Origin of the sequence: Longimicrobium sp. (assembly GCF_036399255.1) — a bacterium.
Lineage (GTDB): Bacteria > Gemmatimonadota > Gemmatimonadetes > Longimicrobiales > Longimicrobiaceae > Longimicrobium.
Window position 1 is genome coordinate 114,426 of the sequence record NZ_DASWNM010000134.1, and the last position, 56,656, is coordinate 171,081.

Annotated in this window: 52 protein-coding genes (2 of these 52 only partly in view); 28 read left to right on the forward strand and 24 right to left on the reverse strand. The window is 69.0% G+C overall.

Annotated features, from left to right (window positions below):
* The 3 genes in view from VGC13_RS24295 to VGC13_RS24305 are tightly spaced (at most 56 nt apart) and all read right to left on the reverse strand, a layout consistent with a single transcriptional unit that may run on beyond the window.
* Positions 1 to 879, reverse strand: partial view of a M28 family metallopeptidase gene (locus VGC13_RS24295; protein WP_331127898.1) — the 5' portion only. 150 nt of this gene lie to the left of the window's left edge; the window shows 879 of its 1,029 coding nt (coding positions 1–879); its start codon is at positions 877 to 879; its stop codon lies beyond the left edge, outside the window.
* Between the two features lie 56 nt (positions 880 to 935).
* Entirely contained in the window at positions 936 to 1,760 is an 825-nt protein-coding gene (locus tag VGC13_RS24300; RefSeq protein WP_331127899.1) for a hypothetical protein, read from the reverse strand.
* A 24-nt stretch (positions 1,761 to 1,784) separates the two neighbouring features.
* Positions 1,785 to 4,901, reverse strand: coding sequence for a CHAT domain-containing protein (locus VGC13_RS24305; protein WP_331127900.1), 3,117 nt, complete (start codon positions 4,899 to 4,901; stop codon positions 1,785 to 1,787).
* Between the two features lie 341 nt (positions 4,902 to 5,242).
* Between VGC13_RS24305 and VGC13_RS24310 the strand changes: the two genes are divergently transcribed.
* Entirely contained in the window at positions 5,243 to 6,733 is a 1,491-nt protein-coding gene (locus VGC13_RS24310) for a DASS family sodium-coupled anion symporter (RefSeq protein ID WP_331127901.1), read from the forward strand.
* Here VGC13_RS24310 and VGC13_RS24315 read toward each other — a convergent pair.
* The 4 genes from VGC13_RS24315 to VGC13_RS24330 all read right to left on the reverse strand — a co-directional run bounded on the left by VGC13_RS24315 (position 6,693) and on the right by VGC13_RS24330 (position 11,650).
* Positions 6,693 to 7,358: a hypothetical protein gene (locus VGC13_RS24315; RefSeq protein ID WP_331127902.1), complete on the reverse strand. Its 666-nt coding sequence runs from the start codon at positions 7,356 to 7,358 to the stop codon at positions 6,693 to 6,695. The two genes, VGC13_RS24310 and VGC13_RS24315, sit on opposite strands and share 41 nt — an antisense overlap.
* A gap of 4 nt (positions 7,359 to 7,362) precedes the next feature.
* Positions 7,363 to 7,659, reverse strand: a complete 297-nt coding sequence (locus VGC13_RS24320; protein ID WP_331127903.1) for a hypothetical protein — start codon at positions 7,657 to 7,659, stop codon at positions 7,363 to 7,365.
* A 217-nt stretch (positions 7,660 to 7,876) separates the two neighbouring features.
* A complete protein-coding gene (locus tag VGC13_RS24325; RefSeq protein WP_331127904.1) occupies positions 7,877 to 9,808 on the reverse strand; it encodes a M1 family metallopeptidase in 1,932 nt (643 codons plus the stop codon).
* A gap of 375 nt (positions 9,809 to 10,183) precedes the next feature.
* Positions 10,184 to 11,650, reverse strand: a complete 1,467-nt coding sequence (locus VGC13_RS24330; protein WP_331127905.1) for a hypothetical protein — start codon at positions 11,648 to 11,650, stop codon at positions 10,184 to 10,186.
* A 412-nt stretch (positions 11,651 to 12,062) separates the two neighbouring features.
* Between VGC13_RS24330 and VGC13_RS24335 the strand changes: the two genes are divergently transcribed.
* A complete protein-coding gene (locus VGC13_RS24335) occupies positions 12,063 to 13,406 on the forward strand; it encodes a pitrilysin family protein (RefSeq protein WP_331127906.1) in 1,344 nt (447 codons plus the stop codon).
* Positions 13,406 to 14,842: a pitrilysin family protein gene (locus VGC13_RS24340; RefSeq protein ID WP_331127907.1), complete on the forward strand. Its 1,437-nt coding sequence runs from the start codon at positions 13,406 to 13,408 to the stop codon at positions 14,840 to 14,842. Before VGC13_RS24335 ends, VGC13_RS24340 begins: the two co-directional genes overlap by 1 nt.
* 751 nt (positions 14,843 to 15,593) lie before the next feature.
* Here VGC13_RS24340 and VGC13_RS24345 read toward each other — a convergent pair.
* Both VGC13_RS24345 and VGC13_RS24350 read right to left on the reverse strand, forming a co-directional pair.
* Positions 15,594 to 15,836 carry a hypothetical protein gene (locus VGC13_RS24345; protein WP_331127908.1) on the reverse strand — a complete coding sequence of 81 codons (243 nt, stop codon included), beginning with the start codon at positions 15,834 to 15,836 and terminating at the stop codon, positions 15,594 to 15,596.
* A 13-nt stretch (positions 15,837 to 15,849) separates the two neighbouring features.
* Entirely contained in the window at positions 15,850 to 16,305 is a 456-nt protein-coding gene (locus VGC13_RS24350; protein ID WP_331127909.1) for a hypothetical protein, read from the reverse strand.
* Positions 16,306 to 17,120: 815 nt separating this feature from the next.
* On the opposite strand from VGC13_RS24350, the gene VGC13_RS24355 reads away from it, so the two are divergent.
* Positions 17,121 to 17,366 carry a hypothetical protein gene (locus VGC13_RS24355; RefSeq protein ID WP_331127910.1) on the forward strand — a complete coding sequence of 82 codons (246 nt, stop codon included), beginning with the start codon at positions 17,121 to 17,123 and terminating at the stop codon, positions 17,364 to 17,366.
* On the opposite strand, the gene VGC13_RS24360 is transcribed toward VGC13_RS24355, so the two are convergent.
* Positions 17,367 to 18,203 (reverse strand): hypothetical protein, encoded by an 837-nt coding sequence (locus tag VGC13_RS24360; RefSeq protein WP_331127911.1) that lies wholly within the window; start codon positions 18,201 to 18,203, stop codon positions 17,367 to 17,369.
* Between the two features lie 156 nt (positions 18,204 to 18,359).
* On the opposite strand from VGC13_RS24360, the gene VGC13_RS24365 reads away from it, so the two are divergent.
* From VGC13_RS24365 to VGC13_RS24385, 5 genes are all read left to right on the forward strand, one after another.
* Positions 18,360 to 18,521, forward strand: a complete 162-nt coding sequence (locus VGC13_RS24365) for a hypothetical protein (protein ID WP_331127912.1) — start codon at positions 18,360 to 18,362, stop codon at positions 18,519 to 18,521.
* A 581-nt stretch (positions 18,522 to 19,102) separates the two neighbouring features.
* Positions 19,103 to 19,585, forward strand: coding sequence for a GNAT family N-acetyltransferase (locus tag VGC13_RS24370; protein WP_331127913.1), 483 nt, complete (start codon positions 19,103 to 19,105; stop codon positions 19,583 to 19,585).
* Positions 19,586 to 20,021: 436 nt separating this feature from the next.
* Positions 20,022 to 20,522, forward strand: coding sequence for a hypothetical protein (locus VGC13_RS24375; protein WP_331127914.1), 501 nt, complete (start codon positions 20,022 to 20,024; stop codon positions 20,520 to 20,522).
* On the forward strand, positions 20,519 to 21,949 hold the full coding sequence (locus VGC13_RS24380) for a relaxase/mobilization nuclease domain-containing protein (RefSeq protein ID WP_331127915.1): 1,431 nt from the start codon (positions 20,519 to 20,521) through the stop codon (positions 21,947 to 21,949). Before VGC13_RS24375 ends, VGC13_RS24380 begins: the two co-directional genes overlap by 4 nt.
* 43 nt (positions 21,950 to 21,992) lie before the next feature.
* Positions 21,993 to 23,069 (forward strand): hypothetical protein, encoded by a 1,077-nt coding sequence (locus VGC13_RS24385; RefSeq protein WP_331127916.1) that lies wholly within the window; start codon positions 21,993 to 21,995, stop codon positions 23,067 to 23,069.
* Positions 23,070 to 23,179: 110 nt separating this feature from the next.
* Here the strand turns inward: VGC13_RS24385 and VGC13_RS24390 are convergent, their stop codons facing one another.
* A complete protein-coding gene (locus VGC13_RS24390; protein WP_331127917.1) occupies positions 23,180 to 23,536 on the reverse strand; it encodes a hypothetical protein in 357 nt (118 codons plus the stop codon).
* 42 nt (positions 23,537 to 23,578) lie between these two features.
* Entirely contained in the window at positions 23,579 to 24,244 is a 666-nt protein-coding gene (locus VGC13_RS24395; RefSeq protein WP_331127918.1) for an SEC-C metal-binding domain-containing protein, read from the reverse strand.
* A gap of 786 nt (positions 24,245 to 25,030) precedes the next feature.
* Between VGC13_RS24395 and VGC13_RS24400 the strand changes: the two genes are divergently transcribed.
* The 7 genes from VGC13_RS24400 to ychF all read left to right on the forward strand — a co-directional run bounded on the left by VGC13_RS24400 (position 25,031) and on the right by ychF (position 33,510).
* A complete protein-coding gene (locus tag VGC13_RS24400) occupies positions 25,031 to 25,447 on the forward strand; it encodes a hypothetical protein (protein WP_331127919.1) in 417 nt (138 codons plus the stop codon).
* 100 nt (positions 25,448 to 25,547) lie between these two features.
* Positions 25,548 to 26,855 (forward strand): tyrosine-type recombinase/integrase, encoded by a 1,308-nt coding sequence (locus tag VGC13_RS24405; RefSeq protein ID WP_331127920.1) that lies wholly within the window; start codon positions 25,548 to 25,550, stop codon positions 26,853 to 26,855.
* Positions 26,856 to 27,456: 601 nt separating this feature from the next.
* Positions 27,457 to 28,407, forward strand: a complete 951-nt coding sequence (locus VGC13_RS24410; protein WP_331127921.1) for a ribose-phosphate pyrophosphokinase — start codon at positions 27,457 to 27,459, stop codon at positions 28,405 to 28,407.
* An 81-nt stretch (positions 28,408 to 28,488) separates the two neighbouring features.
* A complete protein-coding gene (locus VGC13_RS24415) occupies positions 28,489 to 29,130 on the forward strand; it encodes a 50S ribosomal protein L25 (RefSeq protein WP_331127922.1) in 642 nt (213 codons plus the stop codon).
* Between the two features lie 56 nt (positions 29,131 to 29,186).
* Positions 29,187 to 29,759, forward strand: a complete 573-nt coding sequence (pth, locus tag VGC13_RS24420; RefSeq protein WP_331127923.1) for an aminoacyl-tRNA hydrolase — start codon at positions 29,187 to 29,189, stop codon at positions 29,757 to 29,759.
* Positions 29,760 to 29,962: 203 nt separating this feature from the next.
* Positions 29,963 to 32,122, forward strand: coding sequence for a sodium-translocating pyrophosphatase (locus VGC13_RS24425; protein ID WP_331127924.1), 2,160 nt, complete (start codon positions 29,963 to 29,965; stop codon positions 32,120 to 32,122).
* A 287-nt stretch (positions 32,123 to 32,409) separates the two neighbouring features.
* Positions 32,410 to 33,510: a redox-regulated ATPase YchF gene (gene ychF / locus VGC13_RS24430; RefSeq protein WP_331127925.1), complete on the forward strand. Its 1,101-nt coding sequence runs from the start codon at positions 32,410 to 32,412 to the stop codon at positions 33,508 to 33,510.
* A gap of 241 nt (positions 33,511 to 33,751) precedes the next feature.
* Here the strand turns inward: ychF and VGC13_RS24435 are convergent, their stop codons facing one another.
* From VGC13_RS24435 to VGC13_RS24445, 3 genes are read right to left on the reverse strand one after another with little or no spacing between them, the layout of a single operon-like run.
* Complete coding sequence (locus VGC13_RS24435; RefSeq protein ID WP_331127926.1) at positions 33,752 to 34,168, reverse strand: response regulator; 417 nt, start codon at positions 34,166 to 34,168, stop codon at positions 33,752 to 33,754.
* Positions 34,161 to 37,505: a PAS domain S-box protein gene (locus tag VGC13_RS24440; protein ID WP_331127927.1), complete on the reverse strand. Its 3,345-nt coding sequence runs from the start codon at positions 37,503 to 37,505 to the stop codon at positions 34,161 to 34,163. Before VGC13_RS24440 ends, VGC13_RS24435 begins: the two co-directional genes overlap by 8 nt.
* Positions 37,506 to 37,519: 14 nt before the next feature.
* Complete coding sequence (locus VGC13_RS24445; protein WP_331127928.1) at positions 37,520 to 38,020, reverse strand: response regulator; 501 nt, start codon at positions 38,018 to 38,020, stop codon at positions 37,520 to 37,522.
* A gap of 673 nt (positions 38,021 to 38,693) precedes the next feature.
* Here VGC13_RS24445 and VGC13_RS24450 point away from each other — a divergent pair.
* Positions 38,694 to 39,875, forward strand: a complete 1,182-nt coding sequence (locus VGC13_RS24450) for a S8 family peptidase (protein WP_331127929.1) — start codon at positions 38,694 to 38,696, stop codon at positions 39,873 to 39,875.
* Positions 39,876 to 39,995: 120 nt separating this feature from the next.
* Here the strand turns inward: VGC13_RS24450 and VGC13_RS24455 are convergent, their stop codons facing one another.
* Positions 39,996 to 41,897, reverse strand: a complete 1,902-nt coding sequence (locus VGC13_RS24455; protein ID WP_331127930.1) for a hypothetical protein — start codon at positions 41,895 to 41,897, stop codon at positions 39,996 to 39,998.
* A 571-nt stretch (positions 41,898 to 42,468) separates the two neighbouring features.
* Here VGC13_RS24455 and VGC13_RS24460 point away from each other — a divergent pair.
* Positions 42,469 to 42,678, forward strand: coding sequence for a hypothetical protein (locus VGC13_RS24460; protein WP_331127931.1), 210 nt, complete (start codon positions 42,469 to 42,471; stop codon positions 42,676 to 42,678).
* Positions 42,679 to 42,824: 146 nt separating this feature from the next.
* A complete protein-coding gene (locus tag VGC13_RS24465; RefSeq protein ID WP_331127932.1) occupies positions 42,825 to 44,225 on the forward strand; it encodes a M20/M25/M40 family metallo-hydrolase in 1,401 nt (466 codons plus the stop codon).
* Positions 44,226 to 44,319: 94 nt separating this feature from the next.
* On the opposite strand, the gene VGC13_RS24470 is transcribed toward VGC13_RS24465, so the two are convergent.
* Entirely contained in the window at positions 44,320 to 44,796 is a 477-nt protein-coding gene (locus VGC13_RS24470; protein ID WP_331127933.1) for a hypothetical protein, read from the reverse strand.
* Positions 44,793 to 45,437, reverse strand: coding sequence for a nucleotidyltransferase domain-containing protein (locus VGC13_RS24475; RefSeq protein WP_331127934.1), 645 nt, complete (start codon positions 45,435 to 45,437; stop codon positions 44,793 to 44,795). The genes VGC13_RS24470 and VGC13_RS24475 overlap by 4 nt, the downstream gene beginning before the upstream one ends.
* A gap of 120 nt (positions 45,438 to 45,557) precedes the next feature.
* On the opposite strand from VGC13_RS24475, the gene tesB reads away from it, so the two are divergent.
* The 9 genes from tesB (at position 45,558) to VGC13_RS24520 (ending at position 52,580) form a co-directional block, all read left to right on the forward strand.
* A complete protein-coding gene (gene tesB, locus VGC13_RS24480) occupies positions 45,558 to 46,439 on the forward strand; it encodes an acyl-CoA thioesterase II (RefSeq protein WP_331127935.1) in 882 nt (293 codons plus the stop codon).
* Between the two features lie 215 nt (positions 46,440 to 46,654).
* Complete coding sequence (gene rpsF / locus VGC13_RS24485) at positions 46,655 to 47,014, forward strand: 30S ribosomal protein S6 (RefSeq protein ID WP_331127936.1); 360 nt, start codon at positions 46,655 to 46,657, stop codon at positions 47,012 to 47,014.
* A gap of 2 nt (positions 47,015 to 47,016) precedes the next feature.
* Positions 47,017 to 47,238 carry a 30S ribosomal protein S18 gene (rpsR, locus tag VGC13_RS24490; protein WP_331127937.1) on the forward strand — a complete coding sequence of 74 codons (222 nt, stop codon included), beginning with the start codon at positions 47,017 to 47,019 and terminating at the stop codon, positions 47,236 to 47,238.
* A gap of 22 nt (positions 47,239 to 47,260) precedes the next feature.
* Positions 47,261 to 47,707: a 50S ribosomal protein L9 gene (rplI, locus tag VGC13_RS24495; RefSeq protein WP_331127938.1), complete on the forward strand. Its 447-nt coding sequence runs from the start codon at positions 47,261 to 47,263 to the stop codon at positions 47,705 to 47,707.
* A gap of 184 nt (positions 47,708 to 47,891) precedes the next feature.
* Entirely contained in the window at positions 47,892 to 48,284 is a 393-nt protein-coding gene (gene rsfS / locus VGC13_RS24500) for a ribosome silencing factor (RefSeq protein WP_331127939.1), read from the forward strand.
* A gap of 235 nt (positions 48,285 to 48,519) precedes the next feature.
* Positions 48,520 to 50,385: a gamma-glutamyltransferase family protein gene (locus VGC13_RS24505; protein WP_331127940.1), complete on the forward strand. Its 1,866-nt coding sequence runs from the start codon at positions 48,520 to 48,522 to the stop codon at positions 50,383 to 50,385.
* 155 nt (positions 50,386 to 50,540) lie between these two features.
* Positions 50,541 to 51,173: a hypothetical protein gene (locus VGC13_RS24510; RefSeq protein WP_331127941.1), complete on the forward strand. Its 633-nt coding sequence runs from the start codon at positions 50,541 to 50,543 to the stop codon at positions 51,171 to 51,173.
* 11 nt (positions 51,174 to 51,184) lie between these two features.
* Positions 51,185 to 51,682 (forward strand): MOSC domain-containing protein, encoded by a 498-nt coding sequence (locus tag VGC13_RS24515; RefSeq protein ID WP_331127942.1) that lies wholly within the window; start codon positions 51,185 to 51,187, stop codon positions 51,680 to 51,682.
* Between the two features lie 469 nt (positions 51,683 to 52,151).
* On the forward strand, positions 52,152 to 52,580 hold the full coding sequence (locus VGC13_RS24520) for a hypothetical protein (RefSeq protein WP_331127943.1): 429 nt from the start codon (positions 52,152 to 52,154) through the stop codon (positions 52,578 to 52,580).
* Between the two features lie 371 nt (positions 52,581 to 52,951).
* Here the strand turns inward: VGC13_RS24520 and VGC13_RS24525 are convergent, their stop codons facing one another.
* The 6 genes from VGC13_RS24525 to VGC13_RS24550 form a co-directional block, all read right to left on the reverse strand.
* Positions 52,952 to 54,103: a hypothetical protein gene (locus tag VGC13_RS24525; RefSeq protein WP_331127944.1), complete on the reverse strand. Its 1,152-nt coding sequence runs from the start codon at positions 54,101 to 54,103 to the stop codon at positions 52,952 to 52,954.
* Between the two features lie 108 nt (positions 54,104 to 54,211).
* The gene (hisF, locus tag VGC13_RS24530) at positions 54,212 to 54,982 is read right to left on the reverse strand and encodes an imidazole glycerol phosphate synthase subunit HisF (protein ID WP_331127945.1); all 771 of its coding nucleotides are present in this window, start codon (positions 54,980 to 54,982) and stop codon (positions 54,212 to 54,214) included.
* Positions 54,979 to 55,854 (reverse strand): diaminopimelate epimerase, encoded by an 876-nt coding sequence (gene dapF, locus VGC13_RS24535; protein WP_331127946.1) that lies wholly within the window; start codon positions 55,852 to 55,854, stop codon positions 54,979 to 54,981. The genes hisF and dapF overlap by 4 nt, the downstream gene beginning before the upstream one ends.
* 48 nt (positions 55,855 to 55,902) lie before the next feature.
* On the reverse strand, positions 55,903 to 56,127 hold the full coding sequence (locus tag VGC13_RS24540; RefSeq protein WP_331127947.1) for a hypothetical protein: 225 nt from the start codon (positions 56,125 to 56,127) through the stop codon (positions 55,903 to 55,905).
* A 53-nt stretch (positions 56,128 to 56,180) separates the two neighbouring features.
* A complete protein-coding gene (locus tag VGC13_RS24545) occupies positions 56,181 to 56,612 on the reverse strand; it encodes a PIN domain-containing protein (RefSeq protein ID WP_331127948.1) in 432 nt (143 codons plus the stop codon).
* Positions 56,596 to 56,656, reverse strand: the final stretch of a protein-coding gene (locus VGC13_RS24550) for a hypothetical protein (protein ID WP_331127949.1). 266 nt of this gene lie beyond the right edge of the window; the window shows 61 of its 327 coding nt (coding positions 267–327); the start codon falls outside the window, past its right edge; it ends in the stop codon at positions 56,596 to 56,598. The genes VGC13_RS24545 and VGC13_RS24550 overlap by 17 nt, the downstream gene beginning before the upstream one ends.

The window sequence follows — 56,656 nt, forward strand, 5'->3', positions numbered from 1 at the left end:
ATTGGGTTCGGCCAAGCCGATCGTCCCCGGGCCGGTGAAGAAATTTTCCGTGACCAGGCACGCCGGGATACCCGCTTCGTGAAAGCTCGTGTGGTCGCCGAATCCCTGAGCGACGTCACGTTTGTCGTCTTCACCGGGGTAGACCTGCACCTTCAATCCAGGCGCCAGCGCCGGCTGCAGGTCCTTGATCACCGACGCGAGAACGAGCGAGTGCCCCTGTACCTCCGACTCCATCGAGGAATTCGTGTAACCCGCATGAACTTCTAAGATGTTCTGAGAGCTTTTGTATCCGATCATGTCCATGTTGTACACGGCGATGACTTGTCCGTCGCCCAGTGACTCCACGTAGTTCCTGCTACCGCACTGCCGCGCCTCCTCCGCATTGAACAGGACGAACCGGATCTCGCGATGCAGCATGGGACCGTCATTCATCTGGCGGAGTTTTTCAACCGCATGCGCCGCCAGCAGCACTGCGGTAATCCCGCTTGCGTCATCGTCAGCGCCAGGAGCCTCATCCAGCAAAGGCTGGTAGCCCGGATCTCCTTCGGCGGTGGAATCAAGGTGGGCGCAAATAAGGATGATGCGCTTGTCACCACGGATGTTGCTGTCGAGCTTGGCCTCTACATTGTGCAGCGTCTGGTTCTCATGCGAAAAAGGAAGAGTCGCAACCTTGAGCTTCTCACTAATTCTTTCGAAGTCGTCACAGAGCATCTGAACCGCATACCGGTTGCCCGAATGACGGTAATGGCGGCTTGGAATTGCCGTATAAGCCTGCAGGTACTTCCGGAACCGGCGTGCCTTGACTTGGCGATGGAGCTTCTTTAGCGGCTTGACGTCAAGCTTTACGGTGAATTCCGCAGGAGCGTCATGTGTGTTCATCCGGACCTTCCTATTGGGACAGGGGATTGTAGAGCCGAAGGACGGGAGAGGACTGCCTACCTGCCTTCGGGATCATCTATGGTTGCCATCACGCATGAATAGCGGCGACCCACAAAGTTGAACTGCATGAACTTCTCACCATCCCGCGCTTCCTCCGTGTCACCCGCAAACTCTGGAAGACATTCTTCAGACGGCTTTCCATCGAACAGCTCGAAGTAGTGCTCGAAGTGTGGAGCCTTCTCTCCATTCTTGATCGGCCTGGGATGCGGAGGGCCGCTCGACGGCTTCTCGTCAGGGAGAGTATGGAACACGTACATCCGCAGTTGCCCACCCGAAGGGCGGAGCGTTACGTCATACGGCTGACCCGATGAAGGAGTGACTCGCACCATAAGCCCCTCGCGTCCGTCCACCTCCTCGCGAACGTCGCGGATGCGCCAGTGAAGAGCGGTTGCAAGCCGCTGCCTCTTCACGCTTCCGTGATTCTCGGGATCCCGAAAATTCCAGTACGCGCCATGGTGCTGCTCACATACTTCCCGCGGGCATGGGGCGCCCTGGTTGACCACGATCTGCGCGAAGATGGCCCCAGGGTTCTGCACCGGGCTCACGCAACCGGTGATGTCCGCGATTTCGAACCCCTGCAGGTTCGTCCGGAGCTTGCTGTCGGCGTCGAGGTCGTCGAGCGACACCACGCCACGCCCCAGTTCGTGCTCGACGAAGGGCGTACCGCCAGCGGCTTCTGGCTGGTATCGCCGGTGGGAGCCGAAAACCGCAACGTGTTTGTGGTCACCGTCGTGGGTGTGCGGCAGCAGCACCAGCAGCTCGTCAGGCCTGCGCACCAGCATGCAAAGTCCGGAGAAGGTGATGTAGAGGTCGAACGCCATTTTCCGAGTCCTTGTAGAGGAGGATTAATTGCCGGCATAGCGGAAGCCGGCCCACGCGGACGGCGAGCGGAGCGACGGATCAGGACTGCGGAGCAATTGCAGCTGGGCTTCGCGCAGTGCGGCGGGGGCATCGCGCGAGCGGCTGAAGGAGTCGTGGAACCGGACCATGAGCTCGCGCGTGGGCCTATCGTTCACCCGCCAAGTGCTCCCGATCACACCTCCCGCCCCGGCGGCGAGCAGGGCACCGCTGAATCCCGCGAGTCCGCCGGACCTTCCGTCGCGCGAGCGGAGCGTTTCACACGCGGAAAGCACGACCAGGCGCATGTGCCGCAAGTCGAGTGCGCCCAGGTCTTCAGCGGTGAGGCGGCCGGATGGCGAGCCCGCGGCAGCGGACAGGACCAGCGACGACTGCTCGGGCCGGGCATCGTCGAGGAGCGCATGGCCGGCGAAGTGAAAGAGCCAGGCTCCACTCAGCGCACGAGTCACTGCCGGCGCCGTGGCCCCCGAGCCGGCCATTACCTCCGCCGCACCCGAGTAGAAGATGGAGACGGAACGCACTTCGTGACCGTTCGCCACCAGGGGCTGCAACTCCGGGAGCCCGGGCACGGACGCCGGCCCCGCCGCGAGCAGCGCGTTGAGTGCAGCCACGCTCGCGCGGCGGGGTTGCGGGAACGCCTCCTGAAGATTGGCCGCGTAGCGCAGGACGTGGTCGTGGATCAGGTATCGCCGCCTGCGGGCATCGTACAGTGCCGCGAAGGGAACCGCCCCCAGCTCACCGTCCGCGATCAGCACCACGCGGGCATCGCGCGGTCCCAGTGCCGCGGCAAAAGGCCGGACCAGCCGATCATGGAGCGTCCCGAGCAGCGGGAGCAAAGCCTCGTCCGAGCCTCCTGCTTCCAGAAGGGTGCGTGCACGCTCCGCGTCGCGCAGCAACCCGTCCCGGTCCGCATCCGTCCTCACGAACCGCACGGAGTCCCACCGAATGGCCCACGTGAGGAGCGTGTCGCCGATCAGCGCGTACTCGAGAACGGTTTCGCCCGGCGGCGCCCGCAGTTCCGTGCGTCCGGCCGGTCCGGGTCCACGGACCGGTGCCAGTGACGCGCGTCCCCGTTCCAGTACACGGAGCGCATCGACCGGCTGGCCCCGGTTCACGTGGAGCATCACCACCCTGTCGAACACGGACCGCGCGGCATCCAGCAGCGACGCCCGGTACGGCTCGCTGGCGATCCTGTCGTGCTGCTGCCGGAGCAGGGTGGTCGCGCGCTCCAGGTCGGCGGCCGCGCCACTGGCGTCTGCCTGCCCCAGCCGGGCCTCCGCGCGCGCAACCAGCGCGTTGAGCTGGCGCATGACCGTCTGCGCGCTGTCGGGAAGCGCAATTACGGAGTCCAGCAGCCGCGCCGCCCGGCCGGGATCCCGTTTGAGCAAGGTGGCCGCCCGGGCCGCCAGGGCATCGCCCGTGAACCACATGCGGCGCTGGCCGGGTGGGAACTGCCGGATCAGGCTGTCGCCCGCCTCGTAATCCGCGACCGCGCCCGTCAGGTCCTGCACGGCCGCGCGGAACTGCGCACGGTACACCAGGGCTTCGGCGTAGTACGTGGCATTGGGGTGCCGGGACGCCACGGCCACGTCTTCATCGTAGAAGTGGCGCGCCGCGATGGGCAGGGCATCGGAAGCCAGCTCCTCTCCGGTGACGGAGAGCGCGGTGTGCAGCCAATGCGAGCCGCGGAAGGGCCGCAGCACCTTCAGCGCGCGATGCGCCGATGCGTACGCATCGGGATGCAGGCCCAGGGAGAACTCTGCGTCGGACATCAGGTACAGTGCACGCCCTTGGCTCTCCGCCTCTCCAGCCTGCTGAAACGCGGCGAGCGCGCGGTGGGCCGTCTGCTGTGCCTCCTGATAGCTCGCGTCCCGCAGGTGTGCGGTCCCCAGGACCGCGAGGGCGTTCCCGCGCAATGCGGGGGCACGGATGCTGTCCGCGTCGGCGAGGAGCTGCTGAAGGACCACCGCGCCTGCCTGGAGCGACCCGGTAACCACCAGGGTCGCGCCGTAGTAGTGCCGGGCCCACAGGTCCAGCGCCGCGGAAGGCGCACCGAGCCGGAGCAGTCTGGCGAAGTGTTCCCTGGGAGCGCCGTGCTCCTGCTCGAACTTTGCCAGGCCCTCCGCCCACATGTGGTGCCCACGGGCAAGCACGTCGAGCTTGCCCGGAGGGCAGCCGCGAATGGAACGCACCGCATCCACCAGAGTTGCGTCGCCTCCCTGTTGCTCCAGCGCGGTTCCCATAAGCTCCGCCGCCCGGAGGTACGCGGCCGCGCCTGCCGAATCACCCCGCAGGTGAGCGGCGCCCCAGCCGCCAAGCAGCCGCCACCACCCCCATTCCCGCGCCTCCCGCGGAGCTCCCGCCACGTATTGCGCGAAAGCGGTGGCCGGCGCCCCAAGAAACGGCGCCCTGAGCGGGCGAACATGCTCCCGTGCCCGCCGGCGGCGCTCACCCTCCCCCTTCCACTTTGATCCCCGTCCCCACGTCTGGAATCTCCGCCACGCGACATCCGCCTCCCCGTCGATGCCCAGCAGTTCGAGGCTGAGCGCAAGATTGAAGAGGGCAGCAGGATGCCGCGAATCATGCTGGAGCGCCTTTCCCGCCATCTCCACCGCCTGGAAAAGGTCCTGCGAGCTCTGCGTCTGCTCGGCCCGTATCAGCAGAGCCGCCGCGAGGTCCGCCAGCGGCCGCTCGGGAGCTTCGGACAGCCGGGCTGCCTTCTGCATGTTTGAGATGGACCGGTTCAGCGCGTTTCCTTCACCTCTCGCAAACAGGAGGTCGATCAGCGCCAGGGCATGAAGGGCGTCCGGATCGGCCGAACGCTGCGCAACCGCGGACGCGCGTGTGGCGATGCCGGCAATCCGCTCTCTGGTTCTACGGGAAAGGTTTGATGTAGGGCAGGAGTTACGGGGGATGATGCCGAGCGTGTCCGGAAGCGAAGAACACTTGGCGTAGACGGGGGAGATCGTCAGCATGGGCCCAACGCGGCGCATGCCGCCGATTTCCCGCTGAAGCTCGAAAAGCAGCCCGTGCGGAGGGGGAACGGCGGAATGGGTTTCGGTGGCCAGACCCAGCGCGAGCAGGAGGGCGATGCGTTTCGCCATGCGGAACGCGCGGGATCGTCCTTCCCTGTGTCGCTGTCGCGAAGAGTTCATCTTTGAAATAGCGGCGACACACGCGCGCGTGTCCGTAAGCCAGTCCCTGACTCTCATGGTGCGTCAAGACCGGTGCTGGCACAAGAGCCGTAGCAGTTCGGCCTACTTCACTTCTGCGTGAGAATGGCCGGAGGCAGGCTGTGCGCTTGCCGGACTCGGGCCTCACCGCCATTGTGTCGCACCTACCGCAGGCGTGCCCTCCGCCGTCCGCCATCCCTTCTCGACGCCATCTTCCCTTCCACGTGACGGAATCCGCAACTTCGGGCCGTGGTCTTCCCTCGTCCGGCCCGGTGCTGACGAGCGGGGAGGAGCGCTTCGAGCGCATTCGCCAGCGCGCGGGGCTCATCGTGGCGCCGCTGGTGTTCACGGCGCTGCTGCTGGCGCCGCTGGACGGGCTGAAGCCGGAGGCGCACCGTCTGGCGGCGGTGATGGCGGCGGTGGTGGTGCTGTGGATCACCGAAGCGCTGCCGATGCCGGTGACGGCGCTGCTGGGCGCGGCGGCGTGCGTGGTGCTGCGCGTGGCGCCGGCCAAGGAGGTGTTCGCCCCCTACGCGGACCCGCTGATCTTTCTGTTCATCGGCTCGTTCATCATCGCGCGGGCCATCTTTCTCCACGGGCTGGACCGGCGCGTGGCGTTCGGCGTGCTGTCCATGCGGTGGATCGACGGGCGGCCGTCGCGGGTGCTGCTGGCGTTTGGCGCGGTGACGGCCACGCTGAGCGCCTGGATGTCGAACACGGCCACCACGGCCATGATGTTCGGCATCGGCATGTCCATCCTGTCGGTGATGATGGCGGCGGGCGGCGCCGGCGGGCCGGGGATCGACCCGCGCTACGCCACGGGGCTGATGCTGATGACGTCGTTCGCGGCCTCCATCGGCGGGCTGGCGACGCCGGTGGGCACACCGCCCAACGTGATCGGCATCGGCTTCATCCGCGGGCTGCTGAAGGAGGAGGTCACCTTTTTCGAGTGGATGGCGGTGGGCGTGCCGGTGGTCGTCCTGCTGTTCATCTGCCTGTACCTGTACCTGAACGCGCTGTCGCCCGCCGGCGTCACCACGCTGGGCGAGGGCGCGGAGGTCATCCGCCGCGAGCGCGCGTCGCTGGGCGCGTGGACGCGGGGGCAGAAGTCGGTGGCGATCGCGTTCGCGGTGACGGCGGTGCTGTGGATTACCCCCGGCCTGTTCGCGCTGACGGCGGGCGAGGGGAGCCCCGTCTATCGCGAGCTTTCGGCGCGGGTGCCGGAGAGCGCGGCGGCGCTGCTGGGCGCGCTGCTGCTCTTTCTTCTCCCCGGTGACCGCGGCGCGCGGGCCATCACCTGGGACGAGGCGGCAAAGATCGACTGGGGGGTGATCCTGCTGTACGGCGGCGGCTTTGCGCTGGGCGTGCTCTCGTTCCAGACGGGGCTGGCGGAGGGGGTGGGGCGCGGGCTGACGGGGCTGCTGCCCGTGCACGGCGAGTTCGGGCTGCTGGCCGCGTCGGTCATCGTGGCGGTGCTGGTGTCGGAGACCACCTCCAACACGGCGTCGGCCAACATGGTGGTGCCGGTGGTGATCTCCATCGCCGTGGCGCAGGGGGTGGACCCGTTCGTCCCCGCGCTGGGGGCCACGATGGCGGCCAGCCTGGGCTTCATGCTCCCGGTGTCGACCCCCTGCAACGCCATCGTCTACGGCTCGGGCTACGTGCCGCTGATGCGGATGGTGCGCTACGGCATCATCCTGGACCTCATCGGCATCGTGGTCATCACCGGCGCGGTCTGGATGCTCGCGCCCTTGCTGCGGTAGCCCTGGGCGGCCGCGGACGGGCCGCGCCTTCGGCCTGGGCGGCACCACCCAGCCGCAGGATGCGCTCGGGGTTGCCGCCGTCGAGCACGTCCTCCTTGGCCGCCAGCAGAATTCCGCGCAGCATCTGCGCGTCCGTCTCGATCCCCATCCTGCGCGCCCGCTCGCGCGCCTCGGCCAGCAGCGGCTCCGGCACGCGCAGCGAGATGCGCGCGCGCCCCGGTGCCCGCGCAAGATCCGACCGCGCCAGCGTATGCACGCGCTCCGCGAACTCCGCGTCCCCCGCCAGCTCCCGCAGGTAAAAACGCAGCACGCTGGGCCTGAACGTCTGGATGGGTGCCTCGAAGGTGCGCGCCATCAGGTGGATCACGTCTTCGAGGTGCGTGGGGATCCTCGCCTCCAGCGTCTCTTCCTTCCGCTGCTGAAGCGCCTCCCCGATGCGGGGCGACGACTGCGCGGGAAGCATGACGGTGCCGTCGCATTCGTCGCACACACCCACGAGCATCCCGGGAATGTCGATCTCCCGGTCGACAAGGCGGTACGTACGCACCTTGAAGTGCGTCGTCACCAGCGTCTTGCAGTGCCGGCAGATCGCCTCGGACTGGTCGCCTTCCTTGACGAGGTACATTGGACTACCTGTGTACGCTGATGAACACGGCTCGCGCGGAGAGAAAGTACGCCTTTACGTACCAGCTCTCTCCCTCGATCACGGGTGTGAACACGTGACACAGCACGTGCGGCAGGAAATGGTGCTTCCGACACGCGTAGTCCCGCCCGGTGCAGCGCAACAGCAATCGGATGACGAAGGATGTATCCACTTCGTTCGCGGCCAGGAGGTTCTTCTGGTCGATGTCGTCCCGGTCCTCGAATCCGAACTGATCCGTCTGCAGCGCGTCTACGAGCAGCGCCCGCACGTCCTTGAAACCCATCCCGCCTCCGTAGATTGTACGGCATTCGCCGTACGGTGTCAAGGCCGGGAGAGCGCGCTCCCGGTGAGGTGAGGGGTGGATGGTAAGGGTGTTCACTCCGTTCATGACAGTGCCCGTGCGAACACGGCCACCTCCGGCACAACGTGTTCAGGGGCATGCAGAAACGCCCGCCTCCAGGCTGGAGGCGGGCGTTTGCGGTTGGAGCGGGTCCGGCGGGCTAGCGGACGATCTCGTCCACCGATCCGGAGGTGACAGGATGGTACCCGGGCCGCGCGCGCTGGTAGATGCGGCGGGCGTGGGCCTGGCCCCACTCGCCCTGCTCCATGAGGCTGGTGAACAGCGGGCGCACGAACTTGCGGCGGCCCTGGCTGGTCAGGAAGCGCTCCAGCGCCGGGAGCGCCGGCTCGTACCGGTGCATTACGGCGATCTGCAGCCAGGCGAAGAGGATCTCGCTGTTCCCCTGCTCCGAAAGGCGGAAGGCGCGGTCCAGGTCCCCCAGCTGCGCCGGGGTCAGCCCCCGCGGCAGCGCGCCCAGGAAGTGCTGCCACTCCTGCGTGCTCCACTGGCTCGTCGCCAGCTGGGCGGCCGGGGTACCGGCCACGAAGCGCCGCGCCTGCGCCTCGACCGCCGCAAAGGCGCCGGACTCGCGGTGCACCGCGTTGGCGGGAAGGCCGGTGCCGTGCGTCCACTCCTGCAGCATCAGCCGCCGCTCCAGCTCCGCGTCGCCGCGGATCAGGTTGGCGCGCAGGTCCTCCAGAAAGCGCTCCGTGGTCATGGGCTGAAAGGCGTGGCGGTCGAAGTAGCCGCGCAGGTACGCATCCCACCGCTCGCGCCCCACGGCCGCTTCCAGCGTGCGCAGGAAGGTGGCGCCCTTCTCGTAGGGGATGTCCGTCATCCCCGCGTCGGGGTCGCGGCCGGCCAGGTCGATGTGCAGCCGCGTGTCGGCGCCGGTGGCCCCGCCAGCGTCCTCGATCCCCGCCTGCAGCCCCTGCCACCCCAGGTTGGCCAGCATGGCGGCGCGCTCCGGGCCGTACAGCGCCTCCATCACCCGGTTCTCGAAGTAGGTGGTGAAGCCCTCGTTCAGCCAGAAGTCGGACCAGGTGGCGTTGGTCACCAGGTTGCCGGACCACGAGTGCGCCAGCTCGTGCGCGATCAGCGACACCAGCGAGCGGTCGCCGGCCAGGATGGTGGGCGTGGCGAAGGTCAGGCGCGGGTTCTCCATTCCGCCGAAGGGGAACGACGGCGGCAGCACCAGCACGTCGTAGCGGCCCCAGCGGTAGGGGCCGTACAGCGCCTCGGCCGCGTCCACGAACTTCTCCAGCTCGGCCAGTTCGTAGGCGGCGCGGTCCAGCACCGACGGCTCCGTCCACACGCCGGTGCGCGGCCCCGTGGCGCGAAAGGCCAGTTCGCCCACGGCCAGCGCGATCAGGTACGGCGGCACGGGCGTGTCCAGCCGGAAGCGGAAGGCGCGCCCCCCCGGCACCGCCTCACCCTGCGGTGTCAGCATGTCGGCGCTCATCACCGCCGTCAGCGCGGCGGGAACGGTAATGCGGGCGTCGTAGGTCTGGCGGATGCCGGGCGAGTCCTGCGTGGGAATCCAGGTGCGGGTAAGGATGGCCTGCCCCTGCGAGAACAGGAACGGGTGCTGCTTCCCCGCCGTCTGCCCGGGGGTAAGCCACTGCAGCGCGCCGGCGTCGGGGCTGGTGCGGTAGCGGATGGCGATCTTTCGCCCCGGCGGCACGCCGACGACGAGCGGGCGGCCCAGCACCGAGTCCGCCGCGCCGAACTCCCACGGCAGCTCCTGTCCGGCGCCGTCCGTCACCGCCTGGATGTCGAGGCCGCGCGTGTCCAGCACGATCTCGTCCGCGCCGGGCGCGGCCTGCACGTCCAGCGTGGCGGTGCCCTCCAGCGTCTTCGTGGCGAAGTCCGCGCGCAGGTCCAGGGCGACGTGCGTGACGCGCGCCTGCTCGGGCCGCGCGAACGAGTGGATGTCGCGCGGCAGCGGGATCATCGCGTTCGCCGCCGCGGGGGCGGGCGACGCCCCGGGGTCCCCGGCGGGCGCGACGGCGGCGGGCGCGCATCCGCCCAGCGCGAAGGCGAGCGCCAGCACGACGGCACGCGTGTGTGGATTCGGTCGATCGATCCGCATCGATGTCATTCTGCTCGAGTGGTCATCCCGTTGTTCGGGACGGTCGGGCCTGCAAGTACCATCCCGCCCGGCGGAAGTTCACGTCCGTCGTGTTGAGCCGCGAGATCCTGCCGTGCATCCATCCCCTGAAAGAAGGCCTCATACCGATCCGGGAAAACAACACCTTTATGGGTACAGAGGAACAGAGTCAGACAGAGGAACCAAGATGAGATTCCAGCTCACTTCCTCTGTCTGACTCTGTTCCTCTGTACGATCATTCTTTTTCAGGATCTGGTATCACACGGAGTAAACGGAGTCAGCGGAGGACTGGCACTCCGTTGACTCCGTGTGAGGCCGATCTTCTTCGGGGACCGGGATGATTTCCGATCCCGCGGCTCAGAAGCGGATGCCCAGGAGCAGGCGGTTCAGGTCGAAGAAGTCGATGCCCTGGTGTTCAAGGAACAGCCGTGGCCCGTCCGTGCGGCCCGGCATGGGGAAGGTGACGCCGTAGCCCAGGTCAAGAACCGCCTCGCGCTTCGCCCGGCCGGGGGCGGGATCGGTCATCGCCAGAAAGCCCAGGCCTCCGTACGCGTACGGCTGGAACGGCGCGCCCCCCAGGCGCAGCGCGGAAAAGTCGTACTGCAGGTTGGCGGCGAGCAGCACCGACACCCCGCCGTCGCCCCCGCCGATGGCCAGCTCGGGGACCACGCTGAGCGCCGGGTTGCGCGGGCTGAGCGGGCCCAGGTCCAGCCGTCCGCCCAGGACGAACTGCCGCGGCCGGTCCAGGTTGCCGCCCGCATACGTGCTCCACCCCTCCACTCGCGGCGAAAAGCCGGGACGGCGCGCCGGGCGGACCGCGGCGTCCGTTGCGCCGACGCGCTCCTGCACCCGCAGCGCCACCCGCGCCTCCAGGTTTTCCAGCAGCCGCTGCTCCGCTTCCGGCGTAAGCCCCGCCGCGCCGATGCGCCGCAGCTCGTCGCGCACCAGCTCGCGCAGCTCCGCGCGCTCGGCGGCCATCAGGTCGCGCAGCATGGGCTCCAGGTCCGCCAGCACCTGCCGGCGCACCAGCTCCATCTGCCCGCTGGTCACCCCGGCGCCTTCCAGCCCGGGGCGCCGGTTGACGCCGGACGAGTCCGACGGACCGTAGCGCAGGTAGATCTCGCCCTCGCGCGGCACGGGAATGGTGACGAACTGCTGCCCGTCGCCGTCGCGGCGCTCGGCGCGCGCCTCGCCGTCGCGGGTCACGTAGACGGTGTCGCGCGTCTCGCGGACCACGCGCGGCGCGTCGGCGGCAACCCGGCGCCCCGCGCGGCCCAGGCGGAACGTCAGTCCCGCGGAAAGCTGCAGGTTGGAACGCAGGTCGTCGCTCAGCGAGTCGCCCGCCTGGAACAGGTAGCTGCGCGCGGACGCCATCAATCCCACCCGCCCCAGGTCGAGCCGCGCGCCGCCGCCCAGGATGGCCGCGTCCTGGTCGTCCGGCTGGTTGCCGTCCTCGTCCGTGAACCCCTCCATGAAGTCCACGCGCCCCACCCCGGCCACCAGGAAGGGGGTGATGCCGCGCCCCGAGTTCAGGTTCAGCTGCGCCTCGGCGCCGTACGCCTGCAGCGGCGCCGTGCCGTCGCGGTCGTCGTTGAGCCCGCGCCAGTAGAAGCCGCGGATGCCGGCGAAGTCGGCCAGGTCCAGCCCCAGCCGCACGCCCACCAGCTCCTGGTCGGGCACGCGCAGCTCGGAGGCGAACTCCTGCCGCCCCACGAAGATCTCCACCGGCACGGTGGGGCCCAGCCGCTGCGCCCCGGCGGGAAAAGCGGCGGAAAGCACGGCGCCCGCGGCCGCGAGGGCGCGGACGATGGTTGGATTGGTCATGGCTCGGGGAAGGGGGTGTGGAAGAGGAGGACAGGCCCCGGGAAGATGCGGACTACGGGGCGGCGCGGCAAGCGGATTCAACGATGTGGCAATTTTTTAGCATCTCCGCTACCTTGGCCGTTGCCGGCGGATGGCGCGGAGCCGGCCGCGTCGCGTGGACGCGGCCCCGCGGGAGCACCGTCCGTCAGGCAGCGACAGCGATCCGCCACGAGGGACGTCCGCATCCGCGGCATCGTGCATACGATTTCCGGACGTGCCGCGCGCGCCGGAACCTTGTCCGCCGCACGGGTACAACGGCGCCTGCCGATGCCAAGATTTTAGCAGGTTCCCGTTCCGCCCCTATTTCGGGAACACCCGCGGGGCAGTACACTCCCTGCATCTGACCACCCTTACCTTGAAAGAGGCAGCTACGATGAAACGCCTCGTCCTGCTGCTGAACCTGCTCGCGGCACCGGTCGCCGCGCAGCAGGTCAGCATCCCGCACACCACCTTTACGCTCCCCAACGGGCTGCGGGTGATCGTGGCGGAAGACCATTCGGCGCCCGTGGCGGCGGTGAACGTGTGGTACCACGTGGGCTCGGGGTACGAGCGCCCCGGCCGCACCGGGTTCGCGCACCTCTTCGAGCACATCATGTTCGAGGGAAGCAAGAACGTCCCCGAGGGCGACTTCGACAACTGGCTGGAAGCGGCGGGCGCCTGGAACAACGGCAGCACCAACAACGACCGCACCAACTACTTCGAGGTCATGCCCTCCAACGCGGTTGAGCTGGCCCTGTGGCTGGAGGCCGACCGCATGGGCGGGCTGCTGGACGCCATGAGCCCCGGCAAGCTCGAGGGGCAGCGCGGCGTGGTGAAGAACGAGCGCAGGCAGAGCTACGAGAACCAGCCGTACGGGCTGCTGTGGGAGGCCGCGCCGCCCCTGCTGTACCCCGAGGGCCACCCGTACTCGTGGACGACGATCGGCTCGATGGCCGACCTGGACGCGGCGCAGCTGGACGACGTGAGCCAGTTCTTTCGCACCTACTACGCGCCCAACAACGCCTCCATCGCCATCGTGGGCGACGTGAACCCGCAGCAGGTGCGGCAGTGGGTGGAGCGCTACTTCGGCTGGATTCCCCGCGGCGCCGACGTGCAGCGGCCCACCATCGCGCAGCCGGCGCTGGCGGCCACCACCTACACCACCCGCGAGGACCGCGTCACCCTGCCGGAGCTGACCATGTTCTGGCGCACGGGCCCGCGCTTTTCGCAGGACGAGGCGGCCATCAACGCGCTGGCGGCCATCCTGACCGACGGCAAGAGCGCGCGGCTGTACAAGCGCCTGGTGTACGACGAGCAGGTGGCGACCTTCACCCAGTCGCTCAACGAGGCCCAGCTGCTCTCCGGCGACCTGATGCTGCGCATCCGCGCCCGCCCCGACGTGGACCTGGACCGCATCGAGGCGGCGATGGACGAAGAGATCGCGAAGCTGGCCGCGGCGCCGCCCTCGCGGGAGGAGCTGGACCGCGTGGTCAACGGCATGGTGACGGGCTTCGTGGGCGGGCTGGAGACGGTGCAGGGCAAGGCCGACCGGCTGAACGACTACCTGTACTACGCGGGCAACCCGGGATACTCGGAGCAGGACCTGGCCCGCTACCGCGCCCTGACCCCGGCGCACATCCAGCGCGCGGCGCAGCAGTACCTGGCCGGCAAGAACCACGTGATCATCAGCATCGTCCCGCAGGGCAAGACGGAGCTCGCCGCCCAGGAGAACCAGTAATGAAGCGCACCCTTCTTTCCATCGCGGCCGGCGCCGCCCTGCTGGGCGGCCCCGCGGCCGCGCAGGACTTTCCCACCACGCCGCCGCGCGCCACCGGCGCGCCGCGGGTGGACCTGCCGGAGCCGGTGCGCATGCGCCTGCCCAACGGCCTGACCGTGATGTACGTGCAGCAGCGCGAGCTTCCCGTCGTCAGCGCCGTGCTGGTGACGCGCGGCGCGGGGAGCGCCGACGAGCCGGCCCAGGTGCCGGGGCTGGCGTCGTTCACCGCCAGCATGCTGGACGAGGGCGCCGGCGGCCGCGACGCCCTGGCGCTGGCCAGCGCGCTGGACCTGCTGGGCGCCAGCCTGTCCACCGGCTCGGGGACGGATGCGGCGCAGGCCAACCTGTACGTGCTGCGGCAGAACTTTCCCGCGGCGCTGCGCATCATGGCCGACGTGGTGACGCGGCCGGACTTTCCCGAGCGCGAGGTGAACCGCCTGCGCGACGAGCGGCTGACGGCGCTGGCCCGGGCCCGGGACGAGGCCACCACCATCGCCAACAACGCCTTTGCGTCGCTGGTGTACGGCGCGCAGCACCCGTACGGCCGCGTGCCCACCGCCGAGGGGACGCGCGCGCTGGACCGCGGCCGCGTGCAGGGCTTTCACGCCGCGCGCTACCGGCCCGAGAGCTCCACGCTGATCCTGGTGGGCGACGTGGACCCCGCGGCCATGCAGCCCATGGTGGCCGAGGCCTTTGGCGCCTGGCGCGCGCAGGGCCCCGCCGCCGCCGGGCCGGCCGAGCTGCCGCAGGCGCCCAGCATCGGGCGCACGGTGGTGTACCTGATCGACAAGCCGGGCGCGGCGCAGTCGGAGATCCGCATCGGGCACCCGGGCGTGCCGCGCAGCAGCCCGGACTTCTTTCCGGTGATGGTGATGAACACCATGCTGGGCGGCACCTTCACCAGCCGGCTGAACACCAACCTGCGCGAGACGCACGGCTGGGCGTACGGCGCCAGCAGCAACTTCGCGATGCTGCGCGGGGCCGGGCCGTTCACCGCGCGGGCGGGGGTGCAGACCAACGCCACCGACAGCGCCCTGGTGGAGTTCTTCCGCGAGCTCAACCGCATCCGCACCGAGGCGGTGACCCCCACGGAGCTGGACAAGATCAAGAACTTCGTGGCCCTGCGCCTTCCCGGCCAGCTGGAGACCACCTCCGACATCGCCGGCCAGCTGGCGGCGCTGGAGACCTACGGCCTGGACGCCTCGTACTTCGACGACTACGTGCAGCGGGTGATGGCCGTCACGGCCGACGACCTGCGGCGGGTGGCGAGCGAGTACATACGCCCCGACCGCGCCGTGGTGGTCGTCGTGGGCGACCGGCAGGTGGTGGAGGCCGCGGTCCGCGCGGCGAACGTGGGGCCGGTGGAGATTCGGGAGGTGACGGAGTTCGTGCGGTGAAGGGGTGAAGGGGTGAAGGGGTGAAGGGGTGAAGGGGTGAAGGGGTGAAGGGGTGAAGGGGTGAAGGGGTGAAGGGGTGAAGGGGTGAAGGGGTGAGGTTCCCGGCGGGGCGCAGGGTTGGCGGTGCGCCCCGCGGGAGCGAGTGAACTCGCCGCAACGACTGTGGAAAGCCCCGCAAACTGCGCGGGGCTTCACCGGCACACCGCGGCATGCGTGCGGCACACGACCCGTCGGCGAAGGCCGACATCGCGTTGTCCCAGCCGCGAATTCATTCGCTTGGGGGCCGGGGGGTTCCCGGCGGGCGCGGGGTCGGTGGTGCGCCCCGCGGGAGCGAGTGAACTCGCCGCAACGACTGCGGAAAGCCCCGCAGATTACGTAAGCACGTAGCTGCGGTGCAAGATGCTCAAAAACGGCGAAAAACCTAGATGTGCGCGCGCAGCCGACACCAACCTAACCGCCGATTTGGGCAGATTGCCCCCCTCATCTGACAGACTAACTGACAGCCCCGCCGGGCCTACTCGCCCGGCGGGGCTGTTCCCCGCTCCCCCGGCGCCCACCCCGGCGCCGCCCCCTGCGCACTTCCGCAGAAACCGTGCGGCGTGTGCTCTTTTGTCGCGCCCAAAAACCGAAGGGTCCCAAAAAAATTTGCGGAACGGCGGGCTCGGGGGGGACAAGCCCCCCACTCGCCCGCCGTAGTGGAAACCGCTGGTGAGGCGCAACGCGCCCCACCCCCCTCTGCGGCTAGTCCCCGTTAATCATCATCGTCGCCGTCGCCTTCCCCGGTTTGCTCGTGGAGCTGTCGCCGTGCGGATAATTCGTCTTCCATCGCTCGCAGGTAACTGCCGGGCGGAGCGCCGCTGATCCGCTCCGCCAACGACAACAGCACCGCCACAAAACCCACCGCCAACACCGCGAGAATCCCCGGCGCCTCCCACAGAACCAACAGGACTATCAAGGCGAATACGCCGAGCGCGGTGGTGATGATCTCAACCATCTGGATTCTCTGGTCAGGTGCGATACAACCATTCCGGTTCGCCTACGCCCATACGCCGGTAGCCCTGGGCGAGGGCGGTGGTGATCCGCAGTCGCGCCTCTGTTCGCGCTTCACCGCGCAACTCGCTCAACAGTCGGTCCAGAAGCGAAGGGCCATCCTCCGCCGGGGTGCTAGACAGCCGCTCGACGGGATGCGCCCACTCGGAGGCGGGGTGGGCCAAGTGCTCGCGCAAGTACCACTCGCACAATAGGGTGCGGTTTCTCGCGTAGGGTTCCGATCCCGCAAGGAACTTGTCGAACGAGGTGTGCCGCATACCGATCCGGCGCGCAATCTCCCGGACGGACGAGGCGTTCGCGCGTCTGTTTGCGTATTTCCGGACTACGGCAATGTCCAATTCCGGGTAGGGTACTTCCCGGGTTCCCTCGGCCATGGCTGTTGTCACCCCTTTATCCAAAGCGAACAGTGCCATCAAGCCCGCTGGGAGGAACGAGGGCGGCGGTCACCACCTTCGCTCCAGATTAAGCCACTCGCCCAAGTGTGTGCTCCTGGCCTAGCGGCGGGAGTTTACCCACGGGAGAGATAGTGGACGGCCAAGGATGCAGGGACCCGGAGGAAGTCCTTTCACCCCCTACGGATCAACGCCCGCGTCAAGCGTACCGGTTTCCCAGCGTTCTTGCTCCAGCGGCAGCCCCAGCGGCGTCTTGGTTAGTTGCCGCTTCCGAACATCCGCCCACAGCCCGGCGGATACCCGTACCTGTAGCGCTCGTAATCGGGCGGCTCATTGCCGTACGGCGGAGGCATGGGCGAACCGCCGCCCGTTTCCGTTGGGCGGTGCGTCTGCGCCGCCGCAGCGGTCCTCACCTGCCGACCGCACGGCACTCCGGCGCTGGGCGCGGAACGCGGCGGTGTCGAGGGGGGCGCCTGTTCCTGTGGCGCGGAAGATTGTTCGATTTTCTGCGTTCGCATCCCGAGCGTCCTCCATGTCGAAAGCGGCCAAAAAACTCGCGCTTTGACATTAAACCAGACGCAACTCGGAAGGCAATTTTTCACCAAAACACAGTCTCCGGCCGCACTCCTGTCCCTATCGGATCGGCAATCGTTACTCGGTAGGACACGCGGAAACACAGGATATTGCTGGGGCTCTGCCGTTCTGATCCAGACGATTGCGAGGGAGATACCTACCCCCGGTTGGTGGCGTGTTCGTACCGCTCGAATGTATTTTCCGTCTGCTTAGCCCGGCTTTCGCCGGGGCAATGCACACCCATCAAGCGACGGAGCGCACCCATGTTCAAGCGATTCATTCCCGCAACCTTTGCCGCGCTGCTGGTGTTCACCGCGTGCACGGCGACGCCGACTGCGGCTCCGGGCACGAAGTCGTCCGGTGCTGATGCGCATTTCGACGAGGGGATCGGCGGCTACGGGTCCGGCAACCGCGAGGAGGGCTCCGGCCAAGATATGGGCGGAGTGGCAACCGCGTCGGCGGACAGCGGGGTAAGCCGAGGGGGAGGGGCTATCGGTTCGGGGAACTAATCAGAGCGAGCCCGCCAAACGCCTTACTCGGTCGTGGAGCATTTGCGCGTTGGCCGGGATAGGGCTGTTGGGAGGCAATGGCTTCTCGCGCTCCGGAGGCGCGGCGGACCGAATCTTCGCTAGCAAGTCATTGGCGAAATGTTCGGCAGTGGCATCCTGCCGTCCCCTAGCCATCTCACGGGCGCGGGCGACGAGTGCCCGCGCCCGCTCGATTTCTCCAGCGGTGTGATGTGCCTGTGCTACGTGGACCAGAGCCATAGGGGCGTTCTCAGTCGCGACAGCAGCAAGACCGAGGACCGCTTCCGATGCGGAGCGAACGCGTTCCGTCTGCCCCAGCACGGCGGCGGCCCGTGCGATGCTGGAGAGCGCCAGTACGCGCGCGCTCGGGATTGTGAGGAAGGGGAGAGCGGCTTCCATCACGGGCAGTGCGTGCGAGAAGTAGCCACGATTAAGCCAGATCAGCGCCCAATCGTGCGCCAGAGCGAAGATGTTCCGGGCACGCGGACCGTACAGGTTCGCGGCTGCTTCGGCGTGTATCTCCGCCCCTTCCCAATCTTCAACGTCGATGGACAGCGCCAGCAAGTCGTGCCGCGCTTCAGCGCCTAGATGCCGCAGGTTGTGCCTCTTGGCGTAGCGCCACGCGCGCTGGAGAAGCGCGCGCCCCCGCGCGCGATTGCCCCTGCCGATCTCTTGATTCGCCCAGGACAGCAGGGCGACTGTGTAGGCCGAGAGCTTACCGCCCAACCGCGCGACCGAGATTGCACGTTGGAACCACAGCGTTCCCAAGTCATACGCGGCGCGGGCGCGTTCCGCCCGGCCCGCATAGATGGCGAACATGGGATCGGCAGGCTGTGCATGTGCCGCAGCGGAGGCAAACTCTGCTGCTGTCGCGTAGAACACGCGATCCAGCGCCCAGTGATAGATACCGGCACACGCGGTGGCGAGACCTTCCGCAGTAGCGGTTGCGGGTGAGCCCACGAGATCGGCGAGTGCTTGAAGCTCCGCAGCGATCTCGTTCGCTCCCGCTGGCACACGGGGCGGGTGCCGATCTTGGAAAAGGCCACTCCTTCGTTCTGGCGCTACCTCTGCCCACAGGATTACGTCACGCACGCGTTGAAAGAGGAATGCGCCGAGCTCGCCGCCCACCTCATCTAGGACTTGGACGCCATCAAATGACCGATGGCGTCCTCTCGGTGGCGGCAACAGACGCCACTTTCGCGGTTGCTTTGCTTCCGGATCAGCCCGCTTGATGCCTACCATTCCCCCGGCCTTTCTGATCCTCTTTGATGAAGCGCGCGCGCCCATCTTTATACGGTCTAGACAACAACATGGCCGACCGCGATTGTGCACGCAAGGACGTAAAGAGTGTGTCAGTTTCGCCGGATCGTGTCCCCTGAACCGGACGGAGTAAACTAGGACGCTGCCCCCCCACGCCCGACCACCCCGCGACCCGGCTACCCTGCTACCCCGCCACCCGGCCACCCGGCCACCCGGCTACCCGGCCACCCCGGCCACCCCGGCCACCCGGCCACCAGCTACCCAGCTACCCAGCTACCCAGCTGCCCAGCTACCCGCAGCCCCGGTTGCGCGTGCCGCGAAACCGGGCCGCGTGCAGCGCGGGAGGGCGCGGAGCCCCGGAAGGCCCGGGAGCAGGGCAGCGAAGGACTGAGGTGTTATCTTTCGTCGGTGCAACGCGCCCCTATGCGGGCTGGACCGATGAACCGAGGAAATTTTGAATGCCGACGCTCAAACAAGATCCGATGCTGGGCCTGAAGCTTCTGCAGAAAGCTCTCAGCGGCGGCGAAGTGCGGATGGACCGTTGCGAACTTCACCCGGACCTGCAGATCCACGAAGACAGGCCGATTGGCCTCCGTCGCATCACGTACGCCGTAGTCAACCATGGCCGTGTCCGGGCTACTGTCGTCTTCTCACCGGACGGGACAGAGGAGGGAATTCCCGTTTTCGGCATCGGCTACGCCGTCGCCGAAAAGTTCCGGGGCCAAGGGCTTGCGAGCACCACAGTGCGTAAGGCGATCGAAGAACTGCGTCATCTGCTGGGACGCGAGTTCACCGGACCGTTCTACGTTGAGGCGATGGTTGCGACTTCAAACGATGCGTCAAACCGTCTGGCCCGGCGGATCATTTCCGACTCACCTGTAGCGGTGACCGACGAGGTTTCGGGGGAGCCGAGCTTCAAATACCGTCAACTCGTGGAGTAACGAAGTCGCACGCCGATGATCTCCTGCGGCCTGCGAGCAGCCCCCGCTGCCTCTCCGGAGGTGGCGGGGGCTGTTCGTTTCGCGTGCCGGGATTTCCCGAGATTGCGTGCCCGCGAAATTGCCGATTCTGCGTGCCGCGCAACTTCGCCGTTTCTCGTGCCACGAAAACACTGTCCGGCGAGGGCCCTCCGTCGCGTTCGGCGGTTCGGCTGAGGTGGCGGTATCAGCATAGGACAACCAAGAGCGAGCTATGGGAAAGAGGGGACCTTTTTCGCTCGCTGCGCTCGCAGGTCCCCCTTTCCCATGCTCGCCTTTTCGCTGCGCTCAAAGGAACGGCCGACCGGCCACGCGGCCGGTGCGCGGGGTATAAAGAGGCACCTCCGAGCGCGCCAGAACACAACCCGGCCACCCGGCCCGCAACACGCCACACGTCGCCATGCGCCGCCGCCCCAAGCGCACGATCCGCAAACCGACCCGCTGGTCCCCCGACGAGTGGCGCGCCGTCGAGGCCGCCGCCCGCGCCCGGCACATCCCCGCGCTCCGCTTCGTCCGCGAGGCCACCTTAGCGACCGCGCAGAGCGGCGACCCCACAGCCGCGCCGCCCCGACGGCGCCTTGTGCGGGACGAGCTGGTGCACCAGCTCGCGCGCGTCCTCAACAACCTGCGGCAGCTAGAGCGCGTGGCCGACGAGGACGGCGCCGCCGCCGTGGCCGCGCTCGCCGCCGCGTCCGCACACCTGACGGAGCAGGCGATCAAGGCCGCACCTGGGCGCGCCCGCGAAGCCGCCGCCGTCATAACCCCGATCATCACCGCCGGGCGCGTGCTCAACGAGCTTGTGCACGCCGGTCACGCGGACGAGGCCCTGCCGTCCACGCGTGAAATCGTCGCGGCCCTTGCCGCCGTGGACGAGGCCGTGCAGCGCGTGTTTGCCCTGTGATCGGGATTGCGAAGCGGGGCACCGGGTTCAAGGCGCTGGCCGCGTACTTGGTCTACGGCCACACGTACGAGGCCACGCCCCCGGAGCACCGCGTTTCGTGGATCGAAGCGCGCAACCTGCCGACCGCCGACCCGCAGGCCGCCGCGCGCATCATGCACGTAACCGCGCGCGACTCGGAGCGCGTCGAAAACCCCGTTTATCACCTGATCGTCAGCTTCGACGCAGGTGACCCCGTAACGCGCGACGTGATGCGCAGGGTGGCGGACCGCACCCTGCGCGACCTTGGCTTGCAGGACTATCAAGCGCTCATCGTCGCCCACGGCGACCGGGCGCACGCGCACCTGCACATCATGGTCAACCGGGTGCACCCGGAGAGGTGCACCGCGTGGCCGGGCCGAAACGACTACCGCGAGATACAGAAGACGATGCGGGCGCAGGAGGCCGAGCTAGGCTTCCGCATCGTTCCCGGCACGCTGGCCCCCGTCCCCGAGGAGGCGCTAGGGCGCGTGGAGCGCGCGCCCGCGCCCGCACCGCTCCTGCCCGGCGATGCCGCGTTTCTGGAACGGTGCAAGGCGCAGGCGGCGCCGCACCTGACGGGGGCGTGCTCCTGGGCGGAGTTGGAGCGCGCCCTAGCCGCGCACGGCCTGCGGGTCCAGATGAAGGGGCGCGGGATGGTCGTTACGGACGGTGTGCAGGAGGTCAAGGCGTCGGACGTGGCGCCGGGCACCGGCTCCCGTCACGCAGTGGAGCGGCGGCTAGGCTCGCACGGCGAGTACCGGAAGCGTCTCGCCGAGGCGGAGCGCGCCCCCGCCCCGAAACCCGCCCGCACCCCCACGGCCCCGACCCCGCAGCCCGCGCGGCCGGCGGGGCGCGCACCCGCCGTCCCCGCCGCCCCGCAGCCGCCCCGCCGGCGGCGCTCCTATCTGGAGGCCGGGCGCGACTTCGCCCGCGAGGTCCGCGCGCTCTACGCAGATCCCCGCGCCGCCCGCCGCGCCTTTCTGGACGCGGCGGCGCGCGGCGGCGCTGACCGCGCCGCCGCCGCGCTCCGCCAGCGGCCGGAGCGCTTCGGCGCGCTCCGCCCCGGCGCCGATCCCGCGCGCGCGGCGCACGCCGCGCTTGCCGGGTTCGAGTACGCCCGCCACCGCTCCGCGCGCCTGCGGCCCGCGCTCCAGCACGCCGCGCGGCTGCTCCGCGACGCCGCCAACGCTGATCCCCGCAACCGCTACTCCGATCTTCGCGAGGCCGCCGCCGTCCTGAACTCGGCACAGATCGGCCGCGCCGTCACCCCGGACCAGCTTGCGCGGCGGCTCGCACCCATGCTGCCGCGCTCCGCCGCCGGGCTCGCGCAGCAGGCGCTACGGATCGCGCACGACCTGGTGCGCGAGCACGAGCGCGAACACGGCCGCGAACGCGGCCTGAGTCTCTGACCGTTCCACACCGCCACACACCCCAGCCCGAGGAAGGCCCCGTATGATCCAGCGTGCAAACACCCCCCTCCACCCCACGCGCGAGCGCCGCCTGTACGGCGCCGCGGCCCGCGGCTACGTCGCCGCGATGCGTGACCTGTTCCTGTTCCCGATGGTCGCTCGCCGGGAGTTGCGCTTGATCGTCGGCTTGGACGAGGACGCGATTTCGCGCATGACGGTCTTGCCGGACATTTACGGCCCGCTCAAGTCGGAGCACGCGGACGGCGCCGTGGCCGCTGATGCCGCCCTCCTCTACTGGACCATGTACGAGCGCCGCCCGCGTGCGCTGCTCTGGACCATCGCAACCACCCTCCGCACCGAATGGGAGTGGCGCGAGGCCGAGGCCCGGCGCACCGAGGCGGACAGCTTCGCGAGCATCGCCGCCAACGACTACGAGTGGTTGCGCCAGCCGCGCCACGAGGCGCGCCAGCAGGTTGCCGCGATGGTCAACCGCGCGGCCTACGTCTACGCGGTGCCGGGGCCCGCCTGCCGCAACATCTGGCGGTCCGTCCGGCGGCGGGGCGCCGAGGCCACGCGGCGCGTGCTGGAGGAGAAGCCGCAGACGTTCGGGCGGCTCTACTCCGTCCGCCTGACCCGCTTCGGCGTGTTCCCCTACAACGATACGACGATGGCCCGCGAGATTGGGCTACCCTCCCTGCTGCGCTGCTTCGACGCCGTGATTGAGGCGCGCGTCAAGCGCAAGGTGGCGAAGGCGGGGCCCACGTTCCGCGCCCGCGCCCGCATGGTCAAGATGCGGGCGGCGGCCGAGGCCGTTGCGCGTCCTCAGCGCTACGGCAAGCCGGTGGACGAGGCGGGGCGCCTCATCGCCGTGCTGATGCGGCGACGCGACGTGGACGAGCCGCGCGACGAGCGCAACCCGCTCCCCAAGGTCAGGGACCAGCTTGCCGCCATGCTCCCGGCGGAGGCCGCCGGGCTCATCGAGGAGGCTTTCCGCGCCAGCCGCAAGCACTCTGGCGAAGACCCGGTATGGATTCGCGGACAGGGCGTGGAGGTGGAGCTAGAGCTAGACCGGAGCAGGCGCCCGGCCGTGTCCCGCGAGCGGCGCGGGCTCGACATTTGAGGAACCCGAAAAGCGTGCGCGGCGCCGCTGTCCTGCGGCGCCGCGCTGGCGTTTGGTGGGGGCATCATCCGTTGCCGTAGGTCGCTCCGTGCGTCGCGCACGATAGGCCATCATTGCTGGGCAAGCCAGCCCTTCGGGAGGCTAAGGCGCATATCTTTCGGGATAGCCAGCCACGAGGTGCCGTTATTGCTTTGCTTGACGTGATAGATGGTCTTGCACCATCCATCCTCGCCACCGAATAAACACGGTGCAACGAAAATGCACCCAATTTCACCGTCTCCCTCCCAGCCTGCGTCAGTAAAGAACGCTGCAAGCTCGGAGCGAAGCTGCTGCTCCTCCTCACGGCTTGCTGGAGACTCTTGCTCATCGTAGTGCGGATCGCGCACCGCCTCGCTCAGAGGACGTATGCAACGGAAGTCATCTATGAAGTGGAAATCCACGACGTAGTGATTGTCTTTGATCGCCATACCCTTTTGCCTTTCGTGGTCGTTAAGTGAGCCCCCGCTCGTTTACATCGCTAGTTCGCGATGGCACTTCTTCACCTTCTTGCCGCTCCCACAAGGACACGGATCATTGCGGCCGGCTTTCACAGCATCCAGCACGTTCCGTGGCGGCGGAAGGAGGTCTGAATGTCCGGTGATCTGCATGTAAGCTAGCAGCTTTTGGCGCTGAATGGTTTCGTACTCGCTGACTTCCGCACCTGAGAGTATGATTTCTCCGTGCTGCTCCGCACGGTCTCCCCGGTTCATCAACTCGAACTCGGCATCGCAAGCGTCGATGAATGATTCGATTGCTGGTGAAGGGGACAGTACATGCAGAACACTTTTTACCGGCCTGCCATTGTAGACTCGCGTCGCGTCCGGCAGAAAGAGGACGCGTTCCACCAATGAGAGCTTTGGCGTTAGGTCATGCAGCTTACCGTCACGATCCTCCCACACCGCGTGAAATTCGGCTTCCAGCATGACGTTCGGCCACTCCCATATCTGCCATCCATAGCAGATTCTGCCGCCGTTATTTCGGACGTGCTGCGCAACAACTTCGAAACAGTCCTGCGGCTCGGCTCCGGTAACCGGCGTGACAGGGAGATAACGTGGCGGGATATTTGGAACAAGTTGATTGCAAAGCTGCCGGATCGTGTCCGTGATCGCGCCGGGTGTCGTTCCCCCTTCGAACATCGAATCTCCCCTCTCGACCGTGGGTCAGTAGTTCAGCGATCGTTCCGTATGGAATCTACGTGAAGCGTTCGCTACATCCAACCGGGTTTGGGGGCGGGCGTGTCCCTCCGCTGCGCTCCGGGCCGGGCTTCGCGCGCAGTAGGGCGACAAACAACGTCGCCCAACTGCGCCGGGCCAGCACCGCCACAAACAGCCGTGGCGGTGCCGTCCCGGCCCTCCGGGCGCGAATCCCTCACGCGGCTTGTGCGGGGGCATACGGGGTATCACAGGGCGAGTGCAGCCCGAGCGTAACCCTAGCCCCCGCCGTCCCTTGCCACACCCCCTGTATCTCCCGAGACCCCAACGGCGCGCCCGCTGCGCGGGCGGGTGGGGCGCCGGGCTACGGGATAGATCGAAGGTCCCTTCGCCCGTCGCCCCACAACCCCGGCACCCTGCCGCCGGTTCTGGTTTCTCCCGTTCCGCTGACTTGACGGGCTGCGCCCGTCACAACGGTTTCCGGCAACGACCCGCACGCGGAGCCCGTGCCGCTGCCGCGTGCATCGGCGCGCACGCTGGGCCCAGCGGTTACGCTCGCTTAGGCTCGCTATCGCCTGCGCTCGCAAGCTCGCTACGGCGGGTAGGTCGCCTGCGGCGCGCTTTTGTGGGGGGCAGGGCCCCCCACACCCCCACCTTTTCGCGCGGCGTGTGTGATCGGTGCGGGGGCGCGGCTCCGGTCCGCTCCGGCGGCCTGCCGTGCGGGGGCGGGGCGCGGTCCACCGGCCCGCTCCGGCGGAGGGAGGCGCGCGCATGATCCAGATACCCCCCGCACTCCCCGCCACCGAGCGCGCCGCCCTCTGGCGCGCGCACGCCGAGATCCTGCGCAGCTATGGCGCCGAGCACATTGCCGCCGTGCTGGAGGCGTGCGCCGCGCAGCTCGACGCCGACGAGCGCGCGCGCCCGCACTCCGTTGTCACGCTGGACCGCGCCGTAGAGCTCACCGGATTCACGCGCGGCCACCTGCGGCGCCTGTGCCGCTCCGGCAAGCTGCCCAACGTGGGCACCAAGGCCGCGCCCGCGTTCCGCCTGGCCGACCTGCCGCGCAAGCCGGGCGCCGCCGCCCCAGCGGACGACGAGGTGCCGCAATACCGCAATACGGATGCGCCGGTATCGCGCATGGACATTGTCCGTAAAGTGATCTACGGGGGCAGCAATGGCGCGGAATAACTCGCGTTCTATGCAATACGAAGGTATTGCGCAACCTGCAATAACTCGCTATATTAAAGGGGTCGGTAGCGCGCGCCATCGCTCTACAGGAGCTAGGACGATGGCGAAGAACCAGACGAAGCCCCAGCCGCAGACGTGGAGCTACACCACCGGTAAGAAGGGTGCAAACCGCATCCGCGTCTATGAGGACGGTGTAGGGGGCCCGCTCAAGTTGGAATACTTTGAGCCGGTGTTTGACAATCAGGGTTTGCCAGTCATTGACCCCAAGACGGGCACGCAGCAGAGGAAGCGGGAGCGTATCAACCTCACGCGTGCGGGGATCAAGACCCGTCTACAGGCGATGAACAAGGCCGAGGAGGTTGCCAAGCAGTTTGGAGAGGCGCCGAGCGGCCCCGTTACAGGCCTGTCTAAGGGGACCGGGCCCCTTACGCTTGGCAAGCTGTTCGACCTGTACTTTGCCGAGGCCGTGCCGCACAAGAAGCCCGACACGCAGCGGCAGAACGACACCGACCGGCGCATGTTCCTTGCTCACTTCGGCCGCAACGCCATCGTTGAGCGGATCGGACCAGACGGACGCCCGGTTACGGAAATGGGACGCGTGCGGTATAACGAGTTTATCCGCGCGCGGAAGGAGGGAACGATCCCCGGTTTCCCCCTGAAAGCCAAGGGCCAGACGCTACGCAACGACATTCGCTTCTTGCGGGCTGTCTTCACCTGGGCGAAAGTAGAGCGCGACGACGGTAGCGTGCTCTTGCTCCGGAACCCTTGGGAGGGCTTCCCCTTGCCCCCGGCGGATACGCCGGTGCGGCAGGAAATGACCAAGGAGCTACACGCGCGGCTTACCAAGCACGCGGGAAACTGGCGCATGGCCGCCGTTCTGGACCTGTGCCGGGAGACGCGCCGCCGCATGAACAGCGTGCGTCAACTCGCAATCTCTGACATTGACCTTGCCGCCGGGCTGGTGCAGTGGCAGGGCGAGAAGGACAAGGTAGGAAAAACGCGCGTAACGCCCCTTACAAGGCGCGCGGTGGAGGTGATAGAGCTTGCCCTAGCCAACCGCCGCGAAGAGGGCTTAGACGGCTCTCCGTGGCTGATTCCGGAGGAGGGCGACCCCACCCGGCCGGTGCGCCGCAGCCGCTTGGACAACTGGATGCGGGCCACCAAGAAGGCGCAAGGACTCAACATCCCGCGCCTTGGCTACCACGGCGAGAAGCGCGCAGGCATCCGGGACCCCAAGTTTCGCAAGCTGGACCCGGCCGTGCAGGAGGAGCTTGCGGGCACTACGTGGGAGACGATGCGCCGCGTCTACGATTACGTAGACGTTCCCACTCTGCGCGAGGCCGTGGCCGCGCTGGAGGGAGGGAAGCCGGGCCGCAAGCGGTGCACTCGCGAGAGCGTTGCGGCCTAAAAGGAGCGAATTTCGCTCAACTGACAGGATCAACTGACAGATTGCAGGGAGCGTGAGGCTAAGTGCCTGCAAACACTAGACTTGCGCAGACGTTACGGAATACCCCGCAAACTGCGCGGGGCTTCACCGGCACACCACGGCATGCGTGCGGCATACGACCCGTCGGCGAAGGCCGACATCGCGTTGTCCCAGCCGCGAATTCATTCGCCTGGGGGCCGGGGGGTTCACGGCGGGGCGCAGGGTTGGCGGTGCGCCCCGCGGGAGCTGGGAAACCCGGGCGCCCACCACACGCTCCCTGAACACCGGGGCCGCCTGTCCGCGAAGGCGGACGTCGTGTGGTTGTTGCAGCGAATTCATTCGCCCTTGCCCCGGCACGGCACCTCGCTCCTCCCGATCACTCCGCACCTGGTTCCATCGTACGGAATCACCGCGCTCCATCGTTCGAAAACACCTCGATCCATCGACCGGAGGCACGGCAGGGGCGCTCGTCGAAAGACGCGGCGCCCCTGCGGCGCATCTCCCCCTCCCCATTGACGGTCCCCGGCGGGGCGTCCTATTCTAACCGTCTCGTTTCCGAAACCTCGAACCTGACGCCGCGCACATGCCGGATCCGTTCGCGAGCGGTGGACCCATGCTGCTGGCCGGCACGGCCAACCGTCCGCTCGCCCAGGAGATCGCCCGCTATCTGGACTATCCGCTGGGCGAAGTGACCATCAAGAAGTTCTCCGACGGCGAGATCTTCGTCCGCATCGACGAGAACGTCCGCGGACGCGACCTGTTCATCATCCAGAGCACCACCGCGCCCGGCGACAACATCATCGAGCTGCTGCTGCTGATCGATGCCGCCCGCCGCGCCTCGGCCGCCCGCATCCACGCGGTGGTCCCCTACTTCGGCTACGCGCGGCAGGACCGCAAGGACCAGCCCCGCGTGGCCATCGGCGCCAAGCTGATGGCCAACATGATCCACTCGGCCGGCGCCGACCGGCTGCTGTCGGTGGACTTTCACCAGCACCAGATCCAGGGCTTCTTCGACATCCCCGTCGACCACCTGTACGCGTCGCCCGTCTTTACGCGCTACTTCCGCGAAAAGCGGCTCACCAACCTGGTGGTGATCTCGCCGGACGTGGGATCGGCCAAGATGGCGCGCGGGTTCGCCAAGCGGCTCGACGCGACGATGGGGATCATCGACAAGCGCCGCCCGCAGGCCAACGTGGCCGAGGTGATGAACGTGATCGGCGAGGTGGAGGGCAAGGACTGCCTGCTCAGCGACGACATGATCGACACGGCGGGGACCATGGCCGAGGCGGCGCACGCGCTCAAGGCGCTGGGCGCTCAGGACATCTACGCCTGCGCCACCCACGCCCTGCTTTCGGGCCCCGCGGTGGAGCGGCTGTCGAAGGCGCCGTTCAAGGAGATCGTGGTTACCGACACGGTGCCGGTGCCGCAGGAAAAGCGCTTTCCCGGGCTGACGGTGATCTCCGTCGGCGAGCTGCTTGGGCGCGCGATTCGCTACACGCACAGCAACGAGTCGGTAAGCTCGCTGTTCGAGTAGGTTCGATGTGATTTGACGCGGAGCGGGACTGCCGGTGGCCGGATGGCCAGCGGGGCCGCTCCCGCAGACTGGAGGTACATGATGGCTTCATCCGCAACGCTCAAGGCCACGCTTCGCCAGAATTCGGGCAAGGGCGTCGCGCGCAAGCTGCGCGCGACCGGCCAGGTGCCCGGTGTCCTGTATGGCCACGGCGAGACGGCCCGCCCGCTCGCGGTGAACGCGCACGAGCTGGGGCTGCTGATCGCCTCGGTGAACGTGGAGAACACCCTGGTGCGCCTGGACATCGAGGGCGAGGGGCTGCAGGACGTGCTGCTGCGCGACGTGCAGATGCACCCGTACAAGCCCGAGGCGCTGCACGTGGACTTCTTTCACGTGAACGCGCGCGAGACGCTGCACGTAAAGATCCCGGTGCGGCTGACGGGCACGCCCGTGGGCGTGCACACCGACGGCGGCATCCTGGACCACGTGCTGTACGACCTGGACGTGGAGTGCCTGCCGGGCAACATCCCCGACGGGGTGGAGATCGACGTGAGCAACCTGGGGCTGGGCGAGTCGGTGCGCGTGGGTGACGTGCCGGCGGTCGAGGGCGTGCGCTTCCTGCAGGACGCCGAGCTGCCCATCGCGTCGGTCGTGGCGTCGGCCGCCGCGGAGTCGGCGCTGGACGCCGAGGAGACCCCCGCGGAGCCCGAGGTGCTGAAGGCCCGCAAGGGCGACGAGGACTGATCGGCGGGGTGCTGGAGCGCCTTCGGGCGCTCCTCTCCGCATCGCGAGAGGACGACGTGGCCGGGGCCAAAGTCATCGTGGGGCTGGGAAACCCCGGCCGCGAGTACGAAAACACGCGGCACAACGCCGGGTGGTGGTTCCTGGACGCCCTGGCGCAAAGCTGGGGCATCCCCAGGTTCCGGGCGGAAAAAGCCCAGGCCAACGCCACCACCCGCGTGGAGCCGTTCCAGGTGCGGCTCATCAAGCCGCTGACGTACATGAACCGCAGCGGCGGCGTGCTGGTGCCGCTGAAGCGGATGAACGCGCTGGACCTTACGAAGGACCTGCTGGTGGTGGTGGACGACGTCGCGCTGGAGCCGGGCCGGGTGCGCTTTCGCCCCAGCGGCAGTGCCGGCGGCCACAACGGCCTCAAGTCCATCGAGCAGACGCTGGGCACCAAGGACTACCCGCGGCTGCGCCTGGGCGTGGGCGCAAAGCCCCCGGCCATGGACCTGGCCGACTGGGTGCTGGGCGCCATGCCCCGGTCCGACCGCAAGCTGCTGGAAGAACGCTTTCCCGACCTGATCCGCGGCGTGGAGGTCTGGATGCGCGACGGCATCGAGGCCGCGATGGATGCCTGCAACAACTGAAAAGTGCGTGAGTGCGGAAGTGCGTGAGTGCGTGAGTTTGCCCATCGCGCACGCCTGCTCCGCGGATATCCGGAAAGGATTGCGCCTTCGCGAACTACCGCACTGACGCACTCCCGCACTCACGCACTTTCTTTTCGTCTTCCGCCGCCGGACCCTCCCTTCCGGCGCGGTCATCCGGCCCACTCCCTGCCGTGGACGCCGCCGTGGACCTGACCATCCTTACCGACTGGCTGTGGACCCTGGGCCTGCTGGGGCTCGGCGTCACCTTCTTCATCTGGGACCGGCTGCGCAAGCTGCCGCCCGGCAACGAGGTGATGCGCGGGCTTGCCGCCCAGATCCAGTCCGGCGCGCTGGCCTTTGCCCGGCGCGTCGGCATCGTGCTGGGCGTGTTCGTCGTGGCGGCGGCCGCGCTGCTGTTCGTGGCGGCGGGGGCCCGGACGGCGGCGGCGTTCGCCGGCGGCGCGCTGTGCGCCATGGCGGCGGCGTTCAGCGGGCTGTTCGCGGCGGTGCGCGCCAACGTGCGCACGGCCGAGGCGGCGCGCTACCCCGGCCTCCCCGCGGCGCTGCGGACGGGCTTCTCGGGCGGCGCGGTGGCGGGGCTGGCGGTGGCGTCGCTGGCCGTGCTGGGCGCGGGGCTCCTGTTCCTGCTGGGCATCCGCCAGCCGGGCGTGTACGAGGAGATCCGCTTTCGCGAGTTCGCCGAGATCGTCAGCGGCTTTGCCATGGGGGCCAGCAGCATCGCCCTCTTTGCCCGCGTGGGCGGCGGCATCTTCAGCAAGGCCGCGGACATGGGCGCGGACCTGGTGGGCAAGGTGGAGAGCGGCATCCCCGAGGACGATGCGCGCAACCCGGCCACCATCGCCGACCTGGTGGGCGACTGCGCGGGCGACAGCGCGGGGATGGGCGCCGACCTCTTCGAAAGCTGCATCGCCGCCGTCATCGCCACCATCGCGGTGGGGATGACGGAGGCCACGCTGGGCGGATACGAGAACCGCATCGCCGCCGTCTCGCTGCCCCTGTTCGCCATCACGGTGGGGCTGATCGCCTCCATCGCGGGCGTATTCCTGCTCAACTACCTGAAGCCGGAGAAGCCCGCGCAGGCGCTGCGGACGGTGCAGCTGGCCGCCGCGGCGATCTTCCTGCTGGGGATGCTGGGGATCGTCTTTGCGCTGGGCTTCGACATGGCGGACGAGACCACGGGGCGCGTGTACGGCTACCTGGGGCCCTTCTGGGCGCTGCTGGCCGGCTCGCTGGCGGGCGTGGCGGTGGGCGCGCTGACGGCGGCGTTCACCGGCCCGGCGGCGGCGCGGCGCATCGCCGACGCGTCGGCGGCGGGGCCGGCGGCCAACGTGCTGGCGGGGATCTCGGCCGGGCTGCAGTCCTCCGTGCCGGCGGTGCTGGTGGTGTGCGGGGCCGTGGGCGTGGCGTATGCCACCTCCGGCCTGTACGGCATCGCGCTTTCGGCCGTGGGGATGCTGGCGACGGTGGGGATCACCATGGCGGTGCACGCCTTTGGCCCCATCGCCGACAACGCGGGCGGCATCGTGCAGCTGGGGCACCTGGGGCCCGACGCGCGCCGCATCACCGACGAGCTGCACACGGCGGGCAAGGAGTCCGGCTCGGTCATCACCGCCTTTTCCATCTGCTCGGCGGCGCTCACGGCCATCGCGCTGTACGCGGCCTACGCGTCGTGGGTGGGGCTCGAGGGGATCAACCTGGTGGATCCCGTGGTGGTGATCGGGTTCCTGATCGGCGGCGCCATTCCGTTCGCCGTGGCCGCGCTCACCATCACCTCGGTGACCAAGGCGGCGGGGGCGGTGATCGCGGAGGTGCGGCGGCAGTTCTCGGCCAACCCCGGCATCATGGAGGGCACGGTGGCGCCCGACTCCGCCGCCACGGTGGACGTGGCCACGCGCCACGCGCTGCGCGAGATGATTGCCCCGGGCGTGCTGGCGGTGGCGGCGCCGGTGGTGGTGGGCGCGGGGCTGGGGGTCGAGGCGCTGGGCGGCATGCTGGCGGGCGCCACGGTGACGGGCGTGCTGCTGGCGCTGTTCATGGCCAACGCGGGCAGCGCGTGGGACATGGCCCGGCAGCAGATCGAGACGGGCCTGGTCGGCAGCGGCCGAGGCCGCGGCTCCGAAGCGCACGCCGCGGCGGTGGTGGGCGACAGCATCGGCGACCCGTTCAAGGACACGGCCGGGCCGTCGATGAACATCCTGATCAAGCTGATGAGCCTGGTTTCGCTGGCCCTGGTCCCCTGGCTGCTGAGCCTGCCCATCAACCGCGGCGCCGGCACCCGCGACGCGCTGGAGCCGGAGAGCATGGAGGCGCTGCTCCAGGTAGTCACAGCGCTCTTTGGCTGACGGGCGTATCGCAACGAGACGAACGGAGGCTCCCATGCATCGCGGGAGCCTTTTCGTTGCTGCCTGGCTTGGTAAAACAGAAGTTGGGGTACAGAGGAACAGAGTCAGACAGAGGAACTCGCTTTCTCTGTCTGACTCTGTTCCTCTGTACGATCATTCTTTTTCAGGATCTGGCAAGGGCGGGTTGACTGCATCCGCCTGCAGATGTACGTTTTCCGCACGGCCGGGCCCCGGATGGGTGCCCGGCCCGTTCGTTTGTGGATGATACTGGAATCCGGTCGATCGATATGCTGAAGCTTGGGATCGTGGGACTGCCCAACGTGGGCAAGTCCACGCTGTTCAACGCGCTGACCGCGGCGGGCGCGGACGCGGCCAACTACCCGTTCTGCACCGTGGAGCCCAACGTGGGCATGGTCGAGGTGCCGGACCCGCGCGTGGACCTGCTCGCCGAAAAGGTGCAGCCGCAGCGGGTGCTGCGCGCCACCGTGCAGTTCGTCGACATCGCCGGGCTGGTGAAGGGCGCCTCGGAGGGCGAGGGGCTGGGCAACCAGTTCCTCGCCAACATCCGCGAGACCGACGCCGTGGTGCACGTGGTGCGCTGCTTCGACGACCCCGACGTGGTGCACGTGATGGGCGACGTTGACCCGGTGCGTGATCGCGAGGTCATCAACCTGGAGCTGGCGCTGGCGGACCTGGCCGTGGTCGAGAAGCGGCTGGAGAAGGCCCGCAAGGCGGCGCGCGGCAACGACCGCGAGGCGCTGGCGGAGCTGGGGCTGCTGGAGCGGCTGGTGGCCACACTGGACCAGGGGCAGCCCGCCCGCGTGGTGGAGGCCAGTGACGACGAGTCGCGCATCATGCGCTCGTACAACCTGCTGACCTCCAAGCCGGTGGTCTACCTGGCCAACGTGGCCGAGGACGACCTTCCCGAGGGCGACAACGCGCACGTTCGCGCGCTGCGCCAGGCGGTGCAGGAAAGCGGCGAGCACGCCGAGGTCATCCCCATCAGCAGCAAGATCGAAAGCGAGCTGGCGGAGCTTCCGGATGAAGAGCGGCAGGAGTTCCTGTCGTCGCTGGGACTGGCGGAGCCCGGCCTGCACACGCTGATCCGCGGCGGCTACCGGCTGCTGGGGCTGCAGGTGTACTTTACCGCCGGCGAAAAGGAAGTTCGCGCCTGGGAGATCCCCATCGGCGCCAAGGCGCCCGAGGCGGCGGGCGTCATCCACAGCGACTTCGAGCGCGGCTTCATCCGCGCCGAGACGGTGGCCTTCGCCGACTTCGAGAAGCTGGGCTCCGTCAAGGCCGCCCGCGAGCAGGGGCTGATGCGCTCCGAGGGCAAGGAGTACGTCGTCAAGGACGGCGACATCCTGCTCTTCCGCTTCAACGTCTGAACGCGGCCCGCAACCACGACGGAAAGGCGCGCCCCGCACCTGGGGCGCGCCTTTTCCCGTTCCGGCAAAGACCTGTCTCATCCCAGGTCCTGAAAAAAGAATGGTCGTACAGAGGAACAGAGTCAGACAGAGAAAGCGAGCTGAAATATCATCTTGGCTTACTCTGTCTGACTCTGTTCCTCTGTACCCCTGAAGGTGTTGTTTTCCCGGATTCGGTACGCGCCCGCGGCCCGGGGTCACGTCACGGCATCTCCACGAGCGCCCAGTACTTGTTGAGCGACGCCATGGTCTCGCAGAAGTTCGCGAAGGTGACGGGCTTGAGCATGTAGCCCGCCACGTGGAGGTTGTACGCCTCGACCTTGTCGCGCTCGGCGTCGGAGGTGGTGAGCACCACCACCACCGTGGGGCTCAGCTCGGGGTCGGCGCGCAGCTCCCGCAGGAACTCGATTCCGTTCATCCGCGGCATGTTCAGGTCCAGCAGCACCAGCCGCCGCGACCGGGGCATCTCGTCGCCCCGCAGCATCTCCAGCGCCTCGAGGCCGTTGCCCGCCACGTACAGCGGGTTGGTGATGTTCCCCTTCTTGAACGCGCGCCGGATGTTCTTCACGTCCAGCTCGTCGTCCTCCACCAGCAGGATGTTGAAAAGCCTGTCATTCATGCCCGGAGCCCTCCTCGGTTGACCGGGGCCACAGGAAGCGGAACGTGCTTCCCGCCCCCACTTCCGATTCCACCCACACGCGCCCGCCGCGGCTCTCCACCAGCTTTCGGACGATGGAAAGGCCGATGCCGGTGCCCTCGACCTTGTCGCGCGCCTCCAGCGTCTGGAAGATCCCGAAGATGCGCTCGTGGTACTCGGGCGCGATCCCGGGGCCGTTGTCGCGCACGGCGAACTCCCACTGGTCGCCCGCCTCGCGCGCGGAAACCTGCACCAGCGGGGCGCCGCCGCCGGCGTACTTGACCGCGTTGCCGATCAGGTTCATGAACACCTGCTGCAGGGGAAGCCGCTCCGTCCACAGCGCGGGCATCCCTTCGTCCACCTGTACCCGGACGCTCTCCGGGGGCGCGATCAGGTCCACCACCTCGTGCACCAGCTCGCCCGCGTCCACCCGCACGGGCCGCTGCCGCACCCGCCCCGCGCGCGAGTACTGCAGCACGCCGTCGATCAGCCCCTCCATGCGGTGCACCCGCCCCTGCAGCAGCTCCAGGTGCTCCTGCACCTCGCCGCTGGCCGCGTCGCCCAGGTCCTCGGTGATCCAGGTGGCCAGGTTGGCGATGCCGCGCAGCGGGGCCTTGAGGTCGTGGCTGGCCACGTACGCGAACTGGTCCAGCTCCTGGTTGCTGGCCTCCAGCGCGCGCGCCGCCCGCGCCAGCTGCTCGGCCTTTTCTTCCACCTCGCGCCGCGCGCGCACCTGGGCCGTCACGTCGACGGCATGCACCAGCACGTCGCGCCCCTGCGGCCCCTCGCCCGCCAGCGGCCGCCAGACCAGGTTCCAGTAGCTGTCCTCCAGCACCCCGCTGCCGAAGCGCTCCAGGGGCACGTTGACCTCGGGGTCCACGAACGGCTCGCCGGTCTCGTACACCCGGTCCAGCAGCTCGAAGAGCCCCGTCCCGGCGAACTCCGGAAAGACCTCGCGAAAGGGCCGGCCCACCGCGCCGGGCTTGCCCACCGTCTGCTCCCAGGTGGGGTTCACCATGGTGATGACGTGCTCCGGGCCGGTGTACAGCGCCATCACGGCCGGCGCCTCGGTAAAGATCTGCTGCAGCCGCGCCCGCCCGGTCTCCATCTCCCGCAGCAGCCGCTCGCGCTCGGCCTCGGCCTGCTGGCGCCCGGTCACGTCCTGCACCGTCCCCAGAAAGCGCACGCCGCGGCGCTGCTCTCCCTGGCCCTCGAAGTACACCCGCCCCGCGGCGCGCACCCAGCGCAGCTCCTGCCCCGGAAGCGCCACGCGGTACACGCTGGCGAAGTCGCCGGTGCCGGCCGGGTCCAGCGCCACCTCCACCTCGCGGTTCACCCGCTCCAGGTCGCCGGGGTGCACCCGCTCGCGAAAGGCGTCCATGGTGATGGCGCCCTCGCCGGGCATTCCGAAGATCCGCCGCGTGCGGACGTCCCAGCTGAGCTCGTCGCCGGCCAGGTCCCAGTCGAAGATCCCCAGCTCGGCGGCGTCGAGCGCCAGGCGAAGCCGCTCTTCCAGCTGCTCCACGCTGCGCCGCGCGCGCACCTGCCCGGTCACGTCGATGGTGTGGCTGAGCAGGGCTTCCACGTTTCCGTCGGCGTCGCGCAGCGGCTGCAGGACCAGGTTGTAGTAGCCCTCCTCCATCACCCCCGTGCCGTCGCGGTCCACGGCGGCCGGCACCTCTTCCAGCGACAGCGGCTCGCCGCCGTGGTACGCCGTGTCCAGCATCTCCCGGAACCCCTGGCTGGCCAGCTCGGGAAACACCTGCAGCGCGGGCCTCCCCAGCACCTCGCGCCCCCCCGCGCTGGCCAGGTAGCGCGGGTTGGCGAACTCGAAGACGTACTCCGGCCCCCGCACCACCGCGATCTGCGCCGGGGCCTCGGTCAGGATGGTGCGCAGGCGCGCGCGCTCGGCCTCCAGCTCGCGGATCAGCCGCTCGCGCTCTTCCCGGCCCCGCCGCTCGGCGTCGATGTCGTCGATGACGGCCAGGCCGCCGGTAAGCGCCCCCGCGGCGTCGCGGATGGGGACGCCGGTGATCTGCACCCAGGCGCGGGTGCCGTCGCCCCGCTGGTACAGGTACTCGTCGGGTCCGGCGGCGCGGCCCGTGGCCAGCACCCGGGCCAGCGGGTACTCGTGCGCCTGCACCTGCCGCCCGTCGGGGTGAAAGCCCACCCAGGCGGCGTACTCCTCCACGCGTTCCGAACGAAGGGCCGGATGGCGGAAGATCTCTTCCACGCGCCGGTTGCCCAGCACGATGCGCCCCGAGGGCGCCTCGGCGATGACGATGCCCACCGGCGCGTGCTCGATGATGGCCGCCAGGTGCGCCCGCTCGCGGGCAAGGCTCTCGTTGGTCTCCTGCAGCTCCTCGTTGGAAAGCTCCAGCTCCACCTGCACCTCTTCCATCCGCCCGGCCTGCAGCTGCAGCTCTTCCTTCTGCGCCTCGATCTCGACCGCCTGCTCTTCGAGCCGGCGCTGCGACTCCACCTGCTCGGTGACGTCGACGCCGTGGGCCAGGATCCCCGAAACCGAGCCGTCCGCCTCGACCAGCGGCTGGTAGACGAAGTTCAGGAAGCGCTCTTCGGGGGCCGCGCCGGGGGTGCGCTCCAGCAGGATGCGCATTCCGTTGCCCACGAAGGGCTCGCCGCTGCGGTACACCTGGTCCAGCAGCGCCACGAACCCCTGCTCCGCGGCTTCGGGAAGCGCCTCGCGCACGGGGCGGCCCAGGATGTCGCGGTGGCCCACGAGCTGGGCGTAGACGGGGTTGGCCATCTCGAACACGTGGTCCGGCCCGCGCACCGTGGCGATGAACGCCGGCGCCTGCTGAAAGACGGTGGCGAGCCGGGCCCGCTCCATCCGCAGCTCATCGAGCAGCCGCTCGCGCTCGGCCTGCTCGTGCCGCTCGCGCGTGATGTCGCGCGCCTCGATGATGGTGCCCACCGTGCGGCCGCCGTCGCGGATGGGGCTGGCGGTAAAGGCCACGGGGTAGAAGTGGCCGTCCTTGTGCACGAACACCTCTTCGCCCTGCTCGCGCATGTTCTGCGGGAACGCGCGGTCGATGGGGCACTCCTCCAGCGGATACGGGCGGCCGTCGGGGTAGGTGTGGTGCACGTAGTAGTGCAGCGCGCGCCCCTGCAGCTCGGCCAGGCTGAAGCCGGTCATCTGTTCGGCCGCGCGGTTCATGTACGTGCACCGCTGGTGCTCGTCCATGATGAACAGGGCCAGGGTGGCGTTCTGCGCCACCGTCTCCAGCTGCCGCCGGTAGTGCGCCGCGTCGTCCAGGGGGCCGCCCACGCCGGCCGGTGCGCTGGAGCTGTCGGTCACGTCGTCCTCAAAAGTCACGGGTTGGGGCGCGGTGCGGCGTCCGGGCCGCCCTCGCCGGCGGGAATCGCGCGCCGCAGCGCCTGCAGCAGCCGGGCGGGGGTAAGGTCCGACTTGTCGATGTAGTCCGCCGCGCCCGACTCGGCGAGCTGCGCGGCGATCTGGTCGTCCTGCTGGCCGGTAAGCATGACCACGGGCACGGAGATGCCGGCCGCCCGCACCCCCCGCAGGAACGTCAGGCCGTCGCCGTCCGGGAGGTTGTAGTCCAGGAACACGCAGTCGAAGCGCTCGGCGGTCAGCAGGTCGATGGCCGCGAGCACCGCGTCGGCCTCGCGGAACTCGTGCACCCCCGCGGCCTCGGCCAGCGCGCGCCGCAGCGCCAGCCGGTCCACCCGGTCGTCGTCCACCACCAGCACGCGGATCGTGCGCGCGGCCGGCTCGCGCCGCGCGCTCCCCTCCGCCGCCTTCCGCCGTCCGCGCGCACCGCCGCCCTGCCCCGCGCCGTACACCTTTTCCATCTCTGCCTGATCACGAGAACCGCCCGGCACCGCCTGCCGTGTAGCACGTACACCCATGTTCCCCTCGCATCCTGCTCCGCCCGGATTCTCCGCCGGCCCCGCCACGCCGCCCGCTGGCGATGCCGCCCCCAGGCAAGCTCCGTGCACCCGCAGGGCACGACCCGGGCCGCGCGCCTCCCGCTGCTCCAAGGTTTGCACAATTTTCACCCGGAGTCGGCATCACCGCGCCCGGCCGACTGCGCTACGGGGCGGTGCAGGGGCCGCCGGAACCCATCCACGTCACCCGCCGGCCATGAATGCGGGGAGTGCGTCGTCGAGGACGGCGACGCCCCGCGCTTCCGCTTCAACGTCCGGGCGCGGCGTCCAACCGGCGGAAAGACACGCCCCGCAGCCCGTGGCGCGCCCTTTTCACTTTCCGTGAAAACACGCGTGGTGCTCACAGCACCGTTCCGGTGCGCCGCGCGGACGCTTTGCACCGGTTCACACCGGCGTTCCCATGGGCCAAAAATCGCAAATCTTTCCAACCCAACGGGTTGGCCGAAAAGTACCGGCTGGCCCTGGTTGTGCCTCCCCTGCTCCGCACATCGCGACGTTTTGTGCCACGGCCCGGCGAACGCCGCGGTTCGCCCCACGCCTGTGGCGGCGCGCTTTCCCACCCCCCTGGAGGACGCACATGAAGCTCCGCAACACCCCCCTGCTCCTGGGCGCGTTTGCGCTCGCCGCCTGCTCGGACCAGACCGCCCCCACGGCCTCGGTGCAGGGCGAAGGCGCGCCGGTGCACTACGCCGCGAGCGGACGCGCCATCGAGGGCGCGTACATCGTGGTGCTGAACGAAGGGGCCGATCCCCGCTCGGTGGCCGCGGTGGCCGGCGTGCAGCCGGGCCACGTGTACACGGCCGCGCTCAACGGCTTTTCCGCCTCGCTGAACGCGGGCCAGCTGAACGCGCTTCGCCACAACCCGGCCGTGGCGTACGTCGAGCAGGACCAGGTGGCCGAAGTCGCCGCCACCCAGTCGGGCGCCACTTGGGGCATCGACCGCATCGACCAGCGCGCGCGGCCGCTCTCGGGCACCTACACCTACACGGCGACGGCAAGCAACATCTACGCGTACGTTATCGACACGGGCGTGCGCGCCACGCACAGCGAGTTCCGCAACCCCGACAACACCACCCGCGCGCAGAACGTCTACAACGCCACCGGCGACGGCCAGGCGGCGGACTGCAACGGGCACGGCACGCACGTGGCCGGCACGGTGGGCGGCAAGACCTACGGCGTCGCCAAGGCGGTGCGCATCCGCGCGGTCAAGGTGTTCACCTGCAGCGGCGGCAGCGCCAACAGCACCATCATCGCGGGCGTGGACTGGGTGACCGCCAACCACGTCAAGCCGGCCGTGGCCAACCTGTCGCTGGGCGGCGGCGCCAGCCAGGCGACGGACGACGCGGTGAACCGCCTGTCGAACGCGGGCGTGTTCGTGGCCGTGGCCGCCGGCAACGAGAACGTGGATGCCTGCACCCGCTCGCCGGCCCGCGCCAGCACGGTGACCACCGTGGCGTCGTCCACCAGCACCGACGCCAAGTCGTCGTTCAGCAACTGGGGAAGCTGCGTGGAACTGTACGCCCCGGGCAGCAGCATCACCAGCGCGTGGTACCAGACCGACACCCAGACCAGCACCATCAGCGGCACCTCGATGGCATCGCCGCACGTGGCGGGCGTAGGCGCGCTGTACAAGGCCACCTACGGCGACCAGTCGTACTCCACCGTGCGCAACTGGATCGTCACCAACGCCACGGCCAACGTGATCACCGGCAACCCGACCGGCACGCCCAACCGCCTGCTGTTCAAGTCGACGCTGTAATCCGGCCCGGCGGAGGTTCGCCGGAAGTACGCCGGTACGAGAGAAAGATGAAGACGGGGCCGTCCGCGCGAATGCGGACGGCCCCGTCTGCCATCTGAGGAAGTGTTTCCCTCCCCGCCGTCACGGACCCGCGGGTGCTGCCGCACGCGGCGCCGGGGCGGCCGCGGCGCCGCTCCGCGCGCCGAAGAACTTGCCGGCCGTCGCCACGACCAGGTCCAGGGCGGTCTTCACGCCGAAGCCCCACAGGATGGCGCCCACATAGTCCGCCGGCGTGCCGAAGAACTGCTTATCGAAGTAGAACTGCTTGAGCCCGCTCAGGACGGCCAGGCCCGTCGCGAGAGCGAGAAAGGTCCAGTCCCACGCCTTGATCCGCTCCCGCCACCGGCGCGGCTTCCGGAACCGGTCGAGCTCCGCGTCCGCTTCCGGTTCCAGGGCCTTCGCCTCGGCTTCCCGGGCTTTTGCCTCGGCTTCGCGGGCCGCCCTTCGCGATTTCTCCGCCTGCCGGTCCACCGCGTCGAATCCCGCGCCCTGGAGCTCATCCCGGCCCTCCAGCCCGGTCACCAGATGGTGGCCGAGCCGGGCCAGCTGCCGCTGCACGTCACCCATCTCGGCTTCGGTCTGGCGGGCCTGAAGCGCCGCGGGGCTCTCGGACCGCCACACCTCCCACCACGCCTCGCCCAGCTTTTCCTCGATGGGCCGCAGCGTTTCGGTCCCCAGCGGTTCGGGCATCCTGCCGCGCAGCACCGCGATCTCGTCGAGCGCCTCCCCCGCGGTGCGGTTGAGCGCGACGACCTGCTCCAGCGCGCCCGGTGCTTCGTCCAGGCGGGCCGACAGCTCGGCGGCCTTGTCCAGCGGCAGCCTGCGGGCAGCGATCAGCGAGCGCGCCCACGGCAGCATCGCGGGCGCATCGAGGCGCACGCCGTCGTAGGTGGGGGGCTGGCGCGCACCCGCCAGCGCGCCCTCGGCGTCCAGCAGCGCCTGGCGCACGCGCGAGAGCTTCGCCGACAGCCCCGACCACGCGGCCAGCGACGCTTCGGCGGCCCGCAACTGGCCGACCGCCTCCACGTACCCGGGCTGCTGCTCGACTTCCTTGAACGCGGCGGAGCCCAGGGCGTTCACGGACCGCAGCGCGTCGGCCAAGCGCAGGCGCACGCCGCTGGTCTCCGGCGTCAGTCCGTCGGCCACGGCGAGCGCGTGCAGCCGCTCGTCCAGCTCGCCCCAGCGTGCGCGGAACTCCCAGATCGCCCGCCGTGCGCTGGTGTAGTGCGACAGCCACATGCCCGTGAGCACCCCCGCGATCAGCGTCACCACCAGCCATCCCACCCAGTGCCGCGCGTGCAGGGTAAGATCAACGGAGGCGGCCCCAACCCGCAGGGGGCCACGGTAGGTGCCCGGCCCGTCAAGTCCATCCACCCGCAGCGCACGCGCGCCCCCCGCACCGTCACGCGCGGCGACCCGGACGCTGGCTATGCCGTTGTAGCTGTCGTCCGCCTTGCGCAGAAGCTCGCCGGGCTCGCCCGAATCCCCGTCGAGCGGCAGCGACGGCTGGTGGCAGCCCGGCATCACCTTCACGCATCCCAGCGTGGTGGTAGTCGTCCAGCTGGCCAGGGGCGCCTTTGCCGCCGGCCGCGCGATCTGCACCACACGCGTGATCACGCCCGAGTCCGTGGCCACCGTCACGTACCCGGTGCCCTCGATGCCCTGGCGCCCCGGGTCCGTCAGCACCAGCTGCAGCGTGGCGACCGCACCGGGATCCATCCTCGTGGCCCCTAGCGTCGCCCGCACCGCCGGCGCCACGGCGCCCACGAAGTAGAACCGCGCATCGCCAACGCCTACCCCCGTGCGGAGCGGGTTCTGGACGCCGAGCGTGATCGTGGCCTTCCCGCCGGGGGGCAGCGCGACGGCCACCGGTGTCGTGTCGGTGAACTGCACCCCGCGCGTCTGTGCGCCGGACGCGGGGTGGACCAGGAGGCTGGCGGCCAGGACGGCGGCGCTCAGATGGTGGGACAGGCGGAAGTCCATGATGGAAAGCGTTGCAAGGAATAAAGGTCTACTGGGCCGGGAATTCGCCTCACCGTCGTTCGGATCAGATGGTCGCGCCTGCCGGATTTCTCTCCGGCCGGACTCCATCTGCTCATCCATCATGGCCGGCGCTGACACGGCATCCGGGGTAGGTCAGCCGCCCTGTGGCCGGACGACCGCGACGGATGTCGCGCGTTGAGCATGGCTGCGGCGTGGGGCGGACTGCCACGAAGCGCCGGCAGTCAGCGGGATGGCCGTGAACTGCCAAGCTCAACGTGCGTTGACAGATGCGCAAAGTGCGGAAATGCTCGTCCGCCGCGCACGGATCAGCAGATCATGAAAGAAACGGAAGGGGACAGGTTGCAGGGACAGGGCGCAGCCTGCCCGGACCCGCGGAAACGCCTGCATCCACGCGAACGGGCCGGGCTTTCTCGCATCCGCGAGGGAAGGAGCGAGGGGATCGGGCGTGTCTTTTGCGCCGTGGAAACTGCAAATCGCGGAACGCGTGAGCCGGTGGGCCGCCATTCGGCGTTGCTGGTTCTCCCCACCCACCCCAGCCCCGGAGAAGTCCATGCGGAAGCTTGCTCTTCACCTCGATGCGCTGCTCGTCGAATCGTTCGAGCTCGGCGGCTTGGCCGGCACGCACGGCACCGTGCACGGCCACGACTCGCGCATCACCGAATGGTGCAACTCGCGCAGCTGCCCGTACGGGTGCACGATCCTGGAAGCCGACGTCCCGGCGCCGCTCGCCGCCGCCGAGCCGCGGCATTCGGCGGAGTAGCGCCCGCGACAGGATCGGCTCCACGTGCAGAGGCCCGCGTCGCGGCGAACGGACGCGGGCCTCCGCGTTCGCGGCGAAATCTACCCGGCGCGCGGGCGGCGGCTTATCTTCGCGGACCCACCCCACTCCCCGATCCAGGAACGCCGATGATGCGCAGGCTTCTCCTTCTGATTCCGCTGATCCTCATCGCCGCGCCCACGCGGGCCCAGTCCGCGCGCCCGGTGGACTGGAATGCGCTGCGGGACGAGGCGGTGCAGGTGCTGTCGGACTACATCCGCGTCAACACCACCAACCCGCCGGGGAACGAAAAGGCGGGCGCGGAGTTCCTGGCGGCCATCCTGCGCCGCGAGGGAATCGAGGCGCAGGTCCTGGACGAGGAGGTGCTGGGCGCCGGGCGCGCCAACCTGTACGCCCGGCTGCGGGGGGACGGGTCCAAGCGGGCGATCGCCCTCGTCCACCACATGGACGTGGTGCCGGCGTCGGCGCAGCACTGGACGGTGGACCCGCTGAGCGGGCTGGTGCGCGACGGGTACGTGTGGGGGCGCGGCGCCATCGACATGAAGGGCGACGGCGTGGCGCACCTGCTGGCGATGATCGCCCTCAAGCGCAGCGGCGTGCGGCTTACGCGCGACATCGTCTACATCGCCAACGCGGACGAGGAGCTGGGCTCCACGGGCGCGGTGGCGTTCGTGGACCGGCACCCGGAGCTGCTGCGCGACGTGGAGTACCTGATCACCGAGGGCGGCGACATCCCCATCCAGGACGGCCGGCTGCAGTTCTACGGCGTGGGCGTGGCGGAAAAGCGCACCTTCTGGCAGCGGCTGCGCGTCACCGGCACGCCCAGCCACGCGTCCCGGCCCACGCGCGAGAACCCGGTGCCGCGGCTGGTGGCCGCGCTCGCCCGCATCGCCGAGTACCAGACGCCGCTGGAGGTTACGCCGGGGGTGGACAAGTACTTCCGCGACATCTCGCGCAACTACGAGGGGCAGCAGCGCGCCTGGCTGGCGGACGTGCGCGGCGCCCTGGCGAACCCGGCCGCGCGGGAATGGATCCTGTCGGACGTGTACTGGAACGCCATCCTGCGCAACACCATCTCGCTCACCGTGGTCAACGGCAGCAGCAAGACCAACGTGATCCCCGCCGAGGCGGTGGCCGAGATCGACATCCGGCTGCTCCCCAGCGCCGATCCCGACACCGTGCTGGCGCGGCTCAAGACCATCGCGGCGGACAGCGGGATCACCTGGACCACGATCATGGCGCCCAAGACGCCGCTGGAGAACCCGGTGGACACGGACCTGTTCCGCGCCATCGAGCGCGCCGCGCGGGAGCGCGATCCCGGCGCGCTGGTTACCACGCCCATGTTCACCGCCGCCAGCGACCGCCCCACCTACCGCAGGCTGGGCATCGTCACCTACGGCCTGGACCCGTTCCGCGTAGAGAACGCCGAGCACCAGAAGATGATGCACGGCAACGACGAGCGAATCAGCATCGAGAACCTGGGCTGGGGCACCCGCTTCATCTACGACATCCTGCTGTACGCGCAGTAAGCGGGCAGACGAAGGTACGAAGGTACGGAACAGCAGACGGGGCCGTCCGCAGTGCGCGGACGGCCCCGTTTGGCGTTTCGTGTTTTTTCTGCAGTCAGAATACGGGCTGCCGGAGCCGTTCGGAGACGGACGGACGAACAGCGATGATCTCGGCGCGGCAGGCTGGGATGCCCACTCGAAGGGCATCCAGTGCGCGCGCGAGCAGAGTCTCCATCTCGGCTTCATCATGCTCCGGTTCGTAGACCGCCTGATGCCTCGTCAAACGAAGTGCGTCGAACCGCTGGCCGCACTGGCGCAGGGTGGAATTCAGCTTCTGGAGGGCGTGAAAGGTCATGTAGTGATTGCTGGTGCCACGGACCCTCAGGTCATGGGCAGCAAGCACCGCCAGCGCCGCCTGAAGCGCAGCCGTGTACGCCATCACGTACCTGCCGTCCACAGACAGCCCGGCCGCCCGAGCGTCGGCGAGGGACGCCATCGCCTTGGCCCAGTATCCAGCAACCTGTTCGTCATCGAACGATTCCCGGATCAGACTGCGGTCATGCACCAGTCGTTCAATATCCGCGTTGCTCACACCGCACCTCCCGTCACAGGCTCCAGCACGGCAACGTCGCCGATCAGCCAATCCTTTGGGCCAGCGAGCACGGAACGCAGAAACCCGCCACCACGCCGTTGCTGGAGCTTCTGGCGCGTGTAGCGGGTGACGTTGACCTCGTGCCCGAGCAGCACCGCTGCTTCCGATGTTCCCGCGACCAGCGCGAGTTCCGGCTCCAGTTCGTTCAGCCGTTCACCCAGAGCGAACACGTCGATGTCGCTCTTTTCGTCCATCTCGCCACGCGCGCACGAGCCGTAGATGAAGGCGGCCTCCAGTCCCGGGACCTCCGACAGCGCCACCCGCAGAAGCTCCGCGGGCCCGGCGAACTGGCGCACCATCTCGCGCAGCACGGACCAGCGCGGATGGTCCGCCACCGCCCGGTAGCGGACCAGGCGCCCGTCCCGCTCGCGCCGCACCAGCCCCAGCGCTTCCAGCCGCGCCATCTCGTGCTGCAGCGACTGGCTCGACACCCCGGTCACCCGCTGCAGCGCGCGAAAGTGGAGCGCCGCGTCGGGATGCAGCACAAAGTAGATCACCACGGCCGCAAGCGCCCGCGACGCAAGGACGGTCGCCAGCGTATCCTCCTGCCGGCGCGGCGAAGTCGGTTGGATGATGCTCATGCACTAAAATGTAGTGCACAGACGCCCGACGGGCAACGACGATCATCGGTTGAGATTGCGGCTCGCGACCGCGAGATTGCCGTCCGCGGGCGGGAATTCCAACGGTGACGACGGAGCACGATGAGCGACGAGAACGGCGCGGGGCAGCCGCTGGACCTGCTGCTGCGCCTGCTGGACCTGGAGCGGCTGGAGCTGAACCTGTTTCGCGGGCAGAACCGCGACATCGGCTCGGGGCGGGTGTTCGGGGGGCAGGTGCTGGCGCAGGCGCTGGTGGCGGCGGGGCGCACGGTAGAGGGGCGGCAGGCGCACTCGCTGCACGGCTACTTCATGCTGCCCGGCGACGTGCGGACGCCCATCGTCTACCAGGTGGACCGCATTCGCGACGGGCGCAGCTTTACCACGCGGCGGGTGCTGGCCATCCAGGAGGGGCGCGAGATCTTTTCGATGCTCTGCTCCTTTCACCTGGAGGAGCCCGGCATCGAGCACGGCGCGCCGCTGCCGGACGTGCCGCGGCCCGAGGCGCTGCCGCGCGAGCTGGACCTGGTGCGCGCGATGGCCGAGCGCATCCCCGAGCGGCTGCGCGAGGTGTACACGCAGGACCGTCCCATCGACTTTCGTCCCGTGGCGCCGGTGGACCCGTTTGCCCCCGAGGCGCGGGAGCCGGCCAAGCACGTCTGGTTTCGCGCCGAGGGGGCCATGCCCGACGAGCCCATCGCCCACCAAGCCGTGCTGGCCTACGCGTCGGACTACGGGCTGCTGGGCACGGCGCTGCTGCCGCACGGCCTGTCGTTCCTCATGCGCCGCGTGCAGGCCGCCAGCCTGGACCACGCCGTGTGGTTTCACCGCGGCTTTCGCGTGGACGACTGGCTTCTCTACTCCACCGACGCCCCCGCCGCGTCCGGCGCGCGCGGCTTTACCCGCGGCTCCATCTTTACCCGCGACGGCGCCCTGGTCGCCAGCACCGCGCAGGAGGGCCTGCTGCGGCTGACCGCCAAGCCCTGAAAGATCGCCTCGCGCAGAGGCGGGAGATCAGGGGAGAGAAACGGGAAGATCGGTTCTCTCCGCGCCCCCGCGTCTCTGGGTAATGCTCTTCCCGGGTTGCAGGATGGACGCCGTTCCGCTATTATCCTTAGCTCCCCCGGAAACGGGGGAGTGTTGTTTTCATCCTGCTCCGTGCGCACCGGCGCGGGGCCTCATGTCCAAAGGACAAGGTGACCTTGAGGGACTACGAGATCGTGTACATCTTCGCCCCTTCGCTCGAAGAGGCGCAGGTGACCGAGAAGCTGGACCGCTACCACGGGCTGCTTACGGGCACCAACGGCGGTGAGATCACGGCGACGGACCACTGGGGCCGCCGCCAGCTTGCGTACGCGGTGGAGCGCCAGAGCAGCGGCTACTACGTGGTCGAGCACTTCCGCGCACCGGGCGAGGCGCTGCCGGAGTTCGAGCGCGCGCTCAAGCTGGACGACGACGTTCTGCGCTACCTGGTGGTGGTCAACGAGGGCGACCTGCCCACGACGCCCGTTCCGCCGGTGGAGAAGCGCGAAGACGAGTCCGACGAAGAGGGGGATAGCTGATTATGCGCGGAGGACGCAAGACCTGCCCGATGTGCGAGGGCGCGGTACGGAACGTGGACTACAAGGACGAGAAGACGCTCGGCCGCTTCATCACCGAGCGTGGCAAGATCCTGCCCCGGCGCATCAGCGGCATGTGCGCCCGGCACCAGCGGCAGGTGGGCACCGCCATCAAGCGCGGCCGCTACCTGGCCCTGCTGCCGTACGTGGCCGGCCAAGAGACCTGATCCCAAGCGAGGAGAAACCATCATGCACGTCATCCTCAGGGACCGTCTCGAAAACCTGGGCAACGCAGGCGACGTGGTCGACGTCAAGGACGGGTACGCCCGCAACTACCTCATCCCCAAGGGGCTGGCGTACGAGGCGACCCAGAGCAACGTTCGCCGCATCGAGGCCGAGCGTGCCGCCCAGGGCCGCCGCGACGCCGAGACCGTGAGCCAGGCGCGCCAGCAGGCCGGCGCGCTGGAGAACGTGTCGCTTACCTTCCACGCCCGCGCGGGCCAGGAAGGCAAGCTGTTCGGCTCCATCACCAGCGGCGACATCGCCGACAAGCTGGCGGAGCAGGGCATCACCATCGAGCGCCGCCAGATCGAGCTCGAAGAGCCCATCAAGGCGCTGGGCGTCACCAGCGTGCCCATTCGCCTGCACCCGCAGGTGCGCCCCGAGATCAAGGTGTGGGTCATCGCCGAGGAGTAGCTCTCCGGCGGGCTCCATTCCTGGTTTGATTGAGCGAGGGGCGGCCTTCCGGTGTGAAGGCCGCCCCTTCGCGTTCTTTGCTGGGTGCCGGGGCTTCGGCACCCGACTTGCCGCCGTGTGCGGTGCGCCGCAAGTTGCGGCGGCCGCATCTTTTTCGTCTGGACGGACTTTGGGACAGGACCGGATGACCGATACTTCCGCTACTTCCGCCGCACCCGCGGTCAAGAGCCTGCCGCAGGACGTGGCCCGCGCCGTGGAGCTGATGCACGACCGCAAGGCCAAGGACGTGGTGCTGATGGACCTGCGCAACATCAGCAGCGCCACGGACTTCTTTCTCATCGCCAGCGGCACCAGCGACACGCACGTGTCCTCCATCGCCGACAACGTGGTGGACGGGCTCAAGCAGGAGGGCCACCGGCCGCTGAACGTGGAGGGCGAGCGTGGGGGGCGGTGGATCCTGGTGGACTACTTCACCTTCGTCGTCCACGTATTCCACCCCGCCGCGCGCGAGTTCTACCAGCTGGAGCGGCTGTGGGGCGACGCGCCCATCCACAAGATGGAGCCCGAGGGGGCGTGATTTCCGTTCCGCTTTTTCCGCTTGGCAGGGGAACGGCGCAACGGCTTTTGCCTCACACAGAGTCAGCAGAGTCAACAGAGTAGAATTTTCCCTCTGCTGACTCTGTTGACTCTGTGTGAGGCCATTCTTTTTCAGGACCTGCGACAACGTCGGATGGGGCTGGAACGCGCCGGGCGGGGGTGGTAGAATCCCCTGCCCTTCCGTGCTGATCCATCCCGCTCACCGCCCGGTGCCCATGATCCGCCCAATCGCCCGCGCCCTCGGCTTCGCGTCCGCCGTTTTGGCCCTGTGCTGGACCGCGGCCGCGCAGGCGCAGCAGACCGCCAAGCCCGTGCTGCACGGCCGGCACTGGATGGCGATCACCGGCAAGCCGCTGGCGGCCACGGCGGGCGCCATCACCTTTCACAAGGGCGGCAACGCGGTCGACGCCGCCTGCGCCATGCTGGCCGCCACCAGCACCATGTGGGACGTGCTGAGCTGGGGCGGCGAGACGCAGGCGCTCATCTTCAATCCCAACACGGGGCGGGTGATCGGCATCAACGCCCTGGGCGCGGCGCCCACGGGGGCCACGCCGGAGTTCTACCGCGCGCGGGGGATGCCGTATCCGCCGGAGTACGGGCCACTGGCCGCCGTCACCCCGGGCACGCCGGGCGGGCTGATGGTGATGCTGGCGGAGTACGGAACGATGTCACTGGCGGAGGTGCTGGCGCCCGCCATCCAGATGGCGGACGGCTACCCCATCGAGGCGCAGACCGCCAACAGCATCGAGCGCAACCGCGACCGGCTGCGCGAGTGGCCATACTCCAGTAGCGTGATGCTTCCCCACCGCGGAGAGGCGCGCGAGGCGCCCGCCGCGGGCGAGATCTTCCGGCAGCCGGACCTGGCCCGCACGCTGCGCATGCTGGTGGAGGCCGAGGCGCAGGCACTGGCGGCCGGCCGCTCGCGCCGCGACGCCATCCTGGCCGCCTACGACCGCTTCTACCGCGGCGACATCGCCCGCGAGTTCGTGCGCGGCGTGCGGGAGCAGGGCGGGCTGATCACCCTGGAGGACCTGGCCAGCTGGCAGGTGCGCATCGAGGAGCCGGTCTCCACGGACTACAAGGGGGTCCAGGTCTACAAGCTCACCCACTGGACGCAGGGGCCGGCGCTGCTGCAGTCGCTGAACATCCTGGAGAACTTCGACCTCAAGGCGATGGGCTACAACAGCGCGCGGTACGTCCACACGCTGTACCAGACCATGAGCCTGGCCTTCGCCGACCGCGACTTCTACTACGGCGACCCGTACTTTCCGCCCGAGGAGCCCATCCGCGGCCTGCTGTCCAAGGACTACGCGCGGGAACGGGCCCGGCTGATCGATCCGGAGCGCAACGATCCCGGCATCCTTCCGGGCGACCCGTACCCGTTCCAGGGCGGCACCAACCCGTTCACCGCCTACCTGCGCGACTGGAACCGGCGCGGCGCGTCCGACAGCGTCTCGGCCCCGCCGCGCGCGTCGCTGCCGTTCGAGGAGAGCTTTTACCTGGGCACCACCTCGGTGCAGGCGGCGGACGCGGAGGGGTGGGTGGTCAGCATTACCCCCAGCGGCGGATGGGTCCCGGCGGTGATCGCGGGGCGCACCGGCGTGGGCCTGAGCCAGCGGCTGCAGAGCTTCGTCACCGACCCGGCGGAGGGGCCGTTCAACGTGCTGCGCCCCGGCCAGCGCCCGCGCGTTACGCTCACCCCGACGATGGCGCTGAAGGACGGCAAGCCGTTTCTCTCCTTTGCCGTGCAGGGCGGCGACTCGCAGGACCAGAACCTGTTGCAGTTCTTTCTGAACGTGGTGGAGTTCGGGATGAACGTGCAGCAGGCGACCGAGGCGCCCAACGTCAACAGCTTCCAGATGCGCTCCAGCTTTGGCGGGCACGAGATCCGCCCCGGCCGCATCCTGCTGGCGGAGTCGATGCCCGACTGGACACGCGCGGAGCTGCGGCGGATGGGCTACGAGCTGACCTTCGAGGAGCGCACCTCCGGCCCCATCAACGCCATCTTCTTCGACCGCGAGCACGGCACCTTCTGGGGCGGCAGCAGCCACCACGGCGAGGACTACGGGATCGCGTGGTAGACTGGGAGAGCGCGACGAAAAGGCCGCGGGAAGCATCCCCCGCTCGATCTGTTCCAACCTGTTGCGGCACGGTGGGTTGGACGCGAAACACCGGCGCGGATCTGGTGTAGGAGCGCGCATTCCGCGACCCCTTTTCCGAGTTCTGGAGCTCTCCCGTGAAGAAGGTTCTCCTGGCCGCCGTCCTCGCTGTGCTTCCGCTGCCGCTCGCGGCACAGTCCCGCATTGCCCTGGGCGTGGGTGGCGGCGTTACGCAGACGGACGATCTTTCGGGCGGCGCCCGCCATGCGCAGGTCAGCGCCCACCTGGTGACGCTGATGGACGGCGTCTCGCTGCGCGGCGAGGCGCTGTACCAGCGGGGCACCGTCAGCGGCTCTCCGTTCAGCTGCCGGCTGGCACGCCAGCAGTACTGCACCGGCCGCTCGGACCAGAACCGGCTGGTGGGCGCCGGGGTGTACACGCGCCTGGACCTTGCCTCCCGCGGGCGCATGACCGCGTACCTCACGCCGGCGGGGCTGGGCCTGTACCACCGCACCACGCGCAGCAGCGAGTGGGAAGGCCCCACCAACCTCTGCATCGACACCGGCACGGCGGGCCTGTGCGCCGACAACCCGGAGTGGACCCAGTTCACCTCGACCACCTCGCGGCTGGCGCCCGGCTGGAGCACCGGCGGCGGCGTGGAACTGGCGGTGGGCCGCGGCCGCGCGTTCGCCGAGGTGCGTGCGCACGGGCTGCTGGAAGGCGAGGGGATGGCCGGCGCCCTGCCGTTCACACTGGGCTTCAGCTTCTGACCGAACGAGGCATGGGCGAGCTTGCGGCGATCTGGATCAAGCGGGCCAAGCGGGGCAAGATGGACCCCGCGCAGTCCGCCACGCTGGTGGCGGGGCGCGGGCTGGTGGGCAACGCCGACCAGGGGCGCCGCCGCCAGGTGACGCTCATCGAGGAAGAGGTGTGGCGGGCGCTGATGGACCGCCTGGACGCCGACGCCCCGCCCACGGCCCGGCGGGCGAACCTGATGGTGCGCGGGATCTCGCTGCGGAGCTCGCGCGGGCGCGTGCTGCGCATTGGCGGGTGCCGCGTGCGGGTGCGCGGCGAGACCATGCCCTGCGAGCGGATGGACGAAGCGGTCCCCGGGCTGCAGGCCGCCATGCGCGAGGATCCCTGGTCCGGCGGCGCCTTTGCCGAGGTGCTGGACGACGGCGAGATCCGCGTCGGCGACCCTGTCGCGTGGCTGGACGACGATCCGGACACGCTCCCTGGCCAGACTCGCACCTCGAAAGCAAGGAGCCTGGCGCCCTGATCCGAACTCCGGCAACAGAATCGTCTCATACCAAATCCGCGGAAACACCTGTCATTCTGAGGGAGCGCCTGCCCCGAACTGTCGGAAGAACAGCGGAGCCAGTTGGCGCGACCGAAGAATCTCCCGCCCCTCGCGCGGAACCTTCTCCCGGGCATAGCCCGGGAAGACCGCGTGACGGAGAGACCTTCCGCTTCGGGATAAAGATTCTTCGGTCGGCGCCACAATCCCGAGCGTGAAGAGAGGACGGGGCGGCGCCTCCCTCAGGATGACAGTTTTGCCGGACCTGGCATGAAACGGATGATCGGCGGATGCGGAGTGCTCGCGTCCGCCGATTCCGTTTACTTTCCGGAGATCTCGCCGCGTGTGCGCCTGATGCGCAACATCTTGTCGCGCGTCCATTTACGTGCAGCGAAAGAGGCACGGGGATTGCCTCGGTTGACGGCCCAACTTTCACCCAAGGAGGACGAGGATGCAGAAGCCGATCAACGGACGCATGCACGGCATGATGGACTACGCGACCGTGGCGACCACCGCCGCCGCGCCGCGCGCGCTGGGCTTTCCGAAGCAGGCCGAGAACCTGGCCTACGGGCTGGCGGCCGCGTACCTGGGGCTGTCGCTGCTGACGGACTACCCGCTCTCGGCCAAGAAGGCGGTGCCGTTCAAGGGCCACGGCGCCACCGAGGTCATGCTGGGAATGGCGCTGCCGTTCCTGCCCAAACTGCTGGGCTTCGAGAACGACCGCCGCGCCCGCAACTTCTTCCTGGGCCTTACGGCGCTCACCGCCGTCACCGCGCTGCTCACCGACTGGAACGCGCCCGACGCCGACCAGGAGCACGGCGACTTCAACGTGCGGCTGAACAAGTCGCGCAGCGAGTCGCGCGACATGGCGATGGCCTGACGCCAGGCGGCACCGCCAACGCCGCAAGGGGCTCTCCGCGAGGAGAGCCCCTTCGCGTTGATGCCCACCACGCGCACGGACGGCATCGGGAGCGGACGCGCGGGCGCGTGGAACGCCGCACACGGCCGGGCCGCCGAGTCCGCGCAGGCGGACTTTGCGACTTTCCAGCGGCGAATTCATTCGCTCCAGCGGGGGACGGCACGTTATCGGATTAGAACCGCAACGAGCATCACTCGCTCCTGCAGCGACGGCAGGTGATCCGATGATCCGATGATCCGATGATCCGGCATCCGGGCGATCGCCATCGAAACGCAATCGGGGCTCCTCGTTGACCGAGGAGCCCCGATCCGCGTTCATCCGGCCAGGTTGGGCTACTGGTACTGGATGTACAGCGGCTCCGGCCACAGCTGCAGCAGGTCCTGCGGCGTGGTGAGCGGGTCGCCCTTCTTGGTGTCGTTGTGGTAGAAGTTCTTCCACCCCGTGTACTGCGCCGGGTGCCGCACGATGTAGTCGCGGTACGAGTCGTACTTCAGCCACGGCGCGCCCCAGCCGTCCATGTGCATCACCAGCTGCACTTCCGGGCGCAGCCGCACGTTCTCCACGTCGGGCACCATGCCCCGCGTGAAGCGGTGGATGATGAGCACCTTGGGCGGCAGGTTGTTCTCCCGCACGATCTGCGTCAGCCGGTCCATCACCCAGTTGATGTCGGCCGCGTACATGGTCCCGATCTTCCGGCCCGGCACCACCCCGCCCCGCATGTAGAACTCGGGGTCCACGGCGAAGTGCACGTCGGGGCGCTTCAGGAACTCGTCGAAGCGCGGCATGATGCTGCGGATGTCGTCGGTGCCCACCTGCACGTCGATGAACAGGATGCCGTTGATGGACTTGGCCATCTGGTGGATGGAGTCCACCACCGCGTCCCGGATCTGCGTGCGGTACTTGCCCGACGGGCCGGGGTCGCCCTGCGCCACCACCGCGATCAGGTGCAGGCCGGGGATCACCGGCGTGCCCGGGTCGGCCTGCGACCACTGGTCCGCCTGGCGGCGCAGGCGCGAGAGCATCTCGTCACGCGGAAACTCGCCCAGCGCGCCCATGCGCTTGGAGGCGGGGTTGCCGTAGTACACGATGATGCGGTTGCACGGCAGGATGGACCCGTCGCGGAACTCCGGCGGCTGCGGATACCACTTCTGCTCCTTGGCGAAGATCGGGTTCTTTCCCGCCCCCGGCCGCTTGGCCGCCGAGTCCGCCTGCAGCGCGCTGGCCGCCGAGTCCAGCCGCGCCTGGCGCCGCTGGTGGCACTGCGTGGCCTCGGCCGCGGCGTTGCCGAAGGCGAACTTGGGCGCCGGGGCCGCCGGGGCCGCGCCCTTCTGGGCGCCCGCGCCGGTGTCGGCGGCCGTGGCGGCCTTGCCCTTCTCGCCGCCCTTTTCGGAGCCGGCGTCGCCGCCGCAGGCGGCCAGCGGCAGCGCCAGCAGCGCGGCCGACAGGACCAGTGTCCTTACTTCATGAAGGATTCCGTGCTTCACTACCCTCTCCTCCGGTCAGGGGCGGGACGGCGTGCGCCGCATCCGCCGCCAGGGTGACAGCGATCTTGTGCGCACGCCCACGGCAAGGGCCGCGCCGTGCGCTCGCGGCTACGGTCGCACCGGGTGTCCGCGGGCGGCCAGGTAGCGGCGCGCCTCGGCCAGCGTGAACTCGCCGAAATGGAAGATCGATGCCGCCAGCACCGCGTGCGCCCCCGCCGCCAGCGCCGCGTCCAGGTGCTCCAGCGCCCCCGCGCCCCCCGACGCGATCACCGGAATGCGCACCTGGGCCGCGGCCGCGTTCAGCAGCGGCAGGTCGTAGCCGTCGCGCGTGCCGTCCCGGTCCATCGACGTCAGCAGGATCTCGCCCGCGCCCAGCTCCTGCGCGCGGCGGCACCAGGCCACCGCGTCGATCCCCGTGGGCGTGCGGCCGCCGTGGGTGTACACCTCCCATCCCGACTCCAGCCCCTCCGCCTCCGTCCGCCGCGCGTCCACCGCCACCACCACGCACTGCGAGCCGAAGTGGTCGGCCGCGCGCCGGATGAGGTCCGGGTCCGCGAGCGCGGCGGTGTTCACCGCCACCTTGTCGGCCCCGGCACCCAGGATGGCGTTGAAGTCGTCGACCGTGCGGATCCCCCCGCCGACGGTAAAGGGGATGAAGATGCTGTCGGCCGTGCGCCGGATCACGTCCAGCATGGACGCGCGGCCCTCGTGGCTGGCGGTGATGTCCAGGAAGCAGAGCTCGTCCGCGCGTTCGGCGTCGTAGCGCACCGCCTGCTCCACGGGGTCGCCCGCGTCGCGCAGTCCCACGAACTGGATCCCCTTGACGACGCGCCCGTCCTTGACGTCCAGGCAGGGGATGATGCGCTTGGCCAGGCTCATCCCAGCATCTCCAGCCGCCGGCGCATTCCGTCCGTCAGCGTGCCGCGGCAGACGGACTCCACCGGGCCGCGCAGGACCAGGCTCCAGTCGTCGCGCACGTGCACGTGCAGCGCGCCGCCGGGCATGCGCACCGTCACCTGCCGCTCGCTCACCATCCCCCGGCGCACGGCGGCCGCGGCCACGGCGCAGGCGCTGCTACCGGAGGCGCGCGTCTCGCCCGCGCCGCGCTCCCACACCCACGCCTCGATGCCGTCCGGCTCCACCGGCACGGCAAACTGCACGTTCACCCCGCGCGCGAACCGCGGGTGCGTGCTGATCTGCGGCGCACGGCGGCGCAGCGTCTCCACGTCCAGCTCGTCCTGAAAGACCACGCAGTGCGGGTTGCCGATGGACACGGTGTTGACGTGCACCACGTCGCCGGACTCCAGCTCCAGCGGCTCGCCGTCCGTCTCGCGGTCCGGCCCGCCCAGTCCCACGTCGGCGCTGCGAAAGATGGCGGTTCCCATCTCCACCTCCACCTCCAGCACGCCGTCCAGGGACTGGCCCAGGATCTCCATGCGCACGGTGCCGCCGGGCGTCTGCACGGTGAACGGCGCGTGCTCGGCCACATGGCCGCCCTCCAGCAGGTACGCGGCAAAGATGCGCAGCCCGTTGCCGCTCTTCTCCGCCTCGCTGCCGTCGGGGTTGAAGATGCGCACGCCGAAGTCGGCCGCGTCGCTGGGCACCCGCGCCAGGAGGCCGTCCGATCCGATGCCGTTGTGCCGGTCGCACATCAGCCGCACCACCAGCGGCGTAAGCTCGAACCCGAGCCCCTCCATCTGCAGCGCGATGTAGTCGTTGCCGAGCCCGTGGCCCTTGAAGAAATCAGTCACTTGTTTCGCCCGTCCACGGGTGGTGTGAGGTGCTGAGCCGGATTCCCGTCATTCTGCACTCGGTGGATCGCCGTCGAGTTCAGCCCACTCGTCACCGTCGAAGCGGATTCCGCGGTCAAAGAAGCGCCTGTGGAGATCAGCACTGATGATGTACACATCTCCACCCGGCCCCGCCACACGCTGCGGCCACCGATCGGCCTCAACAACCAGTTCGCTCCAGTAGCGCTGCACATCTTCCAGCTGCCATACTTTCTTCTGCCATTCCTGCTGCATCTAGCACCCTCCTTTACCCGTGACCCTTGAAATCCTCGTTGCCAAGGCGCAGGTCAGTCCCTCGTCTCCCCGGACCAAGGATTGATCGTCGGCGCACCCCATCCGGCACAATGCCGCACGTTGCGCGTCACAATGGTAAGCCTCAGAACCAGCGCCGTTGCCACCAGCAGCAAATCCACCAGATCGGTCGGACGTCCCTTTGCCTTGGCCTCTGCCATGAGTCGCCCCCACTCGGAGGAAATGGCGACATCGACGGGCAGAACACGGTCTGCAAACTGGTCCGGCAGGCTGTCGACCCAGCGCATCAGATGCGCTCTCCGTCGGCCCTGGCCAAGCGGCACGATGCCCTTCCAGATCTCAGCGAATGAGGCGACGCTGATCGCGAACTCCTCCGCCGGATGATTCTTCATCCACGCACTGACCCTGGCGTCGGGCCACACGCTGCCAGGCTCGGAGAGCACGTTGGTATCAAGAAGAAAGCGCATGGTCCTCCGGGATGATCCACTCGCGCTTCTCCCAATCCCAATCC

What these genes read in the sequence shown, in the direction of transcription:
- VGC13_RS24300 (WP_331127899.1), bottom strand. Translation starts at nt 1,760, where the DNA reads ATGGCGTTCGACCTCTACATCACCTTCTCCGGACTTTGCATGCTGGTG.
- VGC13_RS24305 (WP_331127900.1), bottom strand. Translation starts at nt 4,901, where the DNA reads ATGGCGAAACGCATCGCCCTCCTGCTCGCGCTGGGTCTGGCCACCGAA.
- VGC13_RS24315 (WP_331127902.1), bottom strand. Translation starts at nt 7,358, where the DNA reads ATGTACCTCGTCAAGGAAGGCGACCAGTCCGAGGCGATCTGCCGGCAC.
- VGC13_RS24320 (WP_331127903.1), bottom strand. Translation starts at nt 7,659, where the DNA reads ATGGGTTTCAAGGACGTGCGGGCGCTGCTCGTAGACGCGCTGCAGACG.
- VGC13_RS24325 (WP_331127904.1), bottom strand. Translation starts at nt 9,808, where the DNA reads ATGCGGATCGATCGACCGAATCCACACACGCGTGCCGTCGTGCTGGCG.
- VGC13_RS24330 (WP_331127905.1), bottom strand. Translation starts at nt 11,650, where the DNA reads ATGACCAATCCAACCATCGTCCGCGCCCTCGCGGCCGCGGGCGCCGTG.
- VGC13_RS24335 (WP_331127906.1), top strand. Translation starts at nt 12,063, where the DNA reads ATGAAACGCCTCGTCCTGCTGCTGAACCTGCTCGCGGCACCGGTCGCC.
- VGC13_RS24340 (WP_331127907.1), top strand. Translation starts at nt 13,406, where the DNA reads ATGAAGCGCACCCTTCTTTCCATCGCGGCCGGCGCCGCCCTGCTGGGC.
- VGC13_RS24345 (WP_331127908.1), bottom strand. Translation starts at nt 15,836, where the DNA reads ATGGTTGAGATCATCACCACCGCGCTCGGCGTATTCGCCTTGATAGTC.
- VGC13_RS24350 (WP_331127909.1), bottom strand. Translation starts at nt 16,305, where the DNA reads ATGGCACTGTTCGCTTTGGATAAAGGGGTGACAACAGCCATGGCCGAG.
- VGC13_RS24355 (WP_331127910.1), top strand. Translation starts at nt 17,121, where the DNA reads ATGTTCAAGCGATTCATTCCCGCAACCTTTGCCGCGCTGCTGGTGTTC.
- VGC13_RS24360 (WP_331127911.1), bottom strand. Translation starts at nt 18,203, where the DNA reads ATGTTCGCCATCTATGCGGGCCGGGCGGAACGCGCCCGCGCCGCGTAT.
- VGC13_RS24370 (WP_331127913.1), top strand. Translation starts at nt 19,103, where the DNA reads ATGCCGACGCTCAAACAAGATCCGATGCTGGGCCTGAAGCTTCTGCAG.
- VGC13_RS24375 (WP_331127914.1), top strand. Translation starts at nt 20,022, where the DNA reads ATGCGCCGCCGCCCCAAGCGCACGATCCGCAAACCGACCCGCTGGTCC.
- VGC13_RS24385 (WP_331127916.1), top strand. Translation starts at nt 21,993, where the DNA reads ATGATCCAGCGTGCAAACACCCCCCTCCACCCCACGCGCGAGCGCCGC.
- VGC13_RS24390 (WP_331127917.1), bottom strand. Translation starts at nt 23,536, where the DNA reads ATGGCGATCAAAGACAATCACTACGTCGTGGATTTCCACTTCATAGAT.
- VGC13_RS24395 (WP_331127918.1), bottom strand. Translation starts at nt 24,244, where the DNA reads ATGTTCGAAGGGGGAACGACACCCGGCGCGATCACGGACACGATCCGG.
- VGC13_RS24400 (WP_331127919.1), top strand. Translation starts at nt 25,031, where the DNA reads ATGATCCAGATACCCCCCGCACTCCCCGCCACCGAGCGCGCCGCCCTC.
- VGC13_RS24405 (WP_331127920.1), top strand. Translation starts at nt 25,548, where the DNA reads ATGGCGAAGAACCAGACGAAGCCCCAGCCGCAGACGTGGAGCTACACC.
- VGC13_RS24410 (WP_331127921.1), top strand. Translation starts at nt 27,457, where the DNA reads ATGCCGGATCCGTTCGCGAGCGGTGGACCCATGCTGCTGGCCGGCACG.
- VGC13_RS24415 (WP_331127922.1), top strand. Translation starts at nt 28,489, where the DNA reads ATGGCTTCATCCGCAACGCTCAAGGCCACGCTTCGCCAGAATTCGGGC.
- ychF (WP_331127925.1), top strand. Translation starts at nt 32,410, where the DNA reads ATGCTGAAGCTTGGGATCGTGGGACTGCCCAACGTGGGCAAGTCCACG.
- VGC13_RS24435 (WP_331127926.1), bottom strand. Translation starts at nt 34,168, where the DNA reads ATGAATGACAGGCTTTTCAACATCCTGCTGGTGGAGGACGACGAGCTG.
- VGC13_RS24445 (WP_331127928.1), bottom strand. Translation starts at nt 38,020, where the DNA reads ATGGAAAAGGTGTACGGCGCGGGGCAGGGCGGCGGTGCGCGCGGACGG.
- VGC13_RS24450 (WP_331127929.1), top strand. Translation starts at nt 38,694, where the DNA reads ATGAAGCTCCGCAACACCCCCCTGCTCCTGGGCGCGTTTGCGCTCGCC.
- VGC13_RS24455 (WP_331127930.1), bottom strand. Translation starts at nt 41,897, where the DNA reads ATGGACTTCCGCCTGTCCCACCATCTGAGCGCCGCCGTCCTGGCCGCC.
- VGC13_RS24460 (WP_331127931.1), top strand. Translation starts at nt 42,469, where the DNA reads ATGCGGAAGCTTGCTCTTCACCTCGATGCGCTGCTCGTCGAATCGTTC.
- VGC13_RS24465 (WP_331127932.1), top strand. Translation starts at nt 42,825, where the DNA reads ATGATGCGCAGGCTTCTCCTTCTGATTCCGCTGATCCTCATCGCCGCG.
- VGC13_RS24475 (WP_331127934.1), bottom strand. Translation starts at nt 45,437, where the DNA reads ATGAGCATCATCCAACCGACTTCGCCGCGCCGGCAGGAGGATACGCTG.
- tesB (WP_331127935.1), top strand. Translation starts at nt 45,558, where the DNA reads ATGAGCGACGAGAACGGCGCGGGGCAGCCGCTGGACCTGCTGCTGCGC.
- rpsR (WP_331127937.1), top strand. Translation starts at nt 47,017, where the DNA reads ATGCGCGGAGGACGCAAGACCTGCCCGATGTGCGAGGGCGCGGTACGG.
- rplI (WP_331127938.1), top strand. Translation starts at nt 47,261, where the DNA reads ATGCACGTCATCCTCAGGGACCGTCTCGAAAACCTGGGCAACGCAGGC.
- rsfS (WP_331127939.1), top strand. Translation starts at nt 47,892, where the DNA reads ATGACCGATACTTCCGCTACTTCCGCCGCACCCGCGGTCAAGAGCCTG.
- VGC13_RS24505 (WP_331127940.1), top strand. Translation starts at nt 48,520, where the DNA reads ATGATCCGCCCAATCGCCCGCGCCCTCGGCTTCGCGTCCGCCGTTTTG.
- VGC13_RS24515 (WP_331127942.1), top strand. Translation starts at nt 51,185, where the DNA reads ATGGGCGAGCTTGCGGCGATCTGGATCAAGCGGGCCAAGCGGGGCAAG.
- VGC13_RS24520 (WP_331127943.1), top strand. Translation starts at nt 52,152, where the DNA reads ATGCAGAAGCCGATCAACGGACGCATGCACGGCATGATGGACTACGCG.
- hisF (WP_331127945.1), bottom strand. Translation starts at nt 54,982, where the DNA reads ATGAGCCTGGCCAAGCGCATCATCCCCTGCCTGGACGTCAAGGACGGG.
- VGC13_RS24540 (WP_331127947.1), bottom strand. Translation starts at nt 56,127, where the DNA reads ATGCAGCAGGAATGGCAGAAGAAAGTATGGCAGCTGGAAGATGTGCAG.
- VGC13_RS24545 (WP_331127948.1), bottom strand. Translation starts at nt 56,612, where the DNA reads ATGCGCTTTCTTCTTGATACCAACGTGCTCTCCGAGCCTGGCAGCGTG.